The organism is Pseudomonas sp. H3(2019), from assembly GCF_007713465.1.
Lineage (GTDB): Bacteria > Pseudomonadota > Gammaproteobacteria > Pseudomonadales > Pseudomonadaceae > Aquipseudomonas.
Map to the genome: position 1 here is coordinate 113,042 of NZ_VMSG01000001.1, position 54,606 is coordinate 167,647.

The window sequence follows — 54,606 nt, forward strand, 5'->3', positions numbered from 1 at the left end:
CGGTGGGCATCGATCTGGCACTTCACAACGAGCGCGGCTACAACATGTAAGCACGCGCATAAAAATTTGCCCGGCTTGCCGGGCATTTTTTTGTCCGGAATTTGTCTCTGAAAGTACGGCTGAAAGGTTTTTTCGTACACGTTTACTGGTGTTTGTGGCGAGCGCTTTTCTGCGGCCAATGGCTTACATGATTGAAGGAATATTAGGGTCTTTGTTTTTTCCCAGAGCGCGCTAGAATGCGCCCCGAACGTGCGGAGAACTGTATGTGGCAACAGACTCTGATAACCCTGCGGGCACGGCCCCGGGGCTTTCATCTGGTAACGGACGAGTTACTCGCCGGCCTGCCTGAACTCCAGGCATGTCGGGTCGGTCTGTTGCATTTGTGGCTGCAGCACACCTCGGCGTCGTTGACCATCAACGAGAACGCCGATCCGGCGGTACGTCGCGACTTCGAACGGTTTTTCAATCGGCTGATCCCACAAGGAACAGCTGGCTATGAGCATAACGACGAAGGCCTGGACGACCTCCCGGCGCACTTCAAGGCCAGTTTGCTAGGCTGTCAGTTGAGTTTGCCGATTAGGGCGGGCCGATTGGCGTTAGGTAGCTGGCAAGGTGTTTATCTGGGTGAGCACCGCGATCAGGGTGGTGCTCGCAAAGTCCTCGCCACCGTGCACGGTGAAGAGGCATAAACCGCTGGTTACCAGTGGATGTTGATTTTTTTCCGGCGGTCGTCGACAGACGACAAAGCTGGGCTATAACTAATCTGCTTTTCGCAAGTCATGAGGTAGAACATGAGCGACGATGATCTGGAAAACGACGACCTCGAAGTAGGCGACGAAGACGAGGCCGAAGAAGGCCTGGAAGCAGCAGCGGAAGACGTTGCTGACGACGATGGCGGTGAGGACACGCCGGTCCCGACCGCCAAAGGCAAGGCCAAGGCTGCGGTGTCGGTAGACGAGCTGCCGAGTGTCGAGGCCAAGAACAAAGAGCGTGATGCTCTGGCGCGCGCGATGGAAGAGTTCCTTGCCAAAGGTGGCAAGGTTCAGGAAGTCGAGGCCAACGTGGTGGCAGATCCGCCAAAGAAGCCTGATAACAAGTACGGCAGCCGGCCTATCTAAGCGCCTGCTACGTGCTTGCTGAAAAAGCCCGCCGTCGCTGCGGGCTTTTTCATGGGTGAAACAATAGAGGCCGAAAAGCATCGCGGGCAAGCCTTGCTCCTACAGACTTGCGTCGTTCGAGCAGGTGACGACAATCCCGTAGGAGCAAGGCTTGCCCGCGATGAGAATCTTGAGGACGCTACGAAATCGAGTTCCACCGCGCCAACAACGCTGGCAACTCGGTCAAGCTGCGAATCTCGGCATCCGGTGCCTTGTCGGCTTCCCAGGCTTTACCGGCCGGGTTGAACCAGATCGCCCGCAATCCCGCCTGTTGAGCGCCGGCAATGTCATCGCCGGGATGATCGCCGATATGCACGGCGGCCTCAGCTGTTACATCGCCGCGTTTCAAGGCTTCGTGGAACAGCCGGGCATCGGGTTTGGCGATGCCGATATCCTCTGCGCACAAGATGAACTTGAAGTAATCCGCCAGCCCCAGGCGGCGCACATCCGCATTGCCGTTGGTGACCACGCCCAAGGCGTAGTGATTGGCCAGAATCTCCAGCGTCGGTTGCACCTCGGGGAAGATTTCCAGTTGATGCCGTGCATGCAAAAACACTTCAAAGCCCTGATCGGCCAGCTCGTAGGCCTGCTCATGGGCGTAACCGGCTTCTTCCAGGGCGTGAAACAGTACCCGGCGACGCAGGGCGCTGATGCGGTGCTTGAGGCTTGGTTCGTGGCTCAATACCCGCTCACGAATCGCCCACAAATGATCGACCGGCAAGGCACCGAGGTTCGGCGTGTGCTCGGCCAACCACTGGCGCAGCACGGCTTCAGCGCTGTCGATCACCGGGGCGGTGTCCCACAGGGTGTCGTCGAGGTCGAAGGTGATCAGTTGGATTGTCATTGCTCATCGCCTTTGATGCGTTTGGCCCGTGGATGGGCGCTGTCGTAGACCGTGGCCAGGTGCTGGAAGTCCAGGTGGGTGTAGATCTGCGTGGTTTTGATGTCCGCGTGGCCGAGCAATTCCTGCACTGCACGCAAGTCTTGTGAGGACTCCAGCAAGTGGCTGGCGAAGGAGTGTCGCAACATGTGCGGGTGCAGGTTTTGCCCCAGTTCGCGCTCGCCGACGGCTTTGACCCGCGCCTGAACGGCCCGTGAGCCGAGGCGCCGGCCTTTCTGGCTGACGAATACCGCATCGTCCACCGGGTTCGTCATGGCGCGCAGCGGCAACCACAATTCCAGGGCCTCGCGGGCCTTCTTGCCGACGGGCAGCACTCGGGTCTTGCTGCCCTTGCCGAGTACTTGCACCAGACCGTCTGCCAGGTCCAACTGTTCAAGGTTGAGTCCGGTCAGCTCCGACAGGCGTAAACCGGACGAGTAAAACAGCTCAAGAATCGCTTGGTCGCGGCGCGCCATGAAGTCGTCTTCCACGGCGCCATCGAGCAGTTGCAGCGCACGGTCGGTGTCGAGGGTTTTCGGCAGGCGGCGCTCGCCCTTGGGAGGCGCCAGGCCGTTGGCCGGATCGTGGTCGCAGAGGCCTTCGCGGTTCAGGTAGTGATAGAGCCCGCGTACCGCCGACAGCAGCCGCGCCAGGCTGCGCGAGGATTGCCCTTGCGAGTGCAGGCGAGCGATCAGGCTGCGCAGGCGCTGGATGTCCAACGTGGTCCAGCTGCCGATGTTCTGTTTTTTGCAGTGCGCCAGGACCTTGTTCAGGTCGCGCCGATAGGCTTCCAGCGTGTGAGACGACACCTGACGCTCACTGCGCAGGTGCTCGCAGTAGGCGTCCAGTTGTCGTTCCATGGTCAGCGTACCGAGCGTAGCGAAGTGTTGACCCGAGGCAGTACGCGGCCCATGACTTCAGCGATGTAGCTGAGGAACAACGTGCCCACCGAACTTTTGTAGTGCTGCGGATCGCTACTGGCAATCGCCAGGACACCGTGCAGGCCTTGATGGCTGAGGGTGACCACCGCCGTGGAGCCGATCTGCTTGCGCTGTTCTTCGCCAAACAGGAAGTCCAGCTCGTGTTCGCGCAGGCTGCCGCTGACGGTTTTGCCTTCCGACAACAAGCCGCCGATGGCCTTTTGCGCGTCGGCACTGGTCACCGAGCGGCCGACCGGCAAGGGCTCGTCGCTGAACAGGATCAGGCTGACAAAGGGCACCTGGAAATCCTGACGCAGGCTGTCTTCGACGCTGATGACCACGTCGTCCAGGCTGCTGGCGTCCATCAAGGCGAGCGTCAGTCGGCGGGTTTTGTCGAATAGCCGGTCGTTGTCGCGGGCGACGTCCATCAGTTGCGAGAGGCGATGGCGCATCTCGATGTTGCGTTCGCGCAGAATTTTCATCTGGCGTTCGACCAACGAGATGGTGTCGCCGCGCTGGTGCGGAATGCGCAGCGCCGGGAGCAGTTCTTCGTGCTCGACGAAGAAATCCGGATGAGCCTCCAGGTACGCGGCTATCGCCGCCGCCTCCAGGCTTTCGGAAGGGGATTCGTCGGGCTGTGGGGCTGGAGCCTGAGGCTGATCAGTCATGTATTTCGCTCACTCAAAGACGCACTTGTCCTTCGTATACGCGTACTGCCGGGCCGGTCATCATCACCGGATGGTCAGGACCTGCCCATTCAATGGACAAGCGCCCGCCAGGCAGGTCGATCAATAGCGGCGAATCCATCCACCCCTGGCTGATCGCGGCCACTGCGGCAGCGCAGGCCCCGGTTCCGCAGGCCTGGGTTTCCCCGGTGCCGCGTTCCCAGACGCGCAACTGCGCACGGCTCCGGTCGATGACCTGGAGAAAACCGACATTGACCCGCGCCGGGAAGCGCGGGTGGTTTTCGATTTTCGGTCCCAGCTCATGCACCGGCGCGTTGTTGATGTCACTGACTCGCACGACGGCGTGGGGGTTGCCCATGGAGACCGCAGCCAGTTCGACGGTCTGGCCGTCGACCTCGACCTGATAACTCAAGGCCTGAGCGGGCGCCTGAAACGGAATGTCCGCCGGCACCAGGCGCGGTGCACCCATGTTGACGCTGATCTGGCCGTCGTTGCGGATATCCAGTTCGATAATGCCGCTTTTGGTCTCGACGCGAATCTGCCGCTTGGCGGTCAGGCGCTTGTCCAGAACGAAGCGTGCGAAGCAGCGCGCACCGTTGCCGCATTGCTCGACTTCGGAACCGTCGGCGTTGAAGATCCGGTAACGGAAATCCACGTCCGGGTTGCTTGGCGCTTCAACGATCAGCAATTGGTCGAAACCGACACCGGTGTGCCGGTCACCCCATTGCTTGGCGTGCTTGGGCAGAATGTGCGCGTGCTGGCTGACCAGGTCGAGGACCATGAAGTCGTTGCCCAGGCCATGCATCTTGGTAAAACGCAGCAGCATGGGTTTACTCCGGCAGCAGGCTTTCGCCAGCAAACAACTCGGCAACCGTCTCGCGGCGACGCACTTCAATTGCCTGACCGCCGTCCACCAGCACTTCAGCGGCGCGGCCGCGAGTGTTGTAGTTGGAGCTCATGACAAACCCGTACGCACCGGCCGAATGCACGGCCAGCAAGTCGCCTTCTTCGAGTGCCAGCAGACGATCCTTGGCGAGGAAATCGCCGGTTTCGCAGATCGGCCCGACGATGTCGTAGGCGCGTGCCGGGGTTGCACGCGGGCGCACGGCCGTAACGTCCATCCAGGCCTGATACAGCGCCGGGCGGATCAGGTCGTTCATGGCCGCGTCGACGATGGCGAAGTCTTTGTGTTCGGTGTGCTTGAGGTACTCGACCTCGGTCAGCAGCACGCCGGCGTTGGCGACGATGAAGCGGCCCGGCTCGAATACCAGTGCCAGGTCGCGACCATCAATGCGTTCGCGTACGGCCTTGATGTAGTCGGCAGCCAATGGCGGCTCTTCATCGCGATAACGCACGCCCAAGCCACCGCCGAGGTCAATGTGGCGCAGGTAGATTCCGCAATCGCCCAGGCGATCGATCAGCGCCAGCAAGCGGTCGAGGGCATCGATGAAGGGCGGCAAGGTGGTCAGTTGCGAACCGATGTGGCAATCGACACCGACCACTTCCAGGTTAGGCAGTTGGGCGGCACGGACGTACACGTCTTCGGCGTCGGCAATGGCGATGCCGAACTTGTTTTCCTTGAGACCGGTAGAAATGTACGGGTGGGTGCCGGCATCGACGTCCGGGTTGACCCGCAGTGAGATCGGCGCGCGAACGCCAAGCTCGGCCGCGACGACTTGCAGGCGTTCGAGCTCGTCGGTGGATTCGACGTTGAAGCAGTGCACGCCGACTTCCAGGGCGCGACGCATGTCTTCACGGGTCTTGCCGACGCCGGAAAAAACGATTTTGTCGGGCTGGCCACCGGCGGCCAGAACACGTTCCAGCTCGCCACCGGAGACGATGTCGAAACCAGCGCCCAAACGCGCCAGGACATTCAGTACACCCAGGTTGGAGTTGGCCTTGACCGCAAAGCAGACCAGGTGCGGCGTACCGGCCAGCGCATCGGCGTACGCCAGGTACTGGGCTTCGATGTGCGCGCGAGAGTAGACGTAGGTCGGTGTGCCAAAGCGTTCGGCGATGGCGGACAGGGCAACACCTTCCGCGAACAGTTCACCGTCACGGTAGTTAAAAGCGTCCATGATGTTCCCTTAGTAGGTGCTGGTACTGGTGCTGTGCTGGTGCGCTTTGGACTGCGACGACTTCGCCTGTTCTTCAGGGGATTTGCTGTCATCGGGCAGATACAGCGGACCTTTTTGACCACAGGCAGTGACAAGGCAGGCAACCGCGACGAGCGCAGCAAGGGAAGAGATCAGGCGCTTCATGGCGAAATCCTTGAAAATGCGTTAATTGCGCCGGAGTATACCGGCCACCCGGCAGCTTGCCTATGCGACGGACCACCCGTCCGGCGGGCCTTTGCCCAGGCAAGCGATCAAGCAGCGCAAGGTGTGCCGATATTTTCTACTCTTGTCTGGTGCGTGGTCGGTATCCTTTGCAATCGCTGGGGCTCGGCCGTATCTTGCGGCGCTTGAGCGTGAGTAGACATTTTTTGAGGTTCCCGCAATGAGTTTGACTGAAGCCCGTTTCCACGATCTGGTCGATGCCACCCAGCAAACGCTGGAGGATATTTTCGATGAGAGTGGCCTGGATGTTGATCTGGAAAGCTCGGCCGGTGTGCTCACCGTCAAGTTCGAAGGCGGCAGCCAGTTGATCTTCAGTCGCCAGGAGCCGCTGCGTCAGCTGTGGCTGGCGGCCGTGTCCGGTGGCTTCCACTTCGACTATGACGAAGAAAGCGAACGCTGGATGTGTGACAAGAGCGAAGAGCAGCTCGGTGAGATGCTTGAGCGCATCGTCAAGCAGCAGGCCGACGTCGAACTCGATTTCGAAGGTCTGTGATCTTGTGAGTGAGACAGCGCCCGCTCGTCCGCCAAAGCCGCTGTACAGCAATGTCAGCGCGGCGGTGCCTTCGCCATGCACCAGCGTCTGTCGGCTGGACGAGCAGAAAGTCTGCCTGGGCTGTTTTCGCCATGTCGAAGATATCCGCGAATGGCGCTCGGCGGACGATGATCGACGCCGGGTGATTTGCGCCCAGGCCCAACAGCGCAAGGCCGCAAGCCACCCGTAGCCGGGGTGCTCCTCACTTGGCTTGTATATTTTTTGAGCTGTGATAGTGTCCGGATACGCCTCAACTCATCGAGGTCCGTGAAAACCCCGCCTATTTCTGGCGGGGTTTTGCTTTTGTCGTGCAGAAAAAAGGAGTCTGCCTTAATCATGACCGCACCTTCCATCATCCTTACCCGCCTGGACGTGCAACGTCTGGAGCGTTTGATCGACAGCCTGGATGACTCGCTGCCAGGTGTTATCGCGCTGCAAACCGAACTGGATCGCGCCGATACGCTGGTCGGTCACGATGAAGTGCCTGCCGATGTCGTGACCATGAACTCGCGTGTACATTGCCGTGAAGAAAGCAGCGGCAAGGACTATCACCTGACCCTGGTTTATCCACAGGACGCCAATGCCGATGAAGGCAGGATTTCCATTCTGGCGCCGGTAGGCAGCGCATTGCTCGGTTTGAAGGTTGGCCAGCACATCGACTGGCCGGCACCGGGTGGCAAGACCTTGAAGCTGACCCTGCTTGAGGTTGAGTCGCAGCCCAAGAATGGCGGCGACTGCACGTTCTGACACGCTTCAGGCCTGTTCGAGCGCCTTGTTCAATGCGCGCTCCAGGTCTGCCTTGTAGCGCAGGTAAAGATTGCTCGAACCCTGACCATCACTGAGCAGGCCGGACAGGTCCAGGTCGGTGATGTAGCAGCGATAGTGTTGCGCCTCGCGACGCTGCCCGACGATCTCCTGCGCGACCACGGCAAATAGCTGGTCGCCATGTTCCAGCTCGGAAAACTCTCGCTGATTGCAATACAAGGTGACCTGTCCTTGGCCCGGTACGGCTTTGCCGACGATTGCCTGGACATCGTAGAACGGCTTGTTCACCGGTGTCTGCGGCGCCGGGCGCGGCTCGACCCGGCGTGCCCGGTTGGTGCCCGATGGCAGCAGTTGGTAGTACAGGGTTTCCAGCACCGTCACCGGTTGGGTGGGGTCCATCGGCAACAGCGCGTCACGGCGATACAGGATCGATTGCAGGAAACGTTGCAGTGGCACCAGCAGGCTTTGCTCGTCGTGATACGGCTGGCGCTGTTGCCACAGGGCATTGAATTCATCCAGCACGTACAGCTCGGCGTGAGCATCGTTGAGGCGGTAAAACACCTGAATGCAGTCGGGCTGGCCCATCGGCAGGATCAGCGCCAGATCGTGATCCGCCAGCGCCATCGGGTCCAGTTGCAGCGGGCTGTAACGGGTCAGGTCCTGGTTCAGGTAATCGAGCAGTGCCGGCAGGCTGGCCAGCGCAACATGATTGACCTGGCCGGGCACCAGCTCCAGCACGTGGTAATGCTGCTGGACCTGGATCAGGTAGCGATGATTGAGTTTGCTGAGCAGCAGGTTCTGCGCGGTATCGACGACTTCTTCGACACGCTGGGCGATGAACTGCGCACGGTTATGGCAGAAGCAGCGCACGCGCAATCGGGGTTGTTGGTGGCCGCTCGGCAGGTTGTTGAGGTAATCGCGCAGGCAATCGAGCAGGGCGTGGGCGCCGTCGTAGCGGCTGACCAGCACTTCGTTCCAGCTGTTGAGCGTGACCTGGTCAAGGGTCAGCACCAGATTTTCGCGCACCCCGGCGTAGCTCAGCGAGTCTGTGCGCTCGGTGGTCATCAGGATGTTCAGGTCGCGGTGGTGCTTGAGCGGGTCGATGCCCACGTTCACCAGAATCAGCACCTCGCTCGGCACGCTGGCATGCAGCAGTTGTTCTTCGCTGACGCTGGTCAGGGGCAGTGCGATAGCCTGTTGCAGGCTGCCCAGCAGATTGAACAGCTCGAATTCGCTCAGGTCGCTGCTGCCAGGGTGCAAGGCCAGGCGCGTGCTGCTGTCGATAACGCCGTTGCGGTGGCACCAGGTCAGCAGTTCCAGCAGTTCGCGGCTGCGCTTGATCGGCGCGAAATGCTCCCACTCCAGATTACTCAGGTTGCCGTTGTACAAGCCCCAGTGGGTCTGCCCGGACTCTTTCTTGTTCGCTGACTGGACCAGGGTCAGTGTGTCTTCGGCCAGGTCTGGCGCAATGCCGGGGTTGATGAACTCGATCTTGTCGGCCTTGCGTTCGAAGGCGGCATACAACCTGCGACCCAGTACATTGAGGTCACGCTTGTTGATCAGGCTGACGCTCTGCTCGGTGCGGGCGAACTGGGTCAGGAAGCGATAGCTGTAGTTGAGCTCGTTCACCAGGGCCCGGCGTTCGGCGCTGACCTGACGGACCTTCCATTGGCTGCGGCTGTCGAGCATTGCCAATTGCCGCTGATCCCAGCCCCATTCTTCAGCCAACCGCTCCAGCAGCAGGCGCTGCCAGCTTTTGCTGCGCTGGCCACTGCTGCCGGTCAGCTTGCGATTGACCTTGAGGTACAAGGCGCGCCGAACCAGCTCCAACCGTTCCGGCTCGCCCCGGGCGGTGAGGTATTCCTCAATGCGCCGGTAGACCACGATGTACGGGTCGAGCTCATCGAGATCGAGGCGGTTGGCGAACACGGCTTGCTTGAAACGCAGGCTCAGGCATTTGACGTTCGGGTGTTCGCTGGCGTAGACCTCGGTCAGCAGCAGTTTGAGTACCGATTTGTAGGGTGACTCGATACCTTTGAACAACTGCCAGAGCCCGGCCCCGATGAATTCGCCCGGCGGAATCTGTGCCAGATGACCGAGATCGAGGGTTTCGTCGGCGCGGATAAAGCGTTTTGACAGCAATGTATGGGTGTACTGGTCGTAGCCGGCCTCTTCGTATACCGGCACCAGCCACCAGATCGGCGTGCGCCCCGCGAGCCAGATGGCGGTGCGATAGAACTCATCGAGCAGCAAGTAATGCTGGGTGGTGCCGCAGTCATCGGAGCTCAATTGGGTGTCGCGTTCGCCACGGACGAAACGTTGCGGGTCGATCAGAAAGAAATGCGCCTCGGCGCCCTGGCTGGCGGCCCAGGTTTCGAGCAATTGGCATTTTTTACGCAGCTCGGCGAGTTCGTTTTCACTCAGGTCCGGGGCGTGGCAAACCCAAACGTCCATGTCACTTTGATCCGCCTGGGCGAGCGTGCCGAGGCTGCCCATCAGGAACAAACCCTGAATCGGCCGCGGCGGGTTGCCGTGGCGGGGCTTGTAGGAAAAGGAGCGGGTCAGGCGTTGCGCTTCGGCGAGCGCTGTGGCGTCAGGTTCGAAATTTGACAGCCCGGCCGGTGTGCTGCCCGAGACGTAACCTGGTAGCAGCGGGTGATTGACGTGGAAGAACAGCGGCAGCAGGGTCAATACCCCTTGCTGGCGGGTCGATAACCCTTCCATGGCGCGGGCCAGGCGACCGTCGTTGAGCTTGAGAAAGCGTGCGCGCAACTGGCTGAGAACCTTGCGATCGATTCCTTCGTCCAGATCAGGGCGGATTTCATGGGTGCGGGTCATGTCAGCTCAAACCGGCTCGCAGTGCTCGAACGTGGGAAGTCTCAGGACGGTGAGCAGTTTACAGCGTCGCGCGGGCGACTTTTAAGCTGAATTTTGGTTTCTGGCGCCAAATTTCTATCGACGGGCGACAGTCTGCCCGCGGAAATCCCGTAACAGGGGTTTCCGTGGGCGATATGGCAACGGTCAGGCGGTTTCTTCGACAGACAAAATGGTCAGAACGGTCTGAATATTCTGTGCGGCGTCACGGCCCAGGCTGGTCAGATAACCGCCATCGGGCTGGGTGATCAACTCTTTGTCGAACAGGCGTTGTGCGGCGGCAATGGCTTTCGGGGCAGCGGTCTGATGAATTTTCAAACCTTCCTGGGAACTGTCCAGGTTGAAGAGTGCAAGGATTTCCAGTTCGGCAACCAGCTCAGGGGTAAGCGACATAAGGACTCCAGACTTTCTAGGAATAGACGACAGCGCCCCTAAGGTGAACGCACTCGAGCGGCGTGTCCAGTGTTGGCTTAGAGCTTTTCGTTGCAGGCAGTTGAACGTGATTGCAGGCGCAGTATCCGTGGCGAGGGAGCTTGCTCCCGTTGGGCAGCGAAGCAGCCCCAAACCCTGCCGCATCCAGCGGTTTGCGATTGCTGCGCAATCGAGCGGGAGCAAGCTCCCTCGCCACAATGAGAGCCGTGCCCGCGCGATAGGCGCTTATTTCTTTTCTGGCGGCAATTCTGGCAGTGCGCGCAACGCGGCTTCATACCACTCGGTATTGAACGCGCGGTCTTCTTCCAGGAGTGCGTCAATTTCAATGGCCAGAACGTGGGCCATCAATTGCAGGATTTCTTCACGCTCGTAACCGACCAGGGTCAGTTTGTTGAAGGTCGCCTTGGCTGCTGGCGGGTTGTCGCTTTCGATCTGGTTTTCGATGGCTTCGATCAGGGTGGTTTCGGCGAATTCTTCTTCGTCGTTGTCGATATCGCTAGGCTCGCTCATGGCAGGCTCCAAAAGGAAAGGTCGTCAGTTTACCTGCATTCAGCCGTGTGATGCTGCTGGCGAGAGTGCTCCAGACGCTCTATAACAGTCGCTGCCAACCCCCTGCACGGCCTGGAGGCTATGTGATGCTCAAGCTTTATGGATTTTCCGTCAGCAACTACTACAACATGGTCAAACATGCGTTGCTGGAGAAGGGCCTGCCCTTTGAGGAAGTAGCGTTTTACCCCGATCAAAGCCCTGAGGCGCTGGCCATCAGCCCGCGTGGCAAGGTTCCGGTATTGGGTGTCGAACAAGGGTTCGTCAACGAGACCAGCGTGATTCTTCAGTACCTTGAAGACACGCAATCGGGTCCTGCGCTGCTGCCCAAAACACCGTTCGAGCGGGCCCAGGTTCTGGCGCTGGCCAAGGAAATCGAGTTGTACATCGAACTACCGGCTCGCGCCTGTTTCCCTGAGGCCTTTTTCGGTATGACGGTGCCGGAAGCGATCAAGGAAAAAGCCAAGGCCGAGCTGCTGCTGGGGATTGCGTCACTGGGACGTCACGGCAAGTTCGCGCCGTATGTGGCGGGCGCGACCCTGAGCGTGGCGGATCTGTACTTCCTGTACAGCGTCAGTCTGGCCCGCGCGGTCGGCAAAAAGCTCTTCGATCTGGATTTGCTGGCCGAGTTGCCAGCCGCCAGGGCATTGCTTGAGCAGCTTGAGCAGACACCGCATGCCAAACGCATCGCGGCAGACAAGGAAGCGGCGATGCCGCAGTTTTTGGCGATGATCGCCGCCAGGAAGTAAGTTTGTAGCGTTCTTCAGGACGCAATCGCGGGCAAGCCTTGCTCCTACAGGATTTATGTCGTATCGCAAACACGTGAACGACACGAATCCGTAGGAGCAAGGCTTGCCCGCGATGCTTTTAGCGATTTAGCGGCTGACCAGCAGCGCCTGACCGCGAGCCACGGCGGCCTTCACCTGCGCCGGCGCGGTGCCGCCGATGTGGTTACGGGCATTCACCGAGCCTTCCAGAGTCAGAACGGCAAACACGTCCTGCTCGATCTGATCGCTGAATTTGCGCAGTTCTTCCAGGCTCATCTCTGCCAGATCCTTGCCGGTTTCCACGCCGTACTTCACCGCGTGACCGACGATTTCGTGACAGTCACGGAACGGCAGGCCGCGGCGCACCAGATAATCCGCCAGGTCGGTGGCCGTGGAGAAACCGCGCAGTGCCGCTTCACGCATGATGGCGTGCTTTGGCTTGATCGCCGGGATCATGTCGGCAAAGGCCCGCAGCGAGTCGCGCAAGGTGTCGGCGGCGTCGAACAGCGGCTCTTTATCTTCCTGGTTGTCCTTGTTGTAGGCCAATGGCTGGCCTTTCATCAACGTCAGCAGGCCCATCAGCGCGCCGAACACCCGGCCGCTTTTACCGCGCACCAGTTCCGGGACGTCGGGGTTTTTCTTTTGCGGCATGATCGAGCTACCGGTGCAGAAACGATCAGGCAGATCGATGAACTGGAATTGCGCGCTGGTCCACAGCACCAGCTCTTCGGAGAAGCGCGACAGGTGCATCATCGCGATGCTTGCAGCCGAGCAGAACTCGATGGCGAAGTCGCGATCGGAGACGTTGTCCAGCGAGTTGCCGCCAACAGCATCGAAACCCAGCAGTTGGGCGGTCAGCTCACGGTCGATCGGGTAGGTGGTGCCAGCCAGTGCGGCGCTGCCGAGCGGCATGCGGTTGGTGCGCTTGCGGCAGTCGACCAGGCGCTCGTAGTCGCGGCTGAGCATTTCGAACCAGGCCAGCATGTGATGACCGAAGGTCACGGGCTGTGCGGTTTGCAGGTGGGTGAAGCCGGGCATGATGGTGCCGGATTCGCGCTCTGCCTGCTCCAGCAGACCTTTTTGCAGGCGGGTGATTTCGCCCAGGATCAGGTCGATCTCGTCACGCAGCCACAGGCGGATATCGGTCGCCACCTGGTCGTTGCGGCTACGGCCGGTGTGCAGCTTCTTGCCGGTGACGCCGATGCGGTCGGTCAGGCGCGCCTCGATGTTCATGTGCACGTCTTCAAGGTCGATGCGCCAGTCGAAGGTGCCGGCCTCGATTTCGCCCTGGATGGTCTTCAGGCCGTCGATGATGCTGTCGCGCTCGGCATCGGTCAGCACGCCGACCTTGGCCAGCATGGTGGCGTGGGCGACGGAGCCCATGATGTCGTGACGATAGAGGCGCTGGTCGAAAGTGACAGAGGCGGTGAAGCGGGCGACGAAGGCGTCGACGGGTTCACTGAAGCGGCCGCCCCAGGACTGATTGGTCTTGTCAGTGCTCATGAATTCGCTCGTGATCGGCTGAAGGAAATTGGCGTTAAAACCTGCGGTGGATAATAACAGGGTTGCCAATCCTGTCGGTGACACTGGTCGCTACGTTTTTTTCTTATTTGACCGACCATACTCAATTGAGTCGCTGCCGCGTTTACGCAACGATATTTGTCAAATGGGCACTGTCGTCGCGGCAAGCGTCTACAGTTGGACGTGAGGGTCAGCGCAATTGTCGATCATGTGCCGAGCCTCATCGAAGCGTGCAACGTCAGTGCCGAAGCCGACTATTAAGAGAAGAGGGGTGTTCATATTGTGTAGCAGCAATCCCTACGGTGACGCCACGTCGCGGCTGGCTTCGAATGGAACTGCGCAGGCACCGATAAATATTGCAACCCGACGTACGGCACTTTTTGGCGCTCGCGCTAGTCTTAGCGTGGATCGCGGTGACGGATGTCACTTCACCTGTCTACGCTATCCTTGTGCGAGACTCACGCAGGAATCCAGCGCAATATGAATGTCCTGATCGTTGATGACGAACCCCAAGCCCGCGAGCGCCTGAGCCGTATGGTCGGCGAGCTCGAGGGTTATAGTGTCCTGGAGCCCAGCGCCACCAATGGCGATGAGGCATTGACCCTGATCGACAGCCTGAAGCCCGATATCGTGCTGCTCGACATCCGTATGCCTGGCCTCGACGGTTTGCAAGTCGCCGCAAGGTTGTGCGAACGCGAGACGCCACCGGCGGTGGTGTTTTGTACGGCCCAGGATGAATTTGCCGTAGACGCCCTGCAAGGCGCGGTGGGCTACCTGGTCAAACCTGTGCGTTCGGAGCAGTTGCTCGACGCCCTGAAAAAAGCCGAGCGCCCCAACCGCGTCCAGCTCGCGGCGCTGACTCGGCCGGCGGCAGAAACCGGCAGTGGCCCACGCAGCCATATCAGTGCGCGAACCCGCAAAGGCATCGAACTGATCCCGTTGGCTCAGGTGGTCTATTTCATCGCCGACCACAAATACGTGACCTTGCGCCACGAGGGTGGCGAGGTTCTGCTGGACGAGCCGTTGAAAGCCCTTGAAGACGAATTTGGCGACCGGTTCGTGCGTATCCACCGCAATGCACTGGTAGCCCGCGAGCGTATCGAACGCTTGCAGCGCACGCCACTCGGGCATTTCCAGCTGTTTCTCAAGGGACTCAACGGTGATGCGCTGATTGTCAGCCGACGTCATGTCGCGGGTGTGCGCAAGATGATGCAACAGCTTTAGCCCAGCGTTCGCGCACGGATATCACTCTCCTTACCGGACAGATGAGGCCAGGGGGGCGCTGTTTCTGATACAAGTCAAAGCGGATTTGGCTGAGCTGTTATTATCCGCTGTATCTATTCAGTACGGATTGATCCATGTCCCCTCGCGAAATCCGCATCGCTACCCGCAAAAGTGCCTTGGCCTTGTGGCAGGCCGAATACGTCAAAGCTCGTCTGGAACAAGCCCATCCGGGTCTGGCCGTGACGCTGGTGCCTATGGTCAGTCGCGGCGATAAACTGCTCGATTCGCCGCTGTCGAAAATCGGCGGCAAGGGCCTGTTCGTCAAAGAGCTGGAAACCGCGCTGCTCGAAAACGAAGCCGACATTGCCGTGCACTCGATGAAAGACGTGCCGATGGACTTCCCCGAAGGCCTCGGTCTGTTTTGCATCTGCGAGCGCGAAGACCCGCGTGACGCCTTTGTTTCCAACACCTATGCAAGCCTCGACGAGTTGCCTCAGGGCAGCGTGGTCGGTACCTCCAGCCTGCGTCGCCAGGCACAACTGCTGACCCGTCGCCCGGACCTGCAAATCCGCTTTCTGCGGGGCAACGTCAACACTCGGCTGGCCAAGCTCGACGCCGGTGAGTACGACGCAATCATCCTCGCGGCAGCCGGTTTGATCCGCCTGGGCTTTGAAGATCGCATCAGCTCTTCGATCAGTGTCGATGACAGTCTTCCAGCAGGTGGTCAGGGTGCCGTCGGTATCGAATGCCGCAGCGCCGACAATGACATTCATGCCCTGCTTGCCCCCTTGCATCACCAGGACACCGCCACGCGGGTCACTGCCGAACGTGCGCTGAACAAGCATTTGAACGGCGGCTGTCAGGTGCCGATCGCTTGCTATGCGGTGCTCGAAGGCGAGCAGATCTGGCTGCGCGGCCTGGTGGGCGACCCGAAGGGGGGGCTGTTGCTCCGTGCCGAGGCTCGTGCGCCACGCAGCGATGCCGAAGCCTTGGGTGTACAAGTCGCCGAAGACCTTCTTGGCCAGGGCGCCAACGACATTCTGAAGTCAGTCTATGGCGAGGCAGGTCACGAGTGACGGGGTGGCGCCTGCTGTTGACGCGTCCCGCAGATGATTCGGCGATGCTGACCGGTATTCTGGCCGAAAAGGGGATTTTCAGCAGCAGCTTGCCGCTTTTGGAAATAGAGCCGATTACTGTCTCTGAGACAATGCGCGCGGTGATTCAGGGCATGGATCGCTATTGCGCGGTCATCGTGGTCAGCAAGCCGGCCGCCCGAATCGGTGTGGATCTGGTCGAACGGTACGGGCCGCAATCACTGCGCTTGAAATGGTTCAGCGTGGGTGCGGCGACTGCGCAGATCCTTCAGGATCATGGGTTGGACGTCCGCTTCCCGGTGGAAGGCGATGACAGCGAAGCATTGCTTGAACTGACTCCGTTGCGCGAGGCTATCGCCCGGCCCGATGCTCGTGTGTTGATCATGCGCGGCGAAGGTGGACGTGAGCTGCTCGCAGAGCGTTTGCGCGAGCAAGGTGCTAGTGTCGATTATCTGGAGTTGTACCGTCGCGGCTTGCCGCGGTATGCCGAGGGGGCATTGCCTGAGCGGATTCAAGCTGAACGCTTGAACGGCGTCGTGGTCAGCAGTGGGCAGGGATTTGAGCACCTGCGCCAATTGGCGGGCAGTGCCTGGCCTGAGTTGGCGCGGTTGCCTTTGTTTGTTCCAAGCCCTCGGGTAGCCGAGATGGCGCTGGCCGCCGGCGCCCAAACAGTTGTGGATTGTCGTGGCGCCAGTGCCACGGCTTTGCTAACGGCGTTGCGGGAAACCCGGCCCGTTCTCTAATGCAAAGGATGGATACGTGAGCGAAACAGCCTTGCCAAAAGATAACGTCCAGCCAGCGCTCGATGCGTCGGTTGAAACTGTAAAGAGCCCTGAGCGGCGTCGTGGCAACGGGCTGGTGATCCTGGCAATGTTGCTGGGTGCCGCGGGGGTTGCCGCGGGTGGTTGGGGGATCTGGCAGGTGCGCAGCCTGCAGGCCAACAATCAGCAACAGCTGAGGCAATTGCAGGCCCTGAACGATCAGACGCAAAGCCTCAAGCTCAATGAGCAGCGCCTGACGGACCGGCTTGAGCAATTACCGCCTGCCGATGAACTGGAAGGCCGGCGACGCCTGGTGATCCAGTTGCAGGGCGACCAGCAGCGCTTGAATCAGCGTCTGGAAACGGTTCTGGGCGCCAGCCGCAAGGATTGGCGTTTGGCCGAGGCCGAGCACCTGCTGCGTCTGGCCAGCTTGCGCTTGTCTGCCTTGCAGGACATCAGCAGCGCTCAGGCACTGGTGCAAGGTGCGGATGAAATCCTTCGCGAGCAGAATGATCCGGGCTCTTTCGCCGCCCGTGAGCAGATTGCAAAAAGTCTTGCTGCGTTGCGCAGTACCGAACAACCGGATCGCACCGGGCTGTTCCTGCAACTGGGTGCCTTGCGTGATCAGGTGGCCGAACTCAGCGAACTCGCCCCGGAGTTTCATGAGCGCGATTCGCTGTCGGCCCTGACCTCCGATGGCGATGGCGCCAGTCGCTGGGCGCAATGGTGGGACCAGATTTCGCGCTACATTCGCATCGATTTCAATGCCGATAAAAACATTCGTCCATTGCTCGCCGGGCAAAGCCTGACCCAGGTCCGTCTGGCGCTGAGCCTGGCGCTTGAACAAGCGCAATGGGCTGCGCTCAACGGCCAGGCGCCGGTGTATACCCAGGCGCTGACCGAAGCGCGGGATGTGCTCAAGGGCAGCTTCAATCAGGACAACCCGCAAAGCAAAGTGATGCTTGAGCAGGTTGCCGGGTTGAGCAAGCAACCGGTAACGGTCATCACGCCTGACCTGGCGACCACCCTGAGCACGGTGCAGGCGTATCTGGAGCGGCGTAACGTCAGTGCCGAGGACTCGGTGAAACCTGCCGCGAGCACTACGCCGGTGACCAGCCCATGAAGCGATTTTATGTGATTGTGTTTTTGCTCATCGCTGCTGCCGGTGGGTTGGGGCTGGCCATCGCCCAGCACTCGGGTTACGTGCTGATCGCCTACAAGGCCTTCCGCTACGAATCGAGCCTGTGGGCGACGCTGGCACTGGTGGCGGTGATCTGGCTGGTGCTGTGGGGCATCAAGATGCTGATCGAGTTGGTGGCCACTTCCAGCGGTGTGGTCAATCCATGGTCGAATCGCAACCGCAGTCGTCGCGTACAAGTGGCAATCGAGCACGGTCAACTGGATCTGGCTGAAGGCCGTTGGGCCAGCGCTCAGCGTCACTTGTATCGCGCCGCTGAAGCCGAACGCCAGCCGCTGCTCTACTACCTGGGTGCTGCACGAGCAGCTAACGAGCAGGGGCACTATGACGAAAGCGACAGCTTGCTGGAGCGTGCGCTGGAACGCCAGCCTCAGGCCGAGTTGGCGATTGCCTTGAGCCACGCGCAGTTGCAGACCGATCGTGGCGATACCGGCGGTGCGCTGACAACCCTTCAGGCCATGCACGAGCGTCATCCTCACAGCGTTCAGGTCTTGCGTCAGCTGCAACGTTTGCATCAGCAGCGCGGCGACTGGTCGGCGGTTATTCGCCTGTTACCGGAATTGCGCAAGGACAAGGCGCTGCCGGCCAGCGAGCTGGCGGAACTGGAACGTCGTGCCTGGGGTGAAAACCTCACCCTGGCAGCCCACGGGGAGGAAGACGGCACGCTCGGATTGCAGGCACTCAACCGCGCCTGGCAACAGCTGACGTCCGCTCAGCGCCAAGAACCGCAGTTGGTGCTTGCCTATGCCGATCAGTTGCGACAATTGGGGGCTGAGATCGAGGCAGAAGAGGTTTTGCGGGGGGCACTCAAGCGTAAATATGACAGCCATCTGGCGCGGCTATATGGCTTGCTGCGTGGCAGCGACCCGGCGCGGCAATTGCACACGGCCGAGGGTTGGTTGAAGGACCACCCTGGCGACCCCAGCTTGCTGCTGACTCTGGGGCGGTTGTGTTTGCAAAGCAGCCTGTGGGGCAAGGCGCGGGACTATCTGGAAAGCAGCCTGCGGGTTCAGCGCAACCCCGAGGCGTGTGCCGAGCTTGCTCGCCTGCTGGCTCAGTTGGGTGACACGGAGCGCAGTAATCAGCTCTTCCAGGAGGGCCTGGGCCTCTTGGACAAGCGCTTGCTGGCCGCGCCGCTGCCGGTGCCTGCGCGCGCATAAGCTGCTGGATGGTCGGGTCGCCCTGGCAGGCGACCTGGTCGTTTGAAAATCGCGAAATATCCCTCTGCTACGCGAGTTGTAGGCAGAGTCTTACAATGGACTACATTTAGTCCTGTCTCTTCTGTCGGGAATTCCTTACATCTGTGGCGAAGTCTCGACACGGTGTTGCCTTGAAAGGCCAGAGGGCTTTCCTCTACCGTAACCGCCTGTCTCTTCTGTTACGGATAAGCCATGTCTTTGGCCAGCACACGCTCCTTGTTTTTCATGGCTTTCGTCGCAGGTGCCCTGGCCTTGGGCGCCTCGTACTATCTGGAATTCTCAATCGGGCTCAAACCGTGCGGGTTGTGCCTGGTACAGCGGTTTTTTCTCGCCCTGTTCACGACGGTCTGCCTGATTGCCGCGCTGCACGGGCCCAAACGCCTGGGCTGTTTACTCTATTGGCTGCTCAGCCTGTTCAGCAGCCTGGCAGGAATGGTGGTGGCGTGGCGTCAGGTGGTATTGCAAGGCGATCCGGTTCAGCACGTGTCGGGGTGCTCCCCCGACCTGGAAGGCCTGTTCACCCACATGTCCTGGCAGGGTGTTTTGAAACGGGCATTCAGCGGAACGGCTGACTGCGTGGAAATTTCCTGGACGCTGTTCGACCTGAGTATTCCCGAATGGAGTCTGCTGTTTTTTGTCGGAGTGACGACTCTCGGGGCTTACCAGATCGTGCAGCTGGTCTGGTATGCGTATCAGCGACCGCCCAGCGGCGAGTCGTCGCATCGGGGCAGGGCAGGTGATTAAACACTTGTATGAACTTTATCTCCTGCGTACCTTGAAGCTGTTGGCGTGCGGGCATAATCTGGCCCGCACGTATCATTGGAATTGTTGCCCGATGGTGCTCAGCCTGGCCAAATCTTGATCTTCAAGTCTTGCGGCGAGTGCGGGCGGCATTACCCATAAGGGAAGAGAGATCACCATGCTCGAAAGTTGTCAGAATGCTCAGGAACGCTGGGGTGGAGTGCATCTGCTGATCGATCGTTGGTTGCAGGAGCGTCACGAACTGGTTCGGGCCTATGATGCTCTCGGCGCCAAGCCCGAGGCTCTGGGTGAAAACCGCAAGCCGTTGCAGGAGTTCTGTGGTGTCCTGGTCGATTACGTCTCTGCCGGTCACTTCGAAATCTACGAACAACTGACGGGCGAGGCCAAGGCGTTCGGTGATACACGCGGGCTTGAATTGGCTGAAACCATTTACCCGCGCATCGACGTGATCACCGAGAAGCTGCTGGCGTTCAACGATCTCTGCGATGCAGGCAAGTGCGTTGCCGAGAAATTCCAGGAGCTTGGCGGCCTGTTGCACGAGCGCTTCGAACTGGAAGATTGCCTGATCGAAGTACTGCACACGGCCCACAAGGAAGAAACTCCAGAGCAGGCCTGAGTTTCTCCTCGATATAAACGATCCCTGAAACGGTGCGCACTGCGCACCGTTTTTCGTTTGGGCGATTGCTCAGCCCGTCGCGCCGAGCAGTTCGATTTCAAATACCAGAGGCGTGAACGGGGCAATCAGGTCCCCCGCGCCATCGGCACCGTAGGCTTGCGCGGATGGAATCACCAGGCGCCATTTCGCACCCACCGGCATCTGTTGCAACGCACTGCGCCAGCCACTGATCACGCTGTCGAGGCTGAACCATTGCGCCTGGTTGTTCTGATCGAACACCGTGCCGTCGGGCAGCTTGCCAATGTAGCGAACCTGCACCTTGCCATTAGGCCCGGCCTTGGCGCCGTTGCCCGCGACCAGTTCGGTCAGCAGGATGCCATCCGCCAGTTCGCGAACCCCGGGTTTTGCCTTCTCGGCCGTCAGGAAACGTTGTTCCTTGTCCAAGGCAACTTCGCTTTGCGGTACGGCGGGCTGCTCGGCCATTTGCGCTTCGTGCTCAGCCAGGATCTGCTCGATTTGCTGATCTTTCAGCGCCAGTGGCTTGCCTTGATAGGCTTGTTGCAAACCTTCCACCAGTGCCTGGATTTGCAGATCGGGAGCCTCCAGGCGCAGACGTTCACCCAGACTGGCACCGAGGCTGTAGGCGAGATCATGGGCGTCAGTTTCCGTGGTTTTTTCTGCGGCTTGAGCCATTGAAAAAAACACGCACAAGGGTAAAAAAAGGTAACGCGACATGGGCACTCTCCAGCCAGGGATGGGGAGGATTATGCCAGTGAGAATGCCGTGACCGGTGAACTGCTTTTAAGTGTGGGCAGAACATTTTCAAATCGCTGCAACGCCCGGCACTCGATACTGTCAACATGCCCTAGCGGCGGTAGCAGCAGAGGTCTAGTATGAGCCGCACTCACGTCAGCCAGGAGGTAAACCATGTCGGCCAATAAGAAGCCTGTAAATACTCCGTTGCACTTACTCCATCAGCTTTCGGGCAGCTTGCTCGAGCATTTGGAAAACGCTTGTTCCCAAGCCTTGGCTGATGCTGAAAAACTGCTCGCCAAACTGGAAAAGCAGCGCGGAAAAGCACAGGAAAAACTGCACAAATCTCGCACCAAATTGCAGGACGCTGCGGCGGCCGGCAAAGCCAAGGCACAAGCCAAGGCCAAAGATGCGGTAAAAGAACTTGAAGACCTGCTCGATGCGCTCAAAGAGCGTCAGTCCGAGACGCGCGGCTACATTCTGCAGCTCAAGCGCGATGCCCAGGAAAGCCTGAAACTGGCTCAGGGTATTGGTCGCGTGAAAGAGGCCGTCGGCAAAACGCTGACCCTGCGTTCGGCCAAGCCAGCCGCCGCTGCTGGCACCACGAAAAAACCGGCTGCCAAACCGGTAGCTGCCAAAGCACCGGCCAAGGCTCCAGCGAAAGCCGCCGCCAAACCTGCAGTGAGAAAAACAGTCGCTGCCAGTGCTGCTAAACCGGTTGCCAAACCGACCGCTGCCAAACCGGCTGCCAAACCTGCAGTAGCGAAAACCGCCGCGGCGAAACCTGCTGCCAAACCAGCAGTAAAAACCGCTGCGGCGAAACCGGCTGCCAAGCCAGCCGCTAAACCGGTTGCTGCGAAACCTGCCGCCAAGCCAGCGGCCAAACCTGCAGTTGCCAAAGCGCCGGCCAAGCCCGCGGCTAAACCAGCCGTCGCTGCCAAGCCTGCAACGTCCAGCGCTGCCAAGCCGGTTGCTGCAAAACCTGCTGCCAAACCGGCAGTGAAAAAGCCAGTCGTGGCCAAACCTGCTGCCGCTAAACCAGCCGCAGCAAAACCGGCAACCGCACCAGCGGCTGCCAAGCCTGCACAGGCGGCTTCACCTGCTCCAGCCGCGAGCACGCCAGCCGCTTCGCCTGCACCGGCAGCGGCTGCAAGCACTACCAACACCCCGACCAGCGCTTCCTAAGTGCCGGTCACCGCGACGCGCAGCTGATTCAGCGCGTCGCGGTTCAGGTTGGCGGCGCTCGCCGCCAACCCTTCCAGCCACACGGCCAGGTCTTTGGCTTGACCCTGCGGCCATGCTTGCGCCGCATTCTCCAGGCGCAACAACAGTTGCCGCTCCGCTTCCAGCTCCAGCGCTTTTACTTGCGTCCGTAACGTGTTCAGTTCCTCGTCGGCGAGGGCTGCGGCCTTCCACTGCGTACGCAGTTGTCGAAGCGGTTGCACGACTTCCGTATGCCACGGCCCGGCCAGGTGCTGGAGGTGTTGCAGGCGTTGCGCATTGCATCTCACTCCGCGCTGTCCGAGCCAGGCTGCGCACAACAACAGGCAAACGTCGGCGCCGGCGGCTTGCAGTTTCAGGCAGGCGTCCTCAACACCCGCTCGGGTGTAGAGGGTCAGGGAAAAGCTCCACAGGTCAGAGGACATAGTGCTACTCGCGCCAGTTGCGAGCGAAGCTGGTAGACTCCGCCGCCATTATGATTCGACTTCAGAACCTGACTTTACAACGTGGCCCGCAACGTCTGCTAGAAGACGCCGAGCTGACCCTGCACGCCGGTCACAAAGCCGGCCTGATCGGTGCCAACGGCGCCGGCAAATCCAGCCTGTTCGCCTTGTTGCGGGGTGAACTTCACCCGGACTCGGGCGACTGCTTCCTGCCGGCCGATTGGCGTATCGCCCACATGCGTCAGGAGGTCGACACGCTCGAGCGCCTGGCGGTCGACTACGTGCTCGATGGCGACTTGCGCCTGCGTCAGGTCCAGCAAGACCTGGCTGCGGCCGAAGCGGCCCATGACGGTGCCGCACAGGCGCGTCTGCACGCTGAACTCGACAGCGCCGACGGGTACACCGCCGATGCCCGGGCGCGCAAGTTGCTCGCGGGCCTGGGGTTCACCAACGAGCAGATGGATCGTCAGGTCGGAGATTTCTCCGGTGGCTGGCGGATGCGTCTGAACCTGGCGCAGGCGCTGATGTGCCCGTCGGACCTGTTGCTGCTCGACGAACCGACCAACCACTTGGACCTCGACGCCATTATCTGGCTGGAAGAGTGGCTCAAGAGCTATCCCGGCACTTTGCTGCTGATTTCCCACGACCGCGATTTCCTCGACGCCGTGGTCGATCACGTGGCTCATGTCGACCAGCGCAAGATTACCCTCTATCGCGGTGGCTACTCGGCGTTTGAGCGTGCCCGTGCCGAACGTCTGGCCCAGCAACAACAGGCCTACGAGAAGCAACAGGCGCAACGTGCGCACATGGAAAGTTACATCGCCCGCTTCAAGGCCCAGGCCACCAAGGCCCGTCAGGCCCAGAGCCGGATCAAGGCGCTGGAGCGGATGGAAGAGTTGTCCGCCGCCCACGTCGATTCGCCGTTCGACTTCGTCTTCCGCGAGTCGGTGAAAATTTCCAGCCCGTTGATCGACCTCTCCGACGCCCGTCTGGGTTATGGCGAGCGAGCCGTGCTGGAGAAGGTCAAGCTGCAACTGACTCCCGGCGCGCGGATCGGTTTGCTCGGCCCCAACGGTGCCGGTAAATCGACCCTGATCAAAAACCTCGCCGGTGAACTCGAGCCGTTGTCCGGCCGGTTGACCCGTGGCGAAAACACCGTGGTCGGCTACTTTGCCCAGCACCAATTGGATTCGCTGGATTCCAAGGCCAGCCCGTTGCTGCACTTGCAGCGTCTGGCGCCGACCGAACGCGAGCAGACCCTGCGCGATTTCCTCGGTGGTTTCGATTTCCGCGGTGCACGGATCGACGAGCCGGTGCTGAATTTCTCCGGCGGTGAAAAGGCCCGTCTGGCGCTGGCATTGATCGCCTGGGGCCGGCCGAACCTGTTGCTGCTCGACGAACCGACCAACCACCTGGACCTGGAAATGCGCCTGGCGCTGACCATGGCCCTGCAAGAATTCAGTGGCGCAGTGCTGGTGGTCTCCCACGATCGTCATCTGCTTAAAAGCACCACGGATAACTTCTTCCTGGTGGCCGATGGCAAGGTCGAAGAATTCGACGGCGATCTGGAAGACTACGCCCGTTGGCTGGTCGATTATCGCCAGCGCAATGCACCGGTGAACAACTCGCCGGTCAATCCGGACAAGACCGACAAGAAAGCCCAGCGTCAGGCTGCTGCTGCGTTGCGTCAGCAACTGGCACCGCACAAGCGCGAAGCCGACAAGCTCGAAGCCGAGTTGGGCAAGCTGCACGAGAAGCTGGCGAAGATCGAAACCAGCCTCGGCGACAGCGCCGTCTACGAAGCCGCCCGCAAGGATGAACTGCGTGATTTGTTGGCCGAACAGGCCAGGCTGAAGGTTCGCGAAGCCGAGCTTGAAGAAACCTGGATGGAAGCGCTGGAACTGCTCGAAAGCATGCAGGCAGAGCTGGAAGCGCTGTCCTGAAAGCTGCCTGCCAGCGTTCGGTTATGACGCTGGCGCGGCAGCGAAGAGTTGTCGAGCGGCTTCGGAAAGTAGGCCAGGCTGCCGCTAACACTGGTCGGCAGGGCCATTTTCCTGCAAAAAATCGATAGTCATTCGCAGGCCAGCGCATTAGTTTAGACGTCTATAACGAGTCTGAGTCGAGGTGTGCGATGGTGCTTGAGACATGGCTGGCGTTTTTTGCCGCCTGTTGGGTGATCAGTCTTTCCCCGGGCGCCGGTGCTATTGCGTCGATGTCCTGCGGTTTGCAGTACGGTTTCTGGCACGGCTACTGGAACGCCCTCGGCCTGCAACTGGGGCTGGCGATGCAGATTGCGATTGTCGCCGCCGGTGTCGGTGCGATCCTCGCCACGTCGGCCACGGCCTTCTACGCGATCAAATGGTTTGGCGTGGCGTATCTGGTGTATCTGGCGGTCAAGCAATGGCGTGCACTGCCCAGCAACATGAGCGATGACGCGGCCATTCGGCAGATCGGAAAACCGCTGGCGCTGGTGTTTCGCGGGTTCCTGGTGAATGTCAGCAACCCCAAGGCGCTGGTGTTCATGCTGGCGGTGCTGCCGCAGTTCATCGACCCGCACGCGCCGCTGGTGGCGCAGTACCTGATCCTTGGCGTGACCATGATCTGTGTCGATCTGATCGTGATGGCGGGTTACACCGGTCTCGCTTCCAAGGTTCTGCGACTGCTGCGCACACCCAAGCAACAACGACGGATGAACCGTACGTTTGCCGGACTGTTCATCGGCGCGGCCGGGCTGCTGGCGACCATTCGCAGAGCCGCGGTGTAACACCCGCAACGCACAAAAAAGGCGACCTCAAGAGGTCGCCTTTTTCGTTCCCGTCAATGTTACTTAGCGCAGAATAACCGGCGCCGTATCCTGCGGCAGGTTATTGCGCAGTGGCGCTTGCCCCGGCTGTTGCTGAGCACCGCGACCGAGTTGTTCACTCAACTGACGGGCCACGTCCTCACCCAGCGACTTGGACACATCACGTACCACCCGTGGGCGGTTCAGCGAAACCTTGACGTCTTCGCTGTTGACCAGCTTGGTGTCCTGGCCATCACCCATGGCGGTGAACGCCGAAGTGATTTCAAAGGTCCGGGTGTTGATCAGACTGAAGTCCGCCACCAGGCTCAGCCCGAGAATCGCCGAATAGCTGTTGGTGTTGGCCAGCGCGGTGATGTCACGCGTGAAGTCGATATCCGACAAGGTGCCGAACAACACATAGTCGGCGCCCTTGTAGTTACCGGCCTTGATCCGCTTGATCACATCAAAGACGTCTTCCTTGGACTTGGCCGTGTAGGGCGAGCCTTGTACCAGCTGGAACATCCCGGACTTGAGAATTTCGCCCTTGATGTCGCCGCTGAACTTGCGAAGCTCGCCTTGCTCGATGTAGCTGCTGCTGGACTCGGTCTCGTTGTAGCTCGATGAGCCGCTGGCGTGGTACATGCCAGCCTGCATGTTGCTCTGCGCAGAGACGGTGTGGATGTACTCCTCCACCCGCTCTTGGTAAGCGAGGTCGGTGACCGCGATTTTCGGGGCCGCCTGCGCGCCAAACGCGCAGGCCAGGGCCATGATGCCAATCCATGCACGCATTGCTTAACGCTCCGTGGTTTTGCGGATCTCTTTCTCGTCCATCCACTCGGCCAGGCCGCTTTCAACGTCGATCAGTTGCAGGCTGAACTTGTAGAAAACGTCCTTGTAGTCGCTGCTGCGCTTGACGATCGAGCTGATCGAACCTTCAAGACGGTATTTGGCAGCGACCATGTTGCCGGTCTTGGCCACGGTGCCTTTCTTGTACAGGCCGCTCTGGTTTTGCAGCTTGAGCTGGTCGACCTGGCTCTGCATCGCGGTGTTGTCGCTGGCAAAGCGGGCAGTGCCGGACTTCATCAGCTGAGTCTTGATGCTGGTGGTGATTTCGCGGGTATCGATGTATTCGCTGGTCTTGTTCTTCACGTCGTAGACCTGCACGACCGGGCGGCCCTGCAAGATGCCGGACTGGGCCAGGGAACGGGTCATGGATTCGGCGATCATCTGCAGGTCAGTGGAACCGAACTCGTTGGTCACCAGCTCAACAGCCTTGCTGTCGCCGTAACCGATGTTTTTCCCGCCCAGGACCGGCGAGTTGTTGGCGCAACCGCTGGCCAGAAGGGCGACCACGGCAAGGAACGAAAAGCGTGTAAACATGGGAATGTCTCTCTGTCACGAAATAGGGCAAGACTTAAGGGGTTTTGACTTCAAGGCGGAAGTCAGTGGCCTTGGGCACAGGCGCAATGGCTGGCAGGAACGTGGCCTGCGCGGCATACAGGTTCAGGGTTTTCCAGCTTTCTTCATCGGCCACCGGGAAGCCGTCGTCACCCAGCCAGACGAAGCGGTAGTACATCGTCATGTTGGTGTGGCTGGTGTTGTTCAGCGCGACCTTGACGGTCAGGAAGCCGTTTTCACGGGCGACCCGCATCGCGCCAATGGCGATGTTGTTGAACTTGTTCATCACCACGACTGTGCTCGCGGCACTGCCAGGCGCAGGTGGCGGCGGGGTGGCGCAACCGGCCAGCAGAGCCAGGGCGGCGACAGCAATCAGTTTGAAACGCATCGAGAAGCTCCGCTTAAGGTTGTTTGACGCTGGCCACGACTTGCGGGGTGGCGCTTGGGATCACGTGGGCGGCGACGCCGCTGGCGAACACCTGGTTGCCCACCGTACGCAGGCTGATCACCTGGTAGCGCTGATCGACCTTGACCGTGATTCGCGAACCGCCCAGAGCGTTCGGCAGGCTCAGTTGGTGCTCGCCTTTGGCCAGACGCAGGCGCACCACTTGGGTGTTGTCGGGCAGGGTGCGCCAGGTGCGGGTATCCGCCCCTTCCAACACCGTCGACGTAATGCCTACAGCCAGACCGGCCAGAGGGTTGGTCTCGTTGATCTTCTTTTGCGCCACGGCGCGAGTCACGGCGCGGACGGTGGTGCGCAGGATGATCCCGGGCATATCGTCACGCAGTGCGCGGCGGGACATGGCAGTGGTGCTGTTGAGCTGGGTCAGGTTCTGTTGCTGGCCGTCGACACCGATCTGTGCGTACGTCACGGTCGAGGTGTCAGGCTTGATCACCGGGAATGACAGTGGGGTAATCACCACGTTGTTGCTGATCGGCAGTGGCAACGGAATGCGGATCGAGTCACGGCTCGGCGCCAGGCCGCTTTGCACGACGATCAGGATGTCGCTTTCTTCGCTTTTGCCGGCCGGCTTGTCCAGGTTCAGCAGTGCTTGTTCGAGCAGCGGAGTGTTAGGGCGCAGTTCGGCAGCTTTGCGATAGCCCGGCGCGGCCAGGTCTTTTTCGCCCAGGGCTTCGTAGACGAAACCGGCCAGGTAATGGCTGAACGCGCTCTGATAGCTGTTCTTCAGGCCGACCACTTCAGGCGCCTCGAGACTCGCCACCGGGTAACCCTGCAGGTCCTTGTACTGAGTCTTGATGCCTTGCTTCTCGGCCTCGTCCTCGCGCTTGAGGTATTCCTTGTCGCGCAGTTCAGCGATCACCGCTTCACGTTCGTGGGTCTTCTTGATTTCGGTACGGGCGCCGTCGAAATCGTTCACTGCCAGCAGGTTCAAGGCCATTTGTGTGGTCAGCATGACTTTTTCGTAGTCATACCCTTCGTAGCGGCGGACCTTGTCATTGACCAGAAAGCTGCCGAACTGGGCCAGGTACTTGTCGGTGTCCAGCTTGACCGACTCTTCCCAGCTACCGACGACCTGGTCCGCGCTTCTCCACGCGGCCTGGCTGCCGGTCAGGTCGCCCTTGGCACGTAGCAGTTCACCTTTCTCGAAGTAATAGAGCAGGTCCTTGCTTTCGCCTGTGTTGTTCTTTTCCAGCAGGGTCAGGGCGGCGTCGACGTTACCGCTGGCCAACTGCTGGTTGGTTTGTTGCAGTTCTGTGTCGTAGCTGCGAAAGGCCGAACAACCGGCAAGCAAAGTGACTGCGCTGAGCGCGATCGAGGTGAGGGCGCGGGATGCCATGAGTACTTCTTCCCTGAGTTTAAACAGCCGAGCGTGCTGGTCGGGCTGGGTGAACCAATCGACAGGGAAAATGGCTTTCCATGCCAAATCCTCATAAAAAGAGGAGCTTAAATACCCGATCGCAATAACGAGGGCGCGGCATTATAAGCGCGGATGCTGGCCATGTAATGGCTTTTTAATTTCATTTTTCTAGAAATGCCATCATCCGGGAGATGTCCGAATCCTCAAACTGTGGACGACAAAGCTTGAGTGGGAAGCATTGAGAGTGAACAATGTGTTACTTCGTATTATCAATTGAGATTCATTCATGACTGTCCCGTCCCGTTTCCTGGCCTGGCTGGTGTTCCCGTTGTTTGCCTTGTGCAGTTTCAATTTGCTGGCCGACACGGTGGAAGGTGCGCCACAGGCACTGCATTTGCTCGATTACATTGGTGCCGATTACCCGGCGACCGTGGAGGCGGGACAGGTCATCGATGACGGCGAATACCGCGAACAGCTGGAGTTTCTCGGCGTCTTGCAGGGGCTGATCGTTGCGCTGCCGGCAAAACCCGAGCGCGCCGAGCTCGAGCAGGGCGTGAGCAATCTGCGTAACGCGGTGACCCAGCGTCAGGACGGTGCGCAGGTAGCTCGTCTGGCGCGGCAATTGGGCGCGAGACTGGCAGTGGCCTATGAAGTCAGCCAGGCACCGATCATTACCCCGGATCCCACGCGGGGTGCGCCGTTGTACGCGCAGCACTGCTCGGTGTGCCATGGCGACGCCGGTGCCGGTGATGGTCCTGCAGGTGTTGGCCTGACGCCGCCACCGGCCAATCTGCGTGATGCCACGCGGCTCGACCGCCTGAGCCTGTACGCGATCTACAGCACGTTGGGGCAGGGCATCGAAGGCACGGACATGCCGGCCTTCGCCGATCAACTCGACGAGCGTCAACGCTGGGATCTGGCGACCTACATCGCCGCGTTCAGCGCCGATCCGGCCACGGCGAAAAGTGAAAAGAACTTCAACCTTGCCGATCTTGCCCGGCAGACCCCGGTGGAAGTGCTGGCGGCCGAAGGCCCTCAGGCAGCCGCTACGTTCCGCGCCCAGCGCGCCCAACCGCCGCAGGTCAAGCGCGGCCCGGCGCAGTTGCTCGATTACACCGCAGCGACCCTCGACAAGAGCCTGGCCGCGTACCGTGCCGGCGAGCGTGAGCAGGCTTATGACCTCTCGGTAGCGGCGTATCTGGAGGGCTTCGAACTGGTCGAAAGCTCGCTGGACAACGTCAACACCGTGGTGCGCAAAGACACTGAAAAATCCCTGATGGCTTACCGTCAGTCGTTGCAGGACGGGCTGCCGGTCGAGCAAGTCGAGCAACGGCTGGCGTTTGCCAAAACCAGGTTGAAAGAGTCTGCGGACCTGCTGGGCAGCGATGGTTTGAGCTGGTCGCTGAGCTATGTCTCCGGTTTGCTGATTCTGTTGCGCGAAGGGCTGGAAGCGATTCTGGTTCTGGCTGCGGTGCTGGCGTTTTTGCGCAACACCGGTCAGCAGTCGGTGATTCGCAGCGTCAACATCGGTTGGGGATTGGCGCTGGTGGCGGGTTTGGCGACCTGGGCGCTGGCGGCCTACGTGATCGATGTCAGCGGTGCCCAGCGCGAACTGCTGGAAGGCTGCACCGCATTATTTGCCAGCGTCATGGTGCTCTGGCTCGGGGTGTGGATGCACGACCGTCGTCACGCGGCGGCCTGGCAGGATTACATCAAGAGCAGCCTGGTCAGTGGCGGTGGGCGTTTCGGGTTTGCGGCGCTGGCGTTTTTCTCGGTCTACCGCGAGCTGTTCGAAGTGGTGCTGTTTTACGAAACCCTGTGGCTGCAAGCCGGCCCGGCCGGGCATAACGCAGTACTGGCGGGTGGCGCCACGGCGCTGGTGCTGTTGATCGGTCTGGCCTGGGTGATCCTGCGCGGTTCGGCAAAACTGCCGCTGGCGCTGTTCTTCGGGATCAACGCCGGTTTGCTCTGCGCGTTGTCGGTGGTGTTCGCCGGGCATGGCGTCAAGGCTTTGCAGGAGGCCGGGATCTTCGGCACTCGTCCGGTGCCATTCTTTGACTTCGACTGGCTGGGGATTCACGCTGACGCTTACTCGCTGGGTGCGCAGGTGGTGGCGATTCTGGCGATTGTCGTGCTGTATAGCCGTAGTCGCATGGCGGAGAAGCGACGGGTGCAGGTTTCTTAAAAGGAAATACACAATGCGTGTCTGGATCGATGCCGACGCCTGCCCTCGGGCAGCCAAGGACCTGGTGGTGAAGTTTGCGCTCAAGCGCCAATTCGAGGTGGTGATGGTGGCCGGTCAGCCGCAGATCAAGCCGGGCCTGGCCCTGGTGAAGTTGATCGTGGTGCCGAGCGGTCCAGACGCGGCCGACGATTACCTGGTGGAGCACGCGGTACCGGGTGAGTTGGTGATTTGCAGCGATGTACCACTGGCCGACCGTTTGGTGAAAAAGGGCGTTGCGGCGCTGGATCCTCGGGGCAAGGAGTTCGATGCGCAGAACATGGGCGATCGGCTGGCGGTGCGTAACCTGTTCACCGACCTGCGTGAGCAGGGTCAGATGGGCGGCGGGCCGGCGCCGTTTGGCGATCGCGAGAAGCAGGCGTTCGCCAATGCGCTGGACCGGATACTTACGCGGCTATCTCGAAAGTCTTGAGCCTTGTGGTGAACCCTGTGGGAGCGAGCTTGCTCGCGATAGCGACCTAACCGCCGACATCAATGTTGAATTTGCTGACCCCATCGCGAGCAAGCTCGCTCCCACATTAGTCAGTGTTACGCATCATCATTCTCATGCGTCAGCTCTAAAACCCGATCAACCAGCTTGTTGATCCCTGAAGCCGCTTCGCTGATTGATTGCGCCAGCATATAGGCCGGAGTGCTGACCAGTTTGCGTGCCTTGTCTTCGATGATCTCGCCAACGGCACAATCGACATGGGTCGCGCCCATTCGGGTCATGGCGGCGGCGGTGTCGGCGTCGTTGCCGATGGTGCAGGTCACGCCCGGGCCGTAGATTTTCGCCGCCAACGCCGGCGAGATGCAGATCAGGCCAACCGGTTTGCCGGCTTCGGCAAAGGCTTCGGCCAGCGCCAGGACATCTGGCTGAATGCTGCAACCGGCGCCTTCGATGGCGAAGTTGGACAAGTTCTTCGCTGCGCCAAAACCACCGGGCACGATCAGCGCATCGAAGTCTTCGGCGTTGGCTTCACGCAGGTCTTTCACTTGCCCGCGGGCAATGCGCGCCGACTCCACCAGCACATTGCGCGACTCGGGCATTTCTTTGCCCGTCAGGTGGTTGACCACATGCAATTGCGCGATATCAGGGGCGAAACATTGCACCTGCGCGCCGCGTTGGTCGAGGCGCAGCAGGGTCATCACGCTTTCATGGATCTCGGCGCCGTCATACACGCCACAGCCGGAAAGTATCACTGCAACTTTTTTGCTCATGGGTTCTTCTCCAGTTTCATGGCGTTAAATGTCCACTAATTTGTCACTCGTTGCCATAGGGTTATTTCACGGCTACACCTAGGATCAGTCATCACCATTGCGATCAGGTCGCGTCATGGACTTCATTCTGTATGCGGTGCCGTTTTTCTTCGTGTTGATTGCCGTCGAGCTGCTGGCGGATCGTTGGCGCGGGGTGCGTAATTATCGCCTGGCCGATGCGATCAACAGCCTCAGCACCGGCGTGTTGTCGACCACCACCGGCCTGCTGACCAAAGGTGTGGGGCTGGTGACGTACGCGTTTGCGCTGAAGCATCTGGCGTTGTTCGAGCTGTCGGCCGAGAGCGTTTGGGTGTGGGTGTTCGCCTTTGTTGCCTATGACTTCTGCTACTACTGGCTGCATCGCATGGGGCATGAGCGCAACATCCTCTGGGCGGCGCATTCGGTGCACCACCAAAGCGAGGACTACAACCTCTCCACGGCATTGCGCCAGACCAGCACCGGGTTTCTGCTGAGCTGGATTTTCTACTTGCCGATGGCGGTACTCGGCGTGCCGCTGCTGGTGTTCATCAGCGTCGCGGCGCTGAATCTGCTGTACCAATTCTGGGTTCACACCAAACACATTCCCAAGCTTGGCTGGTTCGAATGGTTCTTCGTCACGCCCTCCAACCATCGGGCTCACCATGCGCAGAACGCGCTCTACATGGATCGCAACTACGGTGGGGTGTTCATTATCTGGGATCGGCTGTTTGGCTCGTTCCAGGAAGAAGACGACAACGAACCGGTGATTTTTGGCGTGACCACACCGTTGGCGAGCTGGAATCCGTTGTGGGCGAATGTGCAGTTCTATGCGCAGTTATGGGCCGATGCACGACGCGCCGAGCGCTGGTGGGACAAGCTGCGAATCTGGTTCATGCGCACCGGTTGGCGGCCCGCGGACGTGGCGGCGAAGTACCCGATGAACAAGCCGGACCTAAGTCAGTTCCGCAAATTCGAGGTGCCGCTGGACGGGCGACAGCAGGTGTATATCGCGTTGCAGTTTTGCTTGTACATCGCGCTGGGCAGCTACCTGATGAATCTGGAACGAAGCTTGCCAGCCGCGGCCCTGGTGTTGGGTTGGGGGGCGGTAGCGCTGGGGTTGTTTGTGCTGGGCGTAGCCCTGGAGAATCGCCCGCAGGCGTTGAAACTGGAGTTGCTGCGGCTGGCGCTGAACTTGCCGCTGGTGTGGCTGGCGCCGCTGGTCGGGCTATGGCCGGCCAGCGCGGTGGGCTGGATCGGCTTGCTCAGTTATAGCCTGCTCAGCGGCATCGGTCTCTACTGCTGCAAAAACCGCATCACTCGACTGGCGTCGTAGGTTCGCTGCTCTTGGCCTTTTCAGCTTGCAGGACTTGATCGTCTTCGTAGATTTTCCTGGCGAGGCGAGCATTCTTGAAACGCCGGCGCAGCCACAGGCAGAAGCCCAGCACCAGCAGGGCGCCGAGTACCCACAGTTCGTACTTCTTGACGCTGCCGAGCATGCCTTCGAGCACCGCGCCAAAGTGGTAAGCGGCAGCCGCCAGGGCGCTGGCCCATATCGCCGCACCAATACCATTGAGTATCAGGTAGCGTCCCGGCGGATAACCCGACAGGCCGATGGCCACGGGCATTACCGTGCGCAGGCCGTAGACGAAGCGAAAGCTCAGCACCCAGATGTCCGGGTGCTTGCGGATATGCTCCAGCGCCCGATCACCCATCAGTTGCCAGCGTGGTTTGCGCGCCAGCAGTTTGCGGCCGTGTTTGCGCCCCAGGAAGTACCACAGCTGATCGCCGGCGTAACTGCCGAAGAACGCCACGACCACCACCAGGTTGATGTCCATGTATCCACGGAACGCGAGGAAGCCTGCGAGTACCAAAATGGTTTCGCCTTCGAAGAACGTGCCGAGGAAAAGGGCAAAGTAGCCGAAGTCATGCAGAAATTGTTGGAGCATTGTCTGGGTGCTGGCGAAATGAACGCGCAGCCTAACCCTTCAGGCACATTCAGGAAAGTGTCGAAATGTGTCTCGACGTGAACATTTCCTACAAGGACAATGGTTGCGACTACAGGTCACAGGCGTGCACATAACTGTAATGTGTTGGTCATAATGGCCGCTTATAACTGTCACGCTCGCCCGCCAGCGCGGGCTCAGGAGTCTGCCGTGAGCTTTACCCCCGCCAACCGTTTGTTTCCTGCAACCCGCCTGCGTCGCAATCGTCGTGATGAATTTTCGCGCCGTCTGGTCCGCGAAAACATCCTGACCACCAATGATCTGATTCTCCCGGTCTTTGTGCTTGACGGTGAAAACCGTCGCGAAGCGGTTGCCTCGATGCCAGGCGTCGAACGTCTGACCATCGACCTGTTGCTCGAAGAAGCGGCCCGCTGGGTCGAACTGGGCATTCCAGCCGTGGCGCTGTTTCCGGTGACCCCGGCCGATCTCAAATCCCTCGACGCTGCCCAGGCGTGGAACCCGGAGGGTATCGCCCAGCGCGCCACTCGCGCCCTGCGTGCACGCTTCCCGGAGTTGGGGGTGATTACCGACGTAGCGCTGGACCCGTTCACCACCCACGGTCAGGACGGTATTCTGGATGAAGAAGGTTATGTGCAGAACGACGTCACCGTCGATGCGCTGGTCAAACAGGCCTTGTCCCACGCCGCTGCCGGTGCGCAGGTGGTGGCTCCGTCGGACATGATGGACGGCCGCATCCAGGCGATCCGTGAAGCGCTGGAGCTGGCCGGTCACGTCAACGTGCGGATCATGGCTTACTCGGCCAAGTACGCCAGCGCCTATTACGGTCCGTTCCGCGATGCGGTGGGTTCAGCGCTGAACCTGGGCAAGGCCAACAAGGCGTCCTATCAAATGGACCCGGCCAACGGCAACGAAGCCCTGCACGAAGTGGCGGCGGACTTGTCAGAAGGCGCGGATATGGTCATGGTCAAGCCAGGCATGCCGTACCTGGACATCCTTTACCGGGTCAAAGAAGAATTTAAAGTGCCGACCTTTGTCTATCAGGTCAGCGGTGAATACGCGATGCACATGGCAGCGATCCAGAATGGCTGGTTGAGCGAAGGGGTTATTCTAGAGTCCCTGACCGCTTTTAAACGTGCTGGAGCTGATGGCATCCTGACTTACTTTGCCGTACGTGCCGCTCAATTGTTACGAGAGCAACAATAGCCCTCCCAGGAACATCCGATGAATACCGAAGGACTCACTGAAGTTGCCGTAAAAGAAGCTCAGCCGCTGGTTGAGCCTGTCGTTGAAATCGAGCCTGCCCCACCCGCGGTGGTGGTAGCCGAAGTGGCACCGGCGGCGCCGGCAGTCGCGATTCCAGGCCTGGATGACAGCAGCTTGTACATCCATCGTGAGCTGTCGCAACTGCAGTTCAACATCCGCGTGCTGGAGCAGGCGCTGGATGAGTCCTATCCGTTGCTGGAACGGCTGAAATTTCTGCTGATCTTCTCCAGCAACCTGGACGAGTTCTTCGAGATTCGTGTTGCCGGGCTCAAGAAACAGATCACCTTCGCCCGTGAACAAGCCGGTGCCGACGGCTTGCAACCGCATCAGGCGTTGGCGCGCATCAGTGATCTGGTGCACGGTCACGTCGATCGCCAATACGCGATCCTCAACGACATCCTGTTGCCGGAACTGGAGAAGCATCAGGTCCGCTTCATCCGTCGCCGCTACTGGACCACCAAACTCAAGACCTGGGTGCGCCGCTATTTCCGCGACGAGATCGCGCCGATCATCACCCCGATCGGTCTCGACCCGACGCACCCGTTCCCGTTGCTGGTGAACAAGAGCCTGAACTTCATTGTCGAGCTCGAAGGTATCGATGCGTTCGGTCGCGATTCCGGCCTGGCGATCATCCCGGCACCGCGTTTGCTGCCGCGTGTGATCAAGGTACCGGAAGAAGTCGGTGGTACGGGTGACAACTATGTGTTCCTGTCGTCGATGATCCACGCTCACGCCGACGACCTGTTCCAGGGCATGAAGGTCAAGGGCTGTTATCAGTTCCGCCTGACCCGAAACGCTGACCTGGCGGTCGACACCGAAGACGTCGAAGACCTGGCCCGCGCCCTGCGCGGTGAGCTGTTCTCCCGTCGCTACGGTGACGCGGTGCGTCTGGAAGTCGCGGACACCTGCCCGAAACACCTGTCCGACTACCTGCTCAAGCAATTCAATCTGAGCGAGACCGAGCTGTATCAGGTCAACGGTCCGGTCAACCTGACGCGGCTGTTCAGCATCACCGGCCTGGACAGTCACCCGGAACTGCAATACACGCCGTTCACCCCGCAGATCCCGAAATTGCTGCAGAACAGCGAAAACATTTTCAGCGTGATCAGCAAGCAGGACATTCTGCTGCTGCACCCGTTCGAGTCCTTCACCCCGGTGGTCGACTTGCTGCGCCAGGCGGCCAAGGACCCGCACGTGTTGGCGGTCCGTCAGACCCTTTACCGCAGCGGCGCCAACTCGGAGATCGTTGATGCGCTGGTTGATGCGGCGCGTAACGGCAAGGAAGTCACCGCGGTGATTGAATTGCGCGCGCGGTTCGACGAAGAGTCCAACCTGCAACTGGCCAGCCGTCTGCAAGCGGCCGGCGCGGTGGTGATCTACGGCGTGGTGGGCTTCAAGACCCACGCCAAGATGATGCTGATCCTGCGTCGCGAGGCCGGTGAGATCGTCCGCTACGCCCACTTGGGCACCGGCAACTACCACGCCGCCAACGCCCGCCTGTACACCGACTACAGCCTGCTGACGTCCGACGACGCCTTGTGCGAAGACGTCGGCAAACTGTTCAGTCAGTTGATCGGTATGGGTAAAACCCTGCGCATGAAGAAACTGCTGCATGCGCCGTTCACGCTGAAGAAGGGCATGCTCGACATGATTGCCCGGGAAACCCAGTTCGCCCTTGATGGCAAGCCGGCGCAGATCATCGCCAAGTTCAACTCGCTGACCGACCCTAAGGTCATCCGCGCGCTGTACAAGGCCAGCCAGTCGGGGGTGCGGATCGATCTGGTGGTGCGCGGCATGTGCTGCCTGCGGCCGGGTATCGCCGGGGTTTCGCACAACATCCACGTGCGCTCGATCATCGGTCGATTCCTGGAGCACACGCGGGTTTTCTACTTCCTCAATGGCGGCGAAGAGCAGATGTTCCTGTCGAGTGCCGACTGGATGGAGCGCAACCTCGATAAACGCGTCGAGACGTGCTTCCCGGTAGAAGGCAAGAAGCTGATTACCCGGGTCAAGAAAGAGCTGGAGCTTTACCTGACCGATAACACCCACAGTTGGAGCCTGCAGCCGGACGGCCGTTACATCCGCAACACGCCGACCGGCAACCAGAACCCGCGCAGCGCCCAGGCAACCTTGCTGGAGCGTTTGGGCAGCCCGATTCTGACTGTTAGTTAACGCAGGAGAGGGACCGGCATGATGCAAAAGGGCGATCCGCAAGGATCGCCCTTTTGTTTTCAGCGAACGTTAAGCACGAAGTTGACGCGTGTCAGCCATTCCGCTTCCAGCGCGAAGTCGGCCTGGGTCAGCTGGTTTTCGTCCAGCCAGTTCTCCGGAAACAACACATCCAGGGTGTCGCCGTTGGCCTGCAAGGTGACCTGCGGCATTTTTTGGGTGCCGCGGATGTGATGGAACAGAATTGCGAAGCGCAGCAGCACGCAGAGGCGAATCAGCTTGATGCCGTCATCGCCGAACTCGGCGAACCTGTCCTTGGGAATATTGCGGCGGTGGCCGCGTACCAGCAGCGCCAGCATCAGCTGGTCCTCACGGGAAAAACCGGCCAGATCGGAGTGTTCGATCAGGTAGGCGCCGTGTTTGTGGAATTGATAGTGGGCGATATCCAGCCCGATTTCGTGGACCTTGGCCGCCCAGCCCAGCAAGTCGCGCCAGACGCCGTCATTCAGGTCCCAGTCCTCGGCCACCTGGTCGAACGCATGAAGCGCTTTGCGTTCGACGCGGTCGGCCTGTCCCACATCGACGTGGTAACGCTCCATGAGCGAGCTGAGGGTGCGTTCGCGGACGTCTTCGTGGTGATGACGGCCCAGCAGGTCATAGAGCACGCCTTCACGCAGAGCGCCTTCACAGTGATCCATGCGTTGCAGTTCGAGAGCGTCGAAAATCGCTTCGAGAATCGCCAGGCCAGCCGGGAAAATCGCCCGGCGATCCGGTTTGATGCCTTCGAAATCGATTTTCTCGACGTCACCGAGTTTGATCAGTCGGCGCTTGAGCCAGGACAGACCCTCGGCGTTGACCTCGCCAGTCCCGTGGCCGCCAGCCTTCAGCGCCAGACCGATGGCGCGAATGGTGCCCGAGGAGCCGATGGCTTCATCCCAGGTCAGGCGGTGCAGGGCGTGCTCGATGCTCATGATCTCCAGCCGCGCCGCCGTGTAGGCCTGGGCGTAACGGGCCGGGGTGATCTTGCCGTCGCGGAAATAGCGCTGGGTGTAGCTGACGCAGCCCATTTGCAGGCTTTCGCGCAACAGCGGCTCGAAGCGCTGGCCGATGATGAATTCGGTACTGCCACCGCCGATGTCGGCCACCAGACGCTTGCCCGGTGTGTCGGCGAGGGTGTGGGAGACGCCAAGGTAGATCAGGCGGGCTTCTTCACGACCGGAGATGACTTCCACCGGGTGGCCAAGGATTTCTTCGGCGCGGCGGATGAATTCGCCACGGTTGCGCGCCTCGCGCAGGGCGTTGGTGCCGACGATCCGCACGGCGCCCGGTGGCATGCCGTTGATCAGTTGGGCAAAGCGCTTCAGGCAATCGAGCCCGCGCTGCATGGATTCTTCGGTGAGTTGGCGCTCTTCGTCGATCCCCGCGGCCAACTGGACCTTCTCGCCAAGCCGCTCGAGAATACGGATTTCATTGTGCAGGGCCTTGGCCACGACCATATGAAAGCTGTTCGAGCCCAGGTCGATGGCGGCAATCAGAGACAGATTCTTGGCTTGGGATTGAGGCATGGTGAGGGGGTCTCGGTCGATAACCTCGACATCCTGCCACGATCAACCGCTGCCGCCAACGCGTAGTATTTAAAGCCTTGATCCAGAGCAGGAATGCCAGTGACCGCTTCGCGGTCAATCGCGAGCAAGCTCGCTCCCACAGGGTTCTTTGTTGCCTTCGGTCCTGTGGGCGACGCAAACCAATGTGGGAGCGAGCTTGCTCGCGATGGCGGCCTGGCAGGCGCCCAAAATCAGCCTGCCGCTTCTACTGTTCCAATGAAATTCGCCAGCTCCGTCGTTTGCGGATTGGCAAACAACACCTTCGGATCGCCCACCTCGTGCACCTTGCCCTGGTGCATGAACACCAGTTTGTCGCCGACTTCGCGGGCGAAGCGCATTTCGTGGGTGACCATGATCAGCGTCATCCCGTCCCTGGCCAATTGCCGGACCACGCTCAGCACCTCATTGACCAGCTCCGGGTCGAGCGCCGAGGTGATTTCGTCGCACAGCAGTACTTTCGGCGACATCGCCAGGGCCCGGGCAATCGCAACACGCTGTTGCTGGCCGCCGGACAGTCGATCCGGGAACGCATCGAATTTCTCTGCGAGCCCGACCCGCTCCAGCATCTGTCGCGCCAGCTCGGCGGCTTTGATCTTCGACACTTTCTGCACCACCTGCGGCGCAAGCATGACGTTTTCGCCCACCGTCAGGTGCGGGAACAGGTTGAATTGCTGAAACACCATGCCGACCTTCTGCCGCAGGCTGCGCAGGTCGGCGCGGGCGGCGTCGAGGTATTCGCCGTCGACTTCGATCACCCCGTCGTTGATCGACTCCAGGCCGTTCAAGGTGCGCAGCAGGGTCGATTTACCCGAGCCGCTACGCCCGATGATCGCCACTACCTGGCCTTCGTCGACGCTCAGGTCGATGCCTTTGAGCACATGGTGATCACCGTAATACTTATGCAGGGCGGAAATTCTAAGCAGAGGCATGCAGTCTCCTTTCCAGGTAGCGGGCGCTGAGGGACAACGGGTAGCAGAGCAGGAAGTAACCGAGCGCCACGAGGCCGTAGACCATGAAGGGTTCGAAGGTTGCATTGGCGAGCATGCCGCCGGTTTTGGTAAGTTCGGTGAAGCCGATGATCGAGGTCACCGCCGTGCCCTTGACCACCTGCACCGAGAAGCCCACGGTCGGTGCCACGGCAATGCGCAGGGCTTGCGGCAGGATCACGTAGCGCAGTTGTTCAAAGGGATTGAGCGCCAGGCTCGCCGACGCTTCCCACTGACCGTTGGCGATCGAGTCGACGCAGCCGCGCCAGATCTCCGCCAGGTAAGCGCTGGTAAACAGCGTCAAGGCAATCGCCGCCGCCAGCCACGGCGAAATCTCGATCCCCAGCAGCGCTACGCCGAAAAACACCAGAAACAGCTGCATCAGCAGCGGCGTGCCCTGGAACAGTTCGATCCAGGTGCGGGCGAAACCTCGTGGCAGGGCGTTTTTCGAGATACGCAGGGTCATGATCAGCAAGCCGATCAGCCCGCCACCGATAAACGCCACCAGCGACAGCGCCAGGGTCCATTGCAGGCCGGTGAGCAGGTTGCGGACGATGTCCCAGAAGGTGAAATCGCTCATTGGCCGTTCCTCGCTATATACCGTCGGCCAATCCAGCCCAGCAACTGGCGGATCAGCAACGCCATGCACAGGTAGACCAGCGTGGTCAGGGCGTAGGTTTCGAAGGCGCGGAAGTTGCGCGACTGAATGAAGTTGGCGGCAAAACTCAGTTCTTCCGTGGCGATCTGCGAGCACACCGCCGAACCGAGCATGACGATGATGATCTGGCTGCTCAGGGCCGGCCAGACCTTGCCCAGCGCCGGCAGCAACACCACATGGCGGAAGGCTTCGAATCGGCTCATCGCCAACGCCGCCGCGGCTTCCAGCTGGCCACGCGGGATCGCTTGAATGCCCGCGCGAATGATTTCTGTCGAATAGGCGCCGAGGTTGATCACCATCGCCAGCACTGCCGCCTGCCATTCGGAGATGTGCAGACCCAGCGACGGCAAGCCGAAGAAAATGAAGAACAGTTGCACCAGAAACGGTGTATTGCGGATCAACTCGACGTAAACCCCGAAAATCCCGGCAAACGGACGGATGTTCCACGCTCGCACCACGGCGCCCACAATCCCCAGACTCACCCCGAGCAGTGCGCCGATGGCCGTCAGCTCAAGGGTGAACAGCGCACCGCGCAGCAACAGGTCGGTGTTGTGCACCACCGGTAAAAAGTCGAACTGATAGGCCATGGACAGTTTCCTTGATTAAGCGCCGTCGCGACGATCAGAGATCGGCCGGCAGCGGCTGCTTGAGCCAGGTTTGAGCATTTTTCTCCAGGCTGCCGTCGGTCCTGGCGGTGGTCAGGATCTGGTTGACCTTGTCCAGCAGCGCCGGCTCGTTCTTGTTCACGCCGACGTAGACCGGCGAGTCCTTGAGCTTCACTTTCAGCGCTGGAATGCGTTTCGGGTTGCGTTCACTGATGGTCACCATCACCACGTTGCCGCTGGCGATCAGGTCGACCTGGCCTGAGAGATAAGCGGCGACGGTCGAGTTGTTGTCTTCGAAGCGCTTGATGGTCACGCCTTGCGGGGCGACGGCGGTCAACTCGATGTCTTCGATGGCACCACGGGTGACGCTGACGGTTTTGCCCTTGAGGTCATCCAGGCCGTTGATGGCGACCTCGGGTGGGCCGAACACCGCGAGATAGAAGGGTGCATAGGCGCGAGAGAAGTCGATGACCTTCTCGCGCTCAGGGTTTTTGCCGAGGCTGGAGATCACCAGGTCGACCTTGCCGGTGGTCAGGAACGGAATGCGGTTGGTGCTGTTGACCGGCGTCAGTTCGAGTTTGACCTTGAGCTGGTCGGCCAGAAGCGCAGCGGTATCGATGTCCAGGCCACGGGGTTTCATGTCCGGGCCCACCGAGCCGAACGGCGGGAAGTCCTGAGGCACGGCGACCTTGAGCGTGCCGCGCTTGACCACATCCTCCAGGCCGTCAGCATGGGCGGGGAGCTGACAGAATATCAGGCTGGCGAACAGGGCAGTGAGCAGGGCGCTGCAACGCTGGATCATGGCAAATCTCCGGATTCGGCAAGTGATTTCTGCGAATCGACAGAGCACAGCCCATGCCAACCTCCGGCAAAATGCCTGCAGAGCCACGGATTTCCTGGCGTTGATCGGTCTTACTGGTCTGAACAGTTGCTGGTTTTTTCGCACCTTGATCGGGCATCGACCAAAGCGCCCGAACCCCTGTGGGGCACGACTTGCCTGACTCGGTGATTAGCTTTACAACTAGCCGCTCACTGGCCTGGCTCGTCTGAAAAACCATGAATTCAATCTCCCGCGCCGTACCCGAAGTGGCGCTGCATGCCATCCGTAAACTGATTGCCGAACAGGGTTTCGGGCCGGGGGATGTGCTGCCTTCGCAGCGCGATCTGGCCCTGCAATTGGGCGTGAGCCGGGCGTCGCTACGTGAGGCGTTGTCATCCTTGAGTGCCTTGGGAGTGATCAGCGTGCAGCCAGGCAAAGGGGTATTCGTGCAGGCAATTGAGCCATCCCCGGCAGTGTCGGGAGTGAGTTGGCCGTTTGCGGCTCAAGCCTCGCCTGTGGATATCTTTCAGCTGCGCTATGCCCTGGAAGGTTTTGCGGCGGGGTTGGCGGCGGTGACATTGAGCGCCGATGAGCTCGATGCCCTTGAAGATAACGTCGTCGCGATGCGCGACGAGTTACGCGCCGGAGACTTCGACGCGGCGGCGCGGCTGGATTTCGAATTTCATCGGCGAATCCTGCTGGCCAGCGGTAATCAGGCGATGTTGAGCATTCTGACGGCGAGTGCCGAGCTCTTTCTGGAGAGCCAGAAACTACCGTTCATCCGGGCTGAGCGGGCCATGGAAACCTGGCAAGAACACCGCAAGATCCTTCGGGCGCTGGCCCGCCGGGCTTCGGGGGCTGCGCAGAAGGCTATGCAGGAGCACGTGCGCAACGCGGCTCTGCGCACTGGAATTTCCTTTGTGACCCCCGCCACGGCGTGACTTGAGCTATACCCAAACTCATGCACCACCATAGCGAGACTCAATCATCTGCGGCTTCCTGAACGAGGGAAGGGCGGCTATGATGGGCCACGTTTTTTTGCTTACAACCTGGAGACTTCCATGAGCAGCGATCTTATCAAACACGTTAGCGACGCTAGCTTCGAAGCTGACGTACTCAAGGCCGAAGGTGCTGTACTGGTCGACTACTGGGCTGAGTGGTGTGGCCCATGCAAGATGATCGCTCCGGTTCTGGACGAAATCGCTGAAACCTACAAGGGCAAACTGACCGTTGCCAAGCTGAACATCGACGAAAACCAGGAAACCCCGGCCAAGCACGGCGTGCGTGGTATCCCGACCCTGATGCTGTTCAAGAACGGTAACGTCGAAGCGACCAAGGTCGGCGCGCTGTCGAAGTCGCAACTGGCTGCCTTCCTCGACGCCAACATCTAAGCGTCGTTGCAAGCGTCATTCAAAAAGCCCCGCAAATAGCGGGGCTTTTTCGTTATTCAGGGCTAGACGCTCCGAAACTCAGGTGTTACATTCGGCCCCGCACTGGTTTCTCCAGCGCCCCCTGCAAGCCGTCGCCGACGCTCTCCTTTTCGAACAAGTACGCGATCCTGTCGCCTTCTCTGCGGCGCGGCCTCATTAAGCCAAAAGCTTAATTTCCCCCCCCTCCATAAATGATTACGTCATTCCTATATGAATCTGACTGAACTCAAGCAAAAGCCGATTACCGAACTGCTCGAATTGGCCGAACAGATGGGCATAGAAAATATGGCCCGTTCGCGCAAGCAGGATGTGATTTTCTCCTTGCTGAAAAAGCACGCGAAAAGCGGCGAGGAAATCTCCGGTGATGGCGTGCTGGAGATTCTCCAGGACGGCTTCGGCTTCCTCCGCTCTGCAGACGCCTCCTATCTTGCCGGCCCAGACGATATCTACGTCTCGCCGAGCCAGATCCGTCGCTTCAACTTGCGCACCGGTGACACCATCGTTGGCAAGATCCGTCCTCCAAAGGAAGGCGAGCGTTATTTCGCACTGCTCAAGGTCGACACGATCAACTACGATCGTCCCGAGAACGCGAAAAACAAGATTCTCTTCGAGAACCTGACCCCGCTGTTCCCGACCGTGCGCATGAAGATGGAAGCCGGTAACGGTTCCACCGAAGACCTCACCGGTCGTGTCATCGACCTGTGCGCCCCGATCGGTAAAGGCCAGCGCGGTCTGATCGTTGCTCCGCCAAAAGCGGGCAAGACGATCATGCTGCAGAACATCGCTGCCAACATCGCGCGTAACAACCCAGAAGTTCATCTGATCGTGCTGCTGATCGACGAACGTCCGGAAGAAGTAACCGAAATGCAGCGCACCGTGCGCGGCGAAGTGGTTGCCTCGACGTTCGACGAGCCGCCAACCCGCCACGTGCAGGTTGCCGAAATGGTGATCGAGAAGGCCAAGCGCCTGGTTGAGCACAAGAAAGACGTGGTCATCCTGCTTGACTCCATCACCCGTCTGGCACGTGCCTACAACACCGTGATCCCGAGCTCCGGCAAGGTCCTCACCGGTGGTGTCGATGCCCACGCCTTGGAGAAACCAAAGCGTTTCTTCGGTGCAGCACGGAACATCGAAGAAGGCGGCTCGCTGACCATCATCGCAACCGCGCTGGTTGAAACCGGCTCGAAGATGGACGAAGTGATCTACGAAGAATTCAAAGGCACCGGCAACATGGAGCTGCCTCTGGATCGCAAGATCGCTGAAAAGCGCGTCTTCCCGGCGATCAACATCAACCGCTCCGGCACCCGCCGCGAAGAGTTGCTGACCGCCGACGACGAGCTGCAGCGCATGTGGATCCTGCGCAAGCTGCTGCATCCTATGGATGAAGTCTCTGCCATCGAGTTCCTGGTCGACAAGCTGAAACAGACCAAGACCAACGATGAGTTCTTCCTGTCGATGAAACGCAAGTAAGTCGATCAGGCCAGCAAAAGCCGGGGAAACCCGGCTTTTTGCTATCTGACCTTTGATGAATTGCCTGGTCACTCTTCTGAACGGGTGGGTTCGAGGCTAAACTCATGCCCCCGAACGCCATGGCCAAAACGAGGCTAACGCATGCAGTATCGCGACTTGCGCGACTTTATCAGCGGCCTGGAACAGCGCGGCGAACTCAAGCGCATCCAGGTTCCGGTGTCACCAGTGCTGGAAATGACCGAGGTCTGCGATCGCACCTTGCGGGCCAAGGGCCCGGCGCTGCTGTTCGAAAACCCGACCGGTTATGACATCCCCGTGCTTGGCAACCTGTTCGGTACGCCTGAGCGCGTGGCCCTGGGCATGGGCGCCGAAGCCGTCAGCGAACTGCGCGAGATTGGCAAGCTGTTGGCCTTCCTCAAAGAGCCCGAGCCGCCAAAGGGTCTGAAAGACGCTTGGTCCAAGCTGCCGATCTTCCGCAAAATCATTGCCATGGCGCCGAAAGTCGTCAAGGACGCGGTCTGTCAGGAAGTGGTCATCGAAGGCGATGACGTCGACCTGGCAATGCTGCCAGTGCAGACCTGCTGGCCCGGCGACGTCGGCCCGCTGATCACCTGGGGCCTGACGGTTACCAAAGGCCCGAACAAGGACCGCCAGAACCTCGGCATCTATCGCCAGCAAGTGATTGGTCGCAACAAAGTCATCATGCGCTGGTTGAGCCACCGTGGCGGCGCGCTGGACTATCGCGAGTGGTGCGAAAAACATCCGGGCCAGCCATTCCCGGTGTCCGTGGCGCTGGGTGCCGACCCTGCAACTATTCTCGGCGCGGTAACGCCGGTGCCGGACAGCCTGTCCGAATACGCCTTTGCCGGCCTGTTGCGCGGTAACCGCACCGAGCTAGTGAAGTGCCGTGGCAACGATCTGCAAGTGCCGGCCACCGCCGAGATCATCCTTGAAGGTGTGATTCATCCGGGCGAAATGGCCGATGAAGGTCCGTACGGCGACCACACCGGCTATTACAACGAAGTCGACAGCTTCCCGGTGTTCACCGTCGAGCGCATCACGCACCGCATCAAGCCGATCTACCACAGCACCTACACCGGCCGTCCACCGGATGAGCCGGCGATTCTCGGGGTGGCGCTGAATGAAGTGTTCGTACCGATCCTGCAAAAGCAATTTCCGGAGATCACTGACTTCTACTTGCCGCCCGAAGGTTGCTCGTACCGCATGGCCGTCGTGACCATGAAAAAGCAGTACCCCGGCCATGCCAAGCGGGTAATGCTCGGTGTCTGGTCGTTTTTGCGACAGTTCATGTACACCAAGTTCGTTATCGTCACTGACGACGATATCAATGCCCGCGACTGGAACGACGTGATCTGGGCCATTACCACGCGCATGGACCCCAAGCGCGATACGGTGATGATCGATAACACGCCGATCGACTACCTCGACTTCGCCTCGCCGATTTCCGGCCTGGGTTCGAAGATGGGGCTCGATGCCACGCATAAATGGCCCGGCGAAACCACCCGCGAGTGGGGCCGGGTAATCGTCAAGGATGAGGCGGTGACACGCCGGATCGATGCCATCTGGAATCAGTTAGGAATAGATTGATGCGTGTAACCTTGCAGCCGTCCGGAGCAGTGCTTGAGATACTGCCCGGCGAGCGGATTCTCGATGGGGCGCGGCGCCTGGGCTATGAATGCCCGCAAAGCTGCCGTAATGGCAACTGCCACGTTTGCGCGGCGTTGCTGGTCGAAGGTCGGGTCAAACAGACCGGCGATGTGCGCGATCACGGCGAGTTCTACACTTGCATAGCAGAGCCGCTGGAAGACTGCATCGTATTGTGGGATGGCGTCCTTGCGCTGGGAGAACTACCGGTGCGCAGCCTGTCGTGTCAGGTCACGGAATGCGTAGACGTTGGCGGTGATACCTGGCGGGTTCGACTGCGGGCACCGGCAGGCAAGCCGCCGCGCTATCACGCCGGGCAGTACCTGCTGCTCGAGCGCGAGAATGGCGAGAAATCCGCCTTCTCGCTAGCCTCTGCGCCGCATTCAGGACGAGATCTGGAGCTGCATGTGCTGGCGCGCGAAGCCAGTGCGCTCAGCCTGATCGAGCAGTTGCAGCGCAATCGCATGGTGCGCATTGAAATGCCCTTCGGCGATACGCATTTGGCCGAGTTGCCTGACTGTCCGCTGGTGTTGATGGCGGCGGGTACCGGCATGGGGCAGATCCACAGCCTGATCGAGCATTGCCGGGCCAAGGGTTTCAAGCATCCGGTGCACCTGTACTGGGGCGTGCGGCGACCGGAAGACTTTTATCAGATCGAACATTGGGATGAATGGCTGAAGCTGCCCAACCTGTTCCTGCACAAGGTCGTCAGTGATCTGTGCGGTTGGGAAGGGCGTTGCGGCATGCTGCACGAGGCGGTTTGCGAGGATTTCCCCGACCTGAAGTCCCTGCATGTGTATGCGAGCGGTTCGCCGGCGATGGTTTACGGCACGCTGGACGCCTTGGTCAACGCCGGGATGGACGCGCATCAGATGCGCGCTGATGTCTTCGCCTATGCGCCCCGTCCGCAAGCAAGCAACCCTGTCTAGAAGCGCACGCCGGTGGTGATCATCGCTGCGTTAAAGCCGAGCAGAACCAGCTCGGCGGCGACCGGGCCGTAATGAGCGCCCACTGATGGAATGATCACGGGCGCCACGCCGAAGTGGTTGAGCGGAATCTTGTCCTTGTACTCGCCGCTGTAACCCTGAAGTAATCCACCGGTCAGCTTTATATACACTGGATAGTCGGCGCTCTCGTAACGCTTCCCCGCATAGGCGTAATACGAGCGCTGACTGAACGAGTTACGAAAAGTCACTGCACCAAACAACCAACCGGATGCTTCATTGCGTTCAAGGCCGATCAGGTCCTGATTGTTATTGTGATCGGGGTCTGGCGAATAGTGTTTGGTGTAGAGGCTACCTTGCAGGTACCAGAAGCCCTTGTCTGCTTGAGTCGGGCTTTCGACTGCCAGCGCCGGAGTAGCCAGCGCCAGTAACAGCAGCCCGTACATTTTCAGGTTTTTCATCTTGCGACCTCTATTGGTAATTCGGCTTGCGCCTGTGGAGGCTGCTATACGCCAGCATTCAAAGAAGGGGCGGCAGGGTATCAGACGAATACGTCAGAAAGATCTGTTAAATGACGGTTGATTCTGAACGGACACAAGGTTTATGCATATTTCATTCGGGTATTTAAGAAATTTCCCAAAGAGTATTAGGCTATATATCGGGCTCCTTCATTGGTGCAGTCCTTGATATAGAAGGGTCATACGTCCTTTAGCACTTTTCGTTTTACGTTTACTGCTATATGTTCTATGACGTTAATCTTGCTTACATCCTGTAATACTTGTGGGACTGAACACCCTTTGCCATGACCGCCATTGAATCTGCTTGTGTGAATCTGGCTTACCCTCCGCGGCTCGATCTGGGCGCGCAGCTGACTCACGAACAATTGCTCAGCTCGATGCAGGCCACCATGGCCCGGCACAAGGGCGGGCCGGTCTGGTTATTCGCATACGGTTCATTGATCTGGCGCCCGGAATGCACTGCCGTCGAGCGGGTGCGCGGACGTGTGCATGGTTACCATCGCGGTTTGTACCTGTGGTCCCACGAACACCGCGGTACGCCGGAAATGCCGGGGCTGGTGTTTGGGCTGGATCGTGGAGGCTCTTGCAGCGGCTTTGCCTATCGGTTACCCGAGGAGCAATTGGAAGCATCGCTGTACGCGCTTTGGCAGCGCGAAATGCCGGTGCCGTCTTATCGCCCGCACTGGCTCAATTGCCGTCTGGAAGACGGAAGCAAGGTTCAGGCATTGGGGTTTGTGTTGGAGCGGCACCTGCCCAGCTATGCCGGTAACGTGCCGGACCATGTGCTGAGCCAGGTGTTCGAAAGTGCTTGCGGGCGTTACGGCACCACTCGCGATTATGTCGAGCAGACCGCACACGCCCTGCGCAGCCACGCCATGCCAGACCGGAATCTGGAGGCGCGGCTCAAGCGCTGCAAGGCTTAAGCGAGCGCTTCACGGCCCTGACTGGCGACTTGCTTGTGCCACAAGGTCGGTGCCAGGCAGGCCATCGCCAGCAGGCACGCACCAACCAGCAGCACGAAACCGCCATCCCAGCCGAAATGGTCCACGGTGTAGCCCATCGCTGCACTGGCCGCGACCGAGCCGCCCAGATAACCGAACAGACCGGTGAAACCCGCAGCCGTGCCGGCGGCTTTCTTCGGCGCCAGTTCCAGCGCTTGCAGGCCGATCAGCATCACCGGGCCATAGATCAGGAAGCCGATGGAGAACAGCGCGATCATGTCGATGGTCGGGTTGCCGGCCGGGTTCAGCCAGTAAACCAGGGTCGCCACAGTCACCAGTGCCATGAACACCATGCCGGTCAGGCCACGGTTGCCCCGGAAGATCTTGTCCGACATCCAGCCGCACAACAGCGTGCCCGGAATACCGGCCCACTCGTAGAAGAAATACGCCCACGAGGTTTTATCCACGTCGAAGTGCTTGGCTTCCTTCAAGTAGGTCGGCGCCCAGTCCAGTACGCCGTAGCGCAGCAGGTAAACGAAGACGTTGGCCATGGCGATGTACCAGAGCATTTTGTTGCGCAGCACGTACTTGACGAAGATTTCCTTGGCACTGAATTCGTCTTCGTGGCTGGCGTTGTAGCCTTCCGGGTAATCGTTCTTGTACTTCTCGATGGGCGGCAGGCCGACCGATTGCGGGGTATCGCGCATCACCATGAAGGCGAACACGGCCACCAGCAACGCAACGGCGGCGGGGACGTAGAACGCCGCGTGCCAGTCGTTGAACAGGCCCATGCCCAGCAGGAACAACGGACCGATCAGGCCACCGCCGACGTTATGCGCGACGTTCCAGACCGACACCACACCACCGCGTTCCTTCTGCGACCACCAGTGGACCATGGTCCGGCCACTCGGCGGCCAGCCCATGCCCTGGGCCCAGCCGTTGATGAACAGCAGGATGAACATCATGGTCACGCTGGACGTTGCCCACGGTGCGAACCCGAAAATGAACATGACCCCGGCCGATACCAGCAAGCCGAAGGGCAGGAAGTAACGCGGGTTGGAACGGTCGGACACCAGGCCCATCAAAAACTTCGACAGACCGTAGGCAATCGCGATCGCCGACATCGCCAGGCCCAGCTGGCCACGGGTGTAGCCTTCATCGATCAGGTACGGCATGGCCAGGGAGAAGTTTTTGCGCAGCAGGTAATAACCGGCGTAGCCAAAGAAAATCCCGGCGAAGATTTGCCAGCGCAAGCGCCGGTAGGTGCTGTCTACGTGTTCTTCAGGCAATGGAGCCTGATGGGCGGCAGGACGAAAAAAAGCAAACATTCAAGAGCTCCAGATTTCTTGTTTTGACTTCGGATGCGAATGTTACAGTTTCGTTACCGAAAAAAGCACCGCTTGTCGTCAAGGAAATCCGGAGAAGTGAACGAGAACGCATGTTCTTTTATGAACATGCGCTCTTCAGGTGGAGGGGCGGGGGGATTCGGATAATCAGCTGCCATCTCCGGGCAACAGGTGCTCCTGGATCTTCTTGCTGTGGGATTCGACCAGATTCCCCTGGTCATCGAAGCGCAAGACGATCAGCCAGTCATAGACGTCTTCTGGCCAGGATTTCTGCCCGGTCAATGTTTGGCCGTTGCCGCCGAACGCGGCGATCAAATTGTCGATATGCCCGTGGTGCCAGGCGATCAATACGATCGGGGCCTGGTTGTTCTTGCCCAGCGATTTGACCAGTTTGTCGACTTCTTCATCGGCATAGGGTTGCTCGATCGGAAGGTGCAGACGCTGAGACAGCGGTGTCAGGGTCAGCCGTGGTCGCGCGCTGGACTTGCTGTCGCTGGTGGCGATCAGGCGTTGCGGTACGAGGTTCTTGCCACCCAGCTGCAGCGGGTCGAAATAGCGGGCATAAGCCTCGGCGCGCTGCTCGCCACGAGGGCTGAGCCCGATGCCCTGATCGGGTTTTTCCGCGTGCCGGACGATCAGTACGGTGACATTTCTCAGGCCCTGAGCGGTCTTGTCACTTTGATTTGCCGGTGCCTGCGTTGAGATTACCAATGCAGGTAAAACGGCCAGACCGAATAACAAATGGCGTAGCATCATGCTCATCCTCCGTCCTGTGATGGGTAAACAGACTCGAAGCGTAGCAGGGAGTCGTGTTCACCGTACCCGCACCACTACCTTTCCAACGGCCTTGCGCTGACCCAGATCATTGATGGCATTGGCGGCCTGAGCCAGCGGGTAAAGCTGCGACACCAGAGGCTTGAGCTTGCCTTCGGCGAACCAGTCGAACAGTTGCTGGAAGTTTGCGGCGTTGTCTTGCGGCTGGCGTTGGGCGAAGGCGCCCCAGAACACCCCGATCACGGCTGCACCCTTGAGCAGGGCGAGGTTCACCGGCAGTTCCGGGATGCGTCCGCTGGCGAAACCGACCACCAGCAGGCGGCCGTTCCAGGCAATGGCGCGGATCGCCTGGTCGAACAGGTCGCCACCTACCGGATCGTAGATCACGTCGGCGCCGTTGCCATCGGTCAGGCGCTTGATTTCGTCCTTGAGGTTGGCCTCGCTGTAGTTGATCAGCTCATCGGCACCGGCCGCCTTGGCCACGGCGAGTTTCTCGGCGCTGCTGGCGGCAGCGATGACCCGGGCGCCCATGGCTTTACCGATTTCCACGGCGGCCAGGCCGACACCACCCGAAGCGCCGAGCACCAGCAGGGTTTCCCCCGGCTGCAGGTTGCCGCGCTGTTTCAGTGCGTGCATCGAAGTGCCGTAGGTCATGCTGAAGGCAGCGGCGGTGTTGAAGTCCATCGACGGCGGGATAGGCAGCACGTTGTAGCCCGGCACCGCGACTTGCTCGGCAAAACTGCCCCATCCGGTCAGTGCCATGACCCGGTCACCGACCTTGAGGTGGCTGACTTTTTCGCCCACCGCGCTCACCACTCCAGCGGCTTCACCGCCCGGCGAAAACGGGAAGGGCGGCTTGAACTGGTATTTGCCCTCGATGATCAGCGTGTCCGGGAAGTTCACCCCGGCCGCGTGCACGTCCAGCAGGATTTCGTTCTTCTTGGCGACAGGACTCGCGACTTCTTCCAGCACCAGCGATTCGGCAGGGCCGAAGGCTTTGCACAGCACGGCTTTCATCAGGGCTATTCCTTTGGGAGTGATGGCCGATAAGTGTAGGTGTGTGAGTCAATGGGTCAACGAGCATGCCCGGCCCTGATAGGCAGCCATAAGCTTTGTGCTTGGGCTGCGGGTGGTTATGCTAGGCCGCAAACCGGATGAGGAGCGAATTGTGAAAGCGTGGATCATGTTGATGCTGGCCCTGTCTCTGCCTGTGGCAGCGATGGCCGAAGAAGCCAAAGAAGGCGAAGCGCCGAAAGTCAGCTATATCAGCCTGAGCCCACCGTTCGTGGGGAACTACGGGCTGGATGGCACCCAGAAGCTCAAGGTCTACAAGGCTGATGTGGCGTTGCGGGTAACTGGTGAGGACGCGGTCAAGGCCGTGAAGGCCAACGAACCGTTGATTCGCAATCAGCTGGTGGCGCTGTTTTCTCAGCAGACCACTGAGGCCATGAACAACGTCGAAGCGAAAGAGAAGCTGCGTCAGGAAGCCTTGAAGCAGACCCAGCAAGTGATGAATGACGAGACCGGCAAGCCGATGGTTGACGACCTGTTGTTCAATAACCTGATCATCCAGTAAACAGACTGTGGCGCCGGGGCAAGCCCCTCGCCACATGAAGTGTTCAGGACGCCAGACTCTTGCGAAACCGCTTCAGCGCAATCGCAAAGAACAGCAAGCCAATGGCGCTCAGCGCCAGCAAGTCCGGCCAGACCACGCTGACCCCGGCGTCGCGAAACAGTATTGCGGCGCTGAGGCTGACGAAGTGCGTCGACGGCGAGCCCTGCATCACCCATTGCAACCATTGCGGCATGCTGTCCAGCGGTGTACTGCCGCCGGACAGCAGCAACATCGGAATAATCACCGGAATGGCCAGCAGGCCGAACTGGGGTGTCGAGCGGGCCAGGGTCGCGAGGAAAATCCCCAGCGCCGTGCTGGCGAACAAATACACAGCGGTCACCAGCAAAAACAACGTCATGGAGCCCGCCAGCGGCACTCCCAGTGCGCCTTTGACGATGATTTCCAGCGATGCCCAGGTGCACAGCACCACCACCAGCATGTTGCTCCAGATTTTCGCCAGCATGATTTCCAGTGCTGTCAGCGGCAGCACCAGCAAGTGGTCGAGCGTGCCATGTTCGCGCTCACGCAGCAGTGCCGTGCCAGTCAAGATGATGGCGAGGATGGTGATGTTGTTGACGATCTGAATCACTGCCAGGAACCAGCCGCCTTCCAGATTGGTATTGAACAGCGAACGGGTGGTCAGCAGGGCGGGGGCTTTGCCGGTCGGGTCGCTTTGGTCGTTGTAGCTCAACAGTTCGCGCTGGAAAATCCGTGCGATGTAACCCGCGCCCATGAACGCCTGGCTCATGGCCGTGGCATCGACGTTGACCTGCACCGCAGGCTGGCGCCCGGCCAACATATCCGCCTGAAAACTGGCTGGCACGTTGATGACAAAGGTGTACTGGCCGCTGTCCATGACCTGATCCAGTTGCCCATAGGGTAACAACACCGGACGCTGGAATTCCGGGGGTTGCAGGCTCTGGGCCAGTTGTCGCGACAGGTTGCTGTGATCTTCGTCGACGATGGCCACGCTGGCGTTATGCACGCCGATCACCGAGCCTGCGGCCGGCATGTAGATCGCCACCGTAAAGGCGTAGAGCAGGAACAGCAGCAAGACGCTGTCATGCTGCAGGCTGCTCATTTCCTTGAGGCCAAGGCGCAGTATGTGCGCGAGCTTGTGCATCAGGCCTCCTGCTTTTTCAGCATGACCAGGCTGAGCCCGGTGAACCCGATAAAGAATCCGAACAGCGCCAGGCATTGCGGCCATAACTGCCGTATATCCAGCGCCTTGGTAAAGGTGCCGACGGCGATATCGAGGAAGTAGCCCGCCGGAAACAGCATGCCCATGACCGCTGCCGCGCCATCGAGGGATGAGCGCGGCACGATCAGTCCGGAAAACTGGATGGTCGGCAGACTGGTGATGATCATGGTGCCGAGGATGGCGGCGATCTGGGTCCGGGTGAACGCTGAAATCAACAGACCCATGCTGGTGGTTGCCAGCACGTACAGCAACCCGCCGAAGGCCAGAGTCAACGCGCTGCCCTTGAATGGCACGCCAAAGAGCCAGCGGTTCATGGCCGTCAGGACCGCGAGGTTGATCAGGCTCACCAGCAGATACGGTGCCTGTTTACCCAGCAAAAACTCCAGGCGGGTCAGGGGCGTGGCGTAGAAGTTGGTGATCGAGCCGAGTTCTTTCTCCCGCACGATCCCAAGCGCAGTGAGCATGGCCGGAATGAACGCGAGG

The 54,606-nt window shown here is 60.0% G+C and carries 58 protein-coding genes and 1 pseudogene (2 of these 59 only partly in view); 30 read left to right on the forward strand and 29 right to left on the reverse strand.

Annotated elements, in window-relative coordinates:
• The 3 genes from FPT12_RS00545 to sutA all read left to right on the forward strand — a co-directional run.
• A protein-coding gene (locus FPT12_RS00545; RefSeq protein ID WP_145014170.1) for an ammonium transporter crosses the window boundary here: on the forward strand, positions 1–50 show its 3' portion. The gene continues 1,288 nt to the left of window position 1, outside the view; 50 of the gene's 1,338 nt are visible here — the last part of the coding sequence; the start codon falls outside the window, past its left edge; it ends in the stop codon at positions 48–50.
• Positions 51–263: 213 nt separating this feature from the next.
• On the forward strand, positions 264–689 hold the full coding sequence (locus FPT12_RS00550; protein WP_145014171.1) for a secondary thiamine-phosphate synthase enzyme YjbQ: 426 nt from the start codon (positions 264–266) through the stop codon (positions 687–689).
• A gap of 102 nt (positions 690–791) precedes the next feature.
• On the forward strand, positions 792–1,118 hold the full coding sequence (gene sutA / locus FPT12_RS00555; protein WP_145014172.1) for a transcriptional regulator SutA: 327 nt from the start codon (positions 792–794) through the stop codon (positions 1,116–1,118).
• Positions 1,119–1,296: 178 nt separating this feature from the next.
• On the opposite strand, the gene FPT12_RS00560 is transcribed toward sutA, so the two are convergent.
• The 6 genes from FPT12_RS00560 to FPT12_RS00585 are packed head-to-tail and all read right to left on the reverse strand — an operon-like array spanning position 1,297 to position 5,904.
• Positions 1,297–2,001 carry an HAD family hydrolase gene (locus tag FPT12_RS00560; RefSeq protein WP_145014173.1) on the reverse strand — a complete coding sequence of 235 codons (705 nt, stop codon included), beginning with the start codon at positions 1,999–2,001 and terminating at the stop codon, positions 1,297–1,299.
• Positions 1,998–2,897, reverse strand: coding sequence for a tyrosine recombinase XerC (xerC, locus tag FPT12_RS00565; protein ID WP_145014174.1), 900 nt, complete (start codon positions 2,895–2,897; stop codon positions 1,998–2,000). Before xerC ends, FPT12_RS00560 begins: the two co-directional genes overlap by 4 nt.
• Before the next feature lie 2 nt (positions 2,898–2,899).
• Entirely contained in the window at positions 2,900–3,625 is a 726-nt protein-coding gene (locus FPT12_RS00570; protein ID WP_145014175.1) for a DUF484 family protein, read from the reverse strand.
• A 13-nt stretch (positions 3,626–3,638) separates the two neighbouring features.
• Entirely contained in the window at positions 3,639–4,469 is an 831-nt protein-coding gene (gene dapF, locus FPT12_RS00575) for a diaminopimelate epimerase (RefSeq protein ID WP_145014176.1), read from the reverse strand.
• 4 nt (positions 4,470–4,473) lie between these two features.
• Positions 4,474–5,721, reverse strand: a complete 1,248-nt coding sequence (gene lysA, locus FPT12_RS00580; protein WP_145014177.1) for a diaminopimelate decarboxylase — start codon at positions 5,719–5,721, stop codon at positions 4,474–4,476.
• Positions 5,722–5,730: 9 nt separating this feature from the next.
• A complete protein-coding gene (locus tag FPT12_RS00585) occupies positions 5,731–5,904 on the reverse strand; it encodes a lipoprotein (protein WP_019694236.1) in 174 nt (57 codons plus the stop codon).
• Positions 5,905–6,142: 238 nt separating this feature from the next.
• Here FPT12_RS00585 and cyaY point away from each other — a divergent pair, with 238 nt between their 5' ends.
• From cyaY to rnk, 3 genes are all read left to right on the forward strand, one after another.
• Positions 6,143–6,475 (forward strand): iron donor protein CyaY, encoded by a 333-nt coding sequence (cyaY, locus tag FPT12_RS00590; protein WP_145014178.1) that lies wholly within the window; start codon positions 6,143–6,145, stop codon positions 6,473–6,475.
• A 4-nt stretch (positions 6,476–6,479) separates the two neighbouring features.
• Positions 6,480–6,704, forward strand: a complete 225-nt coding sequence (locus FPT12_RS00595; protein ID WP_145014179.1) for a DUF1289 domain-containing protein — start codon at positions 6,480–6,482, stop codon at positions 6,702–6,704.
• 146 nt (positions 6,705–6,850) lie between these two features.
• A complete protein-coding gene (gene rnk, locus FPT12_RS00600; RefSeq protein ID WP_123581052.1) occupies positions 6,851–7,261 on the forward strand; it encodes a nucleoside diphosphate kinase regulator in 411 nt (136 codons plus the stop codon).
• 6 nt (positions 7,262–7,267) lie between these two features.
• On the opposite strand, the gene FPT12_RS00605 is transcribed toward rnk, so the two are convergent.
• The 3 genes from FPT12_RS00605 to FPT12_RS00615 form a co-directional block, all read right to left on the reverse strand.
• On the reverse strand, positions 7,268–10,117 hold the full coding sequence (locus tag FPT12_RS00605) for a class I adenylate cyclase (RefSeq protein ID WP_145014180.1): 2,850 nt from the start codon (positions 10,115–10,117) through the stop codon (positions 7,268–7,270).
• A 183-nt stretch (positions 10,118–10,300) separates the two neighbouring features.
• Complete coding sequence (locus tag FPT12_RS00610; protein WP_123581050.1) at positions 10,301–10,546, reverse strand: TIGR02647 family protein; 246 nt, start codon at positions 10,544–10,546, stop codon at positions 10,301–10,303.
• A 264-nt stretch (positions 10,547–10,810) separates the two neighbouring features.
• On the reverse strand, positions 10,811–11,095 hold the full coding sequence (locus FPT12_RS00615) for a hypothetical protein (protein WP_123581049.1): 285 nt from the start codon (positions 11,093–11,095) through the stop codon (positions 10,811–10,813).
• 125 nt (positions 11,096–11,220) lie between these two features.
• Between FPT12_RS00615 and FPT12_RS00620 the strand changes: the two genes are divergently transcribed.
• Complete coding sequence (locus FPT12_RS00620) at positions 11,221–11,880, forward strand: glutathione S-transferase family protein (protein WP_145014181.1); 660 nt, start codon at positions 11,221–11,223, stop codon at positions 11,878–11,880.
• Positions 11,881–12,006: 126 nt separating this feature from the next.
• On the opposite strand, the gene argH is transcribed toward FPT12_RS00620, so the two are convergent.
• Entirely contained in the window at positions 12,007–13,401 is a 1,395-nt protein-coding gene (gene argH / locus FPT12_RS00625; RefSeq protein ID WP_145014182.1) for an argininosuccinate lyase, read from the reverse strand.
• Positions 13,402–13,656: 255 nt separating this feature from the next.
• Here argH and FPT12_RS28250 point away from each other — a divergent pair.
• The 8 genes and pseudogenes from FPT12_RS28250 to rsd all read left to right on the forward strand — a co-directional run.
• Positions 13,657–13,903, forward strand: a pseudogene (locus tag FPT12_RS28250) (sensor histidine kinase); the annotation flags it as partial.
• Entirely contained in the window at positions 13,900–14,643 is a 744-nt protein-coding gene (locus FPT12_RS00630; RefSeq protein WP_145014183.1) for a LytTR family DNA-binding domain-containing protein, read from the forward strand. The pseudogene FPT12_RS28250 and the gene FPT12_RS00630, both read left to right, overlap by 4 nt.
• Positions 14,644–14,777: 134 nt before the next feature.
• Positions 14,778–15,719: a hydroxymethylbilane synthase gene (gene hemC, locus FPT12_RS00635; protein WP_145014184.1), complete on the forward strand. Its 942-nt coding sequence runs from the start codon at positions 14,778–14,780 to the stop codon at positions 15,717–15,719.
• On the forward strand, positions 15,716–16,480 hold the full coding sequence (locus tag FPT12_RS00640) for a uroporphyrinogen-III synthase (RefSeq protein WP_145014185.1): 765 nt from the start codon (positions 15,716–15,718) through the stop codon (positions 16,478–16,480). The genes hemC and FPT12_RS00640 overlap by 4 nt, the downstream gene beginning before the upstream one ends.
• Before the next feature lie 16 nt (positions 16,481–16,496).
• Complete coding sequence (locus FPT12_RS00645; RefSeq protein ID WP_145014186.1) at positions 16,497–17,621, forward strand: uroporphyrinogen-III C-methyltransferase; 1,125 nt, start codon at positions 16,497–16,499, stop codon at positions 17,619–17,621.
• Positions 17,618–18,856 carry a heme biosynthesis protein HemY gene (locus FPT12_RS00650; RefSeq protein ID WP_145014187.1) on the forward strand — a complete coding sequence of 413 codons (1,239 nt, stop codon included), beginning with the start codon at positions 17,618–17,620 and terminating at the stop codon, positions 18,854–18,856. The genes FPT12_RS00645 and FPT12_RS00650 overlap by 4 nt, the downstream gene beginning before the upstream one ends.
• A gap of 231 nt (positions 18,857–19,087) precedes the next feature.
• Complete coding sequence (locus FPT12_RS00655; RefSeq protein ID WP_145014188.1) at positions 19,088–19,639, forward strand: disulfide bond formation protein B; 552 nt, start codon at positions 19,088–19,090, stop codon at positions 19,637–19,639.
• 175 nt (positions 19,640–19,814) lie between these two features.
• Positions 19,815–20,273, forward strand: coding sequence for a sigma D regulator (gene rsd / locus FPT12_RS00660; protein WP_145014189.1), 459 nt, complete (start codon positions 19,815–19,817; stop codon positions 20,271–20,273).
• A 69-nt stretch (positions 20,274–20,342) separates the two neighbouring features.
• Here rsd and FPT12_RS00665 read toward each other — a convergent pair whose 3' ends face one another.
• Positions 20,343–21,008, reverse strand: a complete 666-nt coding sequence (locus FPT12_RS00665; RefSeq protein WP_145014190.1) for an FKBP-type peptidyl-prolyl cis-trans isomerase — start codon at positions 21,006–21,008, stop codon at positions 20,343–20,345.
• A gap of 192 nt (positions 21,009–21,200) precedes the next feature.
• On the opposite strand from FPT12_RS00665, the gene FPT12_RS00670 reads away from it, so the two are divergent.
• Positions 21,201–22,211 (forward strand): AlgP family protein, encoded by a 1,011-nt coding sequence (locus FPT12_RS00670; protein WP_145014191.1) that lies wholly within the window; start codon positions 21,201–21,203, stop codon positions 22,209–22,211.
• Here the strand turns inward: FPT12_RS00670 and FPT12_RS00675 are convergent.
• Positions 22,208–22,672, reverse strand: a complete 465-nt coding sequence (locus tag FPT12_RS00675) for a TIGR02444 family protein (protein ID WP_145014192.1) — start codon at positions 22,670–22,672, stop codon at positions 22,208–22,210. The genes FPT12_RS00670 and FPT12_RS00675 overlap by 4 nt on opposite strands.
• 50 nt (positions 22,673–22,722) lie before the next feature.
• Between FPT12_RS00675 and FPT12_RS00680 the strand changes: the two genes are divergently transcribed.
• Positions 22,723–24,633, forward strand: coding sequence for an ATP-binding cassette domain-containing protein (locus FPT12_RS00680; protein ID WP_145014193.1), 1,911 nt, complete (start codon positions 22,723–22,725; stop codon positions 24,631–24,633).
• A gap of 188 nt (positions 24,634–24,821) precedes the next feature.
• Positions 24,822–25,454 (forward strand): LysE family transporter, encoded by a 633-nt coding sequence (locus FPT12_RS00685; RefSeq protein ID WP_145014194.1) that lies wholly within the window; start codon positions 24,822–24,824, stop codon positions 25,452–25,454.
• Between the two features lie 63 nt (positions 25,455–25,517).
• Here FPT12_RS00685 and FPT12_RS00690 read toward each other — a convergent pair whose 3' ends face one another.
• The 4 genes from FPT12_RS00690 to FPT12_RS00705 are packed head-to-tail and all read right to left on the reverse strand — an operon-like array spanning position 25,518 to position 28,669.
• A complete protein-coding gene (locus FPT12_RS00690) occupies positions 25,518–26,261 on the reverse strand; it encodes a penicillin-binding protein activator LpoB (protein ID WP_145014195.1) in 744 nt (247 codons plus the stop codon).
• Positions 26,262–26,264: 3 nt separating this feature from the next.
• Positions 26,265–26,852, reverse strand: coding sequence for a penicillin-binding protein activator LpoB (lpoB, locus tag FPT12_RS00695; RefSeq protein ID WP_145014196.1), 588 nt, complete (start codon positions 26,850–26,852; stop codon positions 26,265–26,267).
• Positions 26,853–26,886: 34 nt separating this feature from the next.
• On the reverse strand, positions 26,887–27,258 hold the full coding sequence (locus tag FPT12_RS00700) for a YcfL family protein (RefSeq protein ID WP_145014197.1): 372 nt from the start codon (positions 27,256–27,258) through the stop codon (positions 26,887–26,889).
• 13 nt (positions 27,259–27,271) lie between these two features.
• Positions 27,272–28,669: a COG3014 family protein gene (locus tag FPT12_RS00705; protein WP_145014198.1), complete on the reverse strand. Its 1,398-nt coding sequence runs from the start codon at positions 28,667–28,669 to the stop codon at positions 27,272–27,274.
• A 307-nt stretch (positions 28,670–28,976) separates the two neighbouring features.
• Here FPT12_RS00705 and FPT12_RS00710 point away from each other — a divergent pair, with 307 nt between their 5' ends.
• On the forward strand, positions 28,977–30,875 hold the full coding sequence (locus tag FPT12_RS00710) for an FTR1 family protein (RefSeq protein ID WP_145014199.1): 1,899 nt from the start codon (positions 28,977–28,979) through the stop codon (positions 30,873–30,875).
• 13 nt (positions 30,876–30,888) lie between these two features.
• Complete coding sequence (locus tag FPT12_RS00715) at positions 30,889–31,344, forward strand: YaiI/YqxD family protein (RefSeq protein ID WP_145014200.1); 456 nt, start codon at positions 30,889–30,891, stop codon at positions 31,342–31,344.
• A gap of 116 nt (positions 31,345–31,460) precedes the next feature.
• On the opposite strand, the gene elbB is transcribed toward FPT12_RS00715, so the two are convergent.
• Positions 31,461–32,132: an isoprenoid biosynthesis glyoxalase ElbB gene (elbB, locus tag FPT12_RS00720; protein ID WP_145014201.1), complete on the reverse strand. Its 672-nt coding sequence runs from the start codon at positions 32,130–32,132 to the stop codon at positions 31,461–31,463.
• Between the two features lie 115 nt (positions 32,133–32,247).
• Here elbB and FPT12_RS00725 point away from each other — a divergent pair, with 115 nt between their 5' ends.
• Entirely contained in the window at positions 32,248–33,483 is a 1,236-nt protein-coding gene (locus FPT12_RS00725) for a sterol desaturase family protein (protein ID WP_145014202.1), read from the forward strand.
• Here FPT12_RS00725 and FPT12_RS00730 read toward each other — a convergent pair.
• Positions 33,464–34,096 (reverse strand): DedA family protein, encoded by a 633-nt coding sequence (locus FPT12_RS00730; RefSeq protein WP_145014203.1) that lies wholly within the window; start codon positions 34,094–34,096, stop codon positions 33,464–33,466. The two genes, FPT12_RS00725 and FPT12_RS00730, sit on opposite strands and share 20 nt — an antisense overlap.
• A gap of 207 nt (positions 34,097–34,303) precedes the next feature.
• Here FPT12_RS00730 and hemB point away from each other — a divergent pair, with 207 nt between their 5' ends.
• Positions 34,304–35,317: a porphobilinogen synthase gene (gene hemB / locus FPT12_RS00735; RefSeq protein ID WP_145014204.1), complete on the forward strand. Its 1,014-nt coding sequence runs from the start codon at positions 34,304–34,306 to the stop codon at positions 35,315–35,317.
• Positions 35,318–35,335: 18 nt separating this feature from the next.
• Positions 35,336–37,549, forward strand: a complete 2,214-nt coding sequence (gene ppk1, locus FPT12_RS00740; protein ID WP_145014205.1) for a polyphosphate kinase 1 — start codon at positions 35,336–35,338, stop codon at positions 37,547–37,549.
• A gap of 59 nt (positions 37,550–37,608) precedes the next feature.
• Here the strand turns inward: ppk1 and ppx are convergent, their stop codons facing one another.
• From ppx to FPT12_RS00765, 5 genes are all read right to left on the reverse strand, one after another.
• On the reverse strand, positions 37,609–39,111 hold the full coding sequence (gene ppx / locus FPT12_RS00745; protein WP_145014206.1) for an exopolyphosphatase: 1,503 nt from the start codon (positions 39,109–39,111) through the stop codon (positions 37,609–37,611).
• Between the two features lie 230 nt (positions 39,112–39,341).
• Positions 39,342–40,079: an amino acid ABC transporter ATP-binding protein gene (locus FPT12_RS00750; protein ID WP_145014207.1), complete on the reverse strand. Its 738-nt coding sequence runs from the start codon at positions 40,077–40,079 to the stop codon at positions 39,342–39,344.
• Complete coding sequence (locus FPT12_RS00755; protein WP_145014208.1) at positions 40,066–40,716, reverse strand: amino acid ABC transporter permease; 651 nt, start codon at positions 40,714–40,716, stop codon at positions 40,066–40,068. Before FPT12_RS00755 ends, FPT12_RS00750 begins: the two co-directional genes overlap by 14 nt.
• On the reverse strand, positions 40,713–41,381 hold the full coding sequence (locus tag FPT12_RS00760; protein WP_145014209.1) for an amino acid ABC transporter permease: 669 nt from the start codon (positions 41,379–41,381) through the stop codon (positions 40,713–40,715). Before FPT12_RS00760 ends, FPT12_RS00755 begins: the two co-directional genes overlap by 4 nt.
• Before the next feature lie 34 nt (positions 41,382–41,415).
• Positions 41,416–42,201, reverse strand: coding sequence for a transporter substrate-binding domain-containing protein (locus FPT12_RS00765; RefSeq protein WP_145014210.1), 786 nt, complete (start codon positions 42,199–42,201; stop codon positions 41,416–41,418).
• 254 nt (positions 42,202–42,455) lie between these two features.
• Here FPT12_RS00765 and FPT12_RS00770 point away from each other — a divergent pair, with 254 nt between their 5' ends.
• The 5 genes from FPT12_RS00770 to FPT12_RS00790 all read left to right on the forward strand — a co-directional run bounded on the left by FPT12_RS00770 (position 42,456) and on the right by FPT12_RS00790 (position 47,713).
• Positions 42,456–43,160 (forward strand): FadR/GntR family transcriptional regulator, encoded by a 705-nt coding sequence (locus FPT12_RS00770; protein WP_145014211.1) that lies wholly within the window; start codon positions 42,456–42,458, stop codon positions 43,158–43,160.
• A gap of 120 nt (positions 43,161–43,280) precedes the next feature.
• A complete protein-coding gene (trxA, locus tag FPT12_RS00775) occupies positions 43,281–43,610 on the forward strand; it encodes a thioredoxin TrxA (protein WP_003206727.1) in 330 nt (109 codons plus the stop codon).
• Between the two features lie 249 nt (positions 43,611–43,859).
• Positions 43,860–45,119 (forward strand): transcription termination factor Rho, encoded by a 1,260-nt coding sequence (gene rho, locus FPT12_RS00780; RefSeq protein WP_007899384.1) that lies wholly within the window; start codon positions 43,860–43,862, stop codon positions 45,117–45,119.
• Positions 45,120–45,260: 141 nt separating this feature from the next.
• Positions 45,261–46,727, forward strand: coding sequence for a 4-hydroxy-3-polyprenylbenzoate decarboxylase (gene ubiD, locus FPT12_RS00785; protein ID WP_019694194.1), 1,467 nt, complete (start codon positions 45,261–45,263; stop codon positions 46,725–46,727).
• Positions 46,727–47,713 carry a CDP-6-deoxy-delta-3,4-glucoseen reductase gene (locus FPT12_RS00790; RefSeq protein ID WP_145014212.1) on the forward strand — a complete coding sequence of 329 codons (987 nt, stop codon included), beginning with the start codon at positions 46,727–46,729 and terminating at the stop codon, positions 47,711–47,713. The genes ubiD and FPT12_RS00790 overlap by 1 nt, the downstream gene beginning before the upstream one ends.
• Here FPT12_RS00790 and FPT12_RS00795 read toward each other — a convergent pair.
• Complete coding sequence (locus tag FPT12_RS00795) at positions 47,710–48,189, reverse strand: sn-glycerol-3-phosphate transporter (RefSeq protein ID WP_145014213.1); 480 nt, start codon at positions 48,187–48,189, stop codon at positions 47,710–47,712. The genes FPT12_RS00790 and FPT12_RS00795 overlap by 4 nt on opposite strands.
• Positions 48,190–48,530: 341 nt before the next feature.
• On the opposite strand from FPT12_RS00795, the gene FPT12_RS00800 reads away from it, so the two are divergent.
• The gene (locus tag FPT12_RS00800; RefSeq protein ID WP_145014214.1) at positions 48,531–49,169 is read left to right on the forward strand and encodes a gamma-glutamylcyclotransferase; all 639 of its coding nucleotides are present in this window, start codon (positions 48,531–48,533) and stop codon (positions 49,167–49,169) included.
• Here the strand turns inward: FPT12_RS00800 and glpT are convergent.
• The 3 genes from glpT to FPT12_RS00815 form a co-directional block, all read right to left on the reverse strand.
• Positions 49,166–50,515 carry a glycerol-3-phosphate transporter gene (glpT, locus tag FPT12_RS00805; protein WP_145014215.1) on the reverse strand — a complete coding sequence of 450 codons (1,350 nt, stop codon included), beginning with the start codon at positions 50,513–50,515 and terminating at the stop codon, positions 49,166–49,168. The genes FPT12_RS00800 and glpT overlap by 4 nt on opposite strands.
• A 165-nt stretch (positions 50,516–50,680) precedes the next feature.
• On the reverse strand, positions 50,681–51,295 hold the full coding sequence (locus FPT12_RS00810; RefSeq protein ID WP_145014216.1) for a flagellar basal body-associated protein FliL: 615 nt from the start codon (positions 51,293–51,295) through the stop codon (positions 50,681–50,683).
• Between the two features lie 51 nt (positions 51,296–51,346).
• Positions 51,347–52,324, reverse strand: a complete 978-nt coding sequence (locus FPT12_RS00815) for an NADPH:quinone oxidoreductase family protein (RefSeq protein ID WP_145014217.1) — start codon at positions 52,322–52,324, stop codon at positions 51,347–51,349.
• Between the two features lie 151 nt (positions 52,325–52,475).
• On the opposite strand from FPT12_RS00815, the gene FPT12_RS00820 reads away from it, so the two are divergent.
• Positions 52,476–52,883, forward strand: coding sequence for a flagellar basal body-associated protein FliL (locus FPT12_RS00820; RefSeq protein WP_054594575.1), 408 nt, complete (start codon positions 52,476–52,478; stop codon positions 52,881–52,883).
• Positions 52,884–52,926: 43 nt separating this feature from the next.
• Here the strand turns inward: FPT12_RS00820 and FPT12_RS00825 are convergent, their stop codons facing one another.
• Both FPT12_RS00825 and rbbA read right to left on the reverse strand, forming a co-directional pair.
• Positions 52,927–54,045 carry an ABC transporter permease gene (locus FPT12_RS00825; RefSeq protein ID WP_145014218.1) on the reverse strand — a complete coding sequence of 373 codons (1,119 nt, stop codon included), beginning with the start codon at positions 54,043–54,045 and terminating at the stop codon, positions 52,927–52,929.
• Positions 54,045–54,606: the 3' portion of a ribosome-associated ATPase/putative transporter RbbA gene (rbbA, locus tag FPT12_RS00830; protein WP_145014219.1), read on the reverse strand. The gene runs 2,162 nt beyond the window's last position; the window shows 562 of its 2,724 coding nt (coding positions 2,163–2,724); the start codon falls outside the window, past its right edge — the gene reads right to left on this strand; the stop codon is at positions 54,045–54,047. Before rbbA ends, FPT12_RS00825 begins: the two co-directional genes overlap by 1 nt.

What these genes read in the sequence shown, in the direction of transcription:
- FPT12_RS00680 (WP_145014193.1), top strand. Translation starts at nt 22,723, where the DNA reads ATGATTCGACTTCAGAACCTGACTTTACAACGTGGCCCGCAACGTCTG.
- FPT12_RS00760 (WP_145014209.1), bottom strand. Translation starts at nt 41,381, where the DNA reads ATGGCCTATCAGTTCGACTTTTTACCGGTGGTGCACAACACCGACCTG.
- rsd (WP_145014189.1), top strand. Translation starts at nt 19,815, where the DNA reads ATGCTCGAAAGTTGTCAGAATGCTCAGGAACGCTGGGGTGGAGTGCAT.
- FPT12_RS00755 (WP_145014208.1), bottom strand. Translation starts at nt 40,716, where the DNA reads ATGAGCGATTTCACCTTCTGGGACATCGTCCGCAACCTGCTCACCGGC.
- FPT12_RS00705 (WP_145014198.1), bottom strand. Translation starts at nt 28,669, where the DNA reads ATGGCATCCCGCGCCCTCACCTCGATCGCGCTCAGCGCAGTCACTTTG.
- FPT12_RS00550 (WP_145014171.1), top strand. Translation starts at nt 264, where the DNA reads ATGTGGCAACAGACTCTGATAACCCTGCGGGCACGGCCCCGGGGCTTT.
- FPT12_RS00800 (WP_145014214.1), top strand. Translation starts at nt 48,531, where the DNA reads ATGACCGCCATTGAATCTGCTTGTGTGAATCTGGCTTACCCTCCGCGG.
- FPT12_RS00675 (WP_145014192.1), bottom strand. Translation starts at nt 22,672, where the DNA reads ATGTCCTCTGACCTGTGGAGCTTTTCCCTGACCCTCTACACCCGAGCG.
- FPT12_RS00810 (WP_145014216.1), bottom strand. Translation starts at nt 51,295, where the DNA reads ATGAGCATGATGCTACGCCATTTGTTATTCGGTCTGGCCGTTTTACCT.
- FPT12_RS00715 (WP_145014200.1), top strand. Translation starts at nt 30,889, where the DNA reads ATGCGTGTCTGGATCGATGCCGACGCCTGCCCTCGGGCAGCCAAGGAC.
- trxA (WP_003206727.1), top strand. Translation starts at nt 43,281, where the DNA reads ATGAGCAGCGATCTTATCAAACACGTTAGCGACGCTAGCTTCGAAGCT.
- FPT12_RS00620 (WP_145014181.1), top strand. Translation starts at nt 11,221, where the DNA reads ATGCTCAAGCTTTATGGATTTTCCGTCAGCAACTACTACAACATGGTC.
- FPT12_RS00615 (WP_123581049.1), bottom strand. Translation starts at nt 11,095, where the DNA reads ATGAGCGAGCCTAGCGATATCGACAACGACGAAGAAGAATTCGCCGAA.
- FPT12_RS00670 (WP_145014191.1), top strand. Translation starts at nt 21,201, where the DNA reads ATGTCGGCCAATAAGAAGCCTGTAAATACTCCGTTGCACTTACTCCAT.
- dapF (WP_145014176.1), bottom strand. Translation starts at nt 4,469, where the DNA reads ATGCTGCTGCGTTTTACCAAGATGCATGGCCTGGGCAACGACTTCATG.
- FPT12_RS00570 (WP_145014175.1), bottom strand. Translation starts at nt 3,625, where the DNA reads ATGACTGATCAGCCTCAGGCTCCAGCCCCACAGCCCGACGAATCCCCT.
- FPT12_RS00605 (WP_145014180.1), bottom strand. Translation starts at nt 10,117, where the DNA reads ATGACCCGCACCCATGAAATCCGCCCTGATCTGGACGAAGGAATCGAT.
- FPT12_RS00650 (WP_145014187.1), top strand. Translation starts at nt 17,618, where the DNA reads ATGAAGCGATTTTATGTGATTGTGTTTTTGCTCATCGCTGCTGCCGGT.
- rho (WP_007899384.1), top strand. Translation starts at nt 43,860, where the DNA reads ATGAATCTGACTGAACTCAAGCAAAAGCCGATTACCGAACTGCTCGAA.
- ubiD (WP_019694194.1), top strand. Translation starts at nt 45,261, where the DNA reads ATGCAGTATCGCGACTTGCGCGACTTTATCAGCGGCCTGGAACAGCGC.
- FPT12_RS00665 (WP_145014190.1), bottom strand. Translation starts at nt 21,008, where the DNA reads ATGTCGCGTTACCTTTTTTTACCCTTGTGCGTGTTTTTTTCAATGGCT.
- FPT12_RS00730 (WP_145014203.1), bottom strand. Translation starts at nt 34,096, where the DNA reads ATGCTCCAACAATTTCTGCATGACTTCGGCTACTTTGCCCTTTTCCTC.
- FPT12_RS00815 (WP_145014217.1), bottom strand. Translation starts at nt 52,324, where the DNA reads ATGAAAGCCGTGCTGTGCAAAGCCTTCGGCCCTGCCGAATCGCTGGTG.
- FPT12_RS00725 (WP_145014202.1), top strand. Translation starts at nt 32,248, where the DNA reads ATGGACTTCATTCTGTATGCGGTGCCGTTTTTCTTCGTGTTGATTGCC.
- FPT12_RS00765 (WP_145014210.1), bottom strand. Translation starts at nt 42,201, where the DNA reads ATGATCCAGCGTTGCAGCGCCCTGCTCACTGCCCTGTTCGCCAGCCTG.
- FPT12_RS00585 (WP_019694236.1), bottom strand. Translation starts at nt 5,904, where the DNA reads ATGAAGCGCCTGATCTCTTCCCTTGCTGCGCTCGTCGCGGTTGCCTGC.
- elbB (WP_145014201.1), bottom strand. Translation starts at nt 32,132, where the DNA reads ATGAGCAAAAAAGTTGCAGTGATACTTTCCGGCTGTGGCGTGTATGAC.
- argH (WP_145014182.1), bottom strand. Translation starts at nt 13,401, where the DNA reads ATGAGCACTGACAAGACCAATCAGTCCTGGGGCGGCCGCTTCAGTGAA.
- FPT12_RS00685 (WP_145014194.1), top strand. Translation starts at nt 24,822, where the DNA reads ATGGTGCTTGAGACATGGCTGGCGTTTTTTGCCGCCTGTTGGGTGATC.
- FPT12_RS00610 (WP_123581050.1), bottom strand. Translation starts at nt 10,546, where the DNA reads ATGTCGCTTACCCCTGAGCTGGTTGCCGAACTGGAAATCCTTGCACTC.
- FPT12_RS00655 (WP_145014188.1), top strand. Translation starts at nt 19,088, where the DNA reads ATGTCTTTGGCCAGCACACGCTCCTTGTTTTTCATGGCTTTCGTCGCA.
- FPT12_RS00790 (WP_145014212.1), top strand. Translation starts at nt 46,727, where the DNA reads ATGCGTGTAACCTTGCAGCCGTCCGGAGCAGTGCTTGAGATACTGCCC.
- FPT12_RS00630 (WP_145014183.1), top strand. Translation starts at nt 13,900, where the DNA reads ATGAATGTCCTGATCGTTGATGACGAACCCCAAGCCCGCGAGCGCCTG.
- FPT12_RS00710 (WP_145014199.1), top strand. Translation starts at nt 28,977, where the DNA reads ATGACTGTCCCGTCCCGTTTCCTGGCCTGGCTGGTGTTCCCGTTGTTT.
- FPT12_RS00750 (WP_145014207.1), bottom strand. Translation starts at nt 40,079, where the DNA reads ATGCCTCTGCTTAGAATTTCCGCCCTGCATAAGTATTACGGTGATCAC.
- rnk (WP_123581052.1), top strand. Translation starts at nt 6,851, where the DNA reads ATGACCGCACCTTCCATCATCCTTACCCGCCTGGACGTGCAACGTCTG.
- xerC (WP_145014174.1), bottom strand. Translation starts at nt 2,897, where the DNA reads ATGGAACGACAACTGGACGCCTACTGCGAGCACCTGCGCAGTGAGCGT.
- glpT (WP_145014215.1), bottom strand. Translation starts at nt 50,515, where the DNA reads ATGTTTGCTTTTTTTCGTCCTGCCGCCCATCAGGCTCCATTGCCTGAA.
- FPT12_RS00700 (WP_145014197.1), bottom strand. Translation starts at nt 27,258, where the DNA reads ATGCGTTTCAAACTGATTGCTGTCGCCGCCCTGGCTCTGCTGGCCGGT.
- ppk1 (WP_145014205.1), top strand. Translation starts at nt 35,336, where the DNA reads ATGAATACCGAAGGACTCACTGAAGTTGCCGTAAAAGAAGCTCAGCCG.
- ppx (WP_145014206.1), bottom strand. Translation starts at nt 39,111, where the DNA reads ATGCCTCAATCCCAAGCCAAGAATCTGTCTCTGATTGCCGCCATCGAC.
- hemC (WP_145014184.1), top strand. Translation starts at nt 14,778, where the DNA reads ATGTCCCCTCGCGAAATCCGCATCGCTACCCGCAAAAGTGCCTTGGCC.
- sutA (WP_145014172.1), top strand. Translation starts at nt 792, where the DNA reads ATGAGCGACGATGATCTGGAAAACGACGACCTCGAAGTAGGCGACGAA.
- lysA (WP_145014177.1), bottom strand. Translation starts at nt 5,721, where the DNA reads ATGGACGCTTTTAACTACCGTGACGGTGAACTGTTCGCGGAAGGTGTT.
- lpoB (WP_145014196.1), bottom strand. Translation starts at nt 26,852, where the DNA reads ATGTTTACACGCTTTTCGTTCCTTGCCGTGGTCGCCCTTCTGGCCAGC.
- FPT12_RS00825 (WP_145014218.1), bottom strand. Translation starts at nt 54,045, where the DNA reads ATGCACAAGCTCGCGCACATACTGCGCCTTGGCCTCAAGGAAATGAGC.
- cyaY (WP_145014178.1), top strand. Translation starts at nt 6,143, where the DNA reads ATGAGTTTGACTGAAGCCCGTTTCCACGATCTGGTCGATGCCACCCAG.
- FPT12_RS00560 (WP_145014173.1), bottom strand. Translation starts at nt 2,001, where the DNA reads ATGACAATCCAACTGATCACCTTCGACCTCGACGACACCCTGTGGGAC.
- FPT12_RS00690 (WP_145014195.1), bottom strand. Translation starts at nt 26,261, where the DNA reads ATGCGTGCATGGATTGGCATCATGGCCCTGGCCTGCGCGTTTGGCGCG.
- FPT12_RS00770 (WP_145014211.1), top strand. Translation starts at nt 42,456, where the DNA reads ATGAATTCAATCTCCCGCGCCGTACCCGAAGTGGCGCTGCATGCCATC.
- FPT12_RS00795 (WP_145014213.1), bottom strand. Translation starts at nt 48,189, where the DNA reads ATGAAAAACCTGAAAATGTACGGGCTGCTGTTACTGGCGCTGGCTACT.